Below are 53,781 nucleotides of genomic sequence, written 5' to 3'. Positions count from 1 at the left end.
CCCGGTCCGGGCCGCCCTGCCGGCCTGGGCCGCCGACCTCGACCGGTACCCGGCCGAGCTGGCCGCCGCCGTCGGGCCCGCCGCGTGGCAGTTGCCCGCCGCCGCGCTGCTGCTGGCCGTGGCCGCCGCGCTGGCCCTGCCCCCGGAGATCCGCCAGGAGTTCGCGGTGGTCGGGGCGGCGCTGACCGCGCTCGCCGTGCCGGCCGCCCTCGGGCTGGGCTGGCTCATGGCGCCGTGGCCGATGGTGCTGACCGCGATCGGCATCGGGCTGGTCGGGCTCGCCGCCCGCACCCCGCGCTCCGCGCTGGTCCACGCGGTCACCGCGGCGACGGTGGGGCTGGTCGGCGTCGGCGCGGCGCTGGCCCGGCCGGCGCTGACCAGCGGGGTGCTGCTGGTGGTCTGCCTGGCCGGGATCGCCGTGGCCACGCTGCCCCGGTTCCGGATGACCTCGACCGGCACCGAGACGGTCGCCGCCTGGGCCGCCGGGGGCGCCGCCGCCGCGCTGCCCGGCTCGGTGGCCGCGTTCGTCGCCGCCAGCGTGCCGGTCGACCCCACGCCGACCCCGGCGAGCCTGCGCGAGGTGACCGTGCCGGTGCTCGCCGCCAGCTTCCTGGCGGTCTGCGTCACCCTCGGGTACGCCGCCCTGCTCCAGGTGTCGCAGCGGCACATCCCGCCGCCGCTGGCGACCGGGACCGGGCTCGGCGCGCTGGCGGTCGCCGCCGCCGCGCTCGTCGCGCCGGGCACCACCGTGGCCGACGCCTGGGTGGGCGTGCTGGTGCTGATCGCCGCGCTGCTGGTGGTCTTCGCCTCGTCGATCGACGCCAGCCGCCGCTCCGACCTGGCCCTGGACGGCGCGGACCTGGCCGTCGCCGCGGTCACCACGGCGCTGGTCGCCACCATGGTCCGGATCGCGGCCGTGGTCACGCCCGGCGGGCAGCTCGTGGTCGCCGCCGGGCTGGTGCTGGTGGTCGCCGTGGCCGCCCGCGCCATGCCCGAGGAGTGGCGGCGCGGGCCGATCCTCGGGGTCGCCGTCGGCGGCGTCCTGATCGGCCTGATCGCCGGCTGGTCGGCGCTGCGCGGCGGGTTCGGGGTGCTCGCCACGCCCGGCGCGATCTGGGCCGGCGACCTCTCCGACTGGCCGGCCGCGCCGACCGGCGGGTCGACCTGGCAGGCTCCGGTGGCGCTGGCGCTGCTCGCGGTCGCCGCCGCCGTGCTGCTGCCACCCCCCTGGCGGTACGACGTGTCGGGCGGGGCGGCCGTGCTCGCCACGATCGGCGTGCCGGCCGCCTTCGCCCTGCCCTGGTGGTCACCGGTCCTGGTCGGCCTGGCGGCGGCCACCGTCTTCGGCATGGCCGCGGTGAGCGCGATGGACCCCCGGGCCGGGCTGTCCCGGGCCGTCCTGGCCGGCGTCCTCGGCCTGTACGCGGCCGGCGCCGGCCTGGTCCGGCCGTGGACCACCGCCCTCGCCCTGGGCGGCCTCGCGCTGATCTGCGTCACGGTGGCCGTGCTGGCCCGGGTCTTCGCCGGGCGGCAGGTCGACGTCGAGGCGGAGGGGATGCCGCCGTACCTGGCGCAGATCGGCGGGGCCGCCGCCGGGGCCGCGCTGCTGGCCGGGCCGGGCGCGGTCGCCGCGCTGGCCGCCGAGTACGGTCACGCGCCCCAGGTGGTGGTGACCGCCGCGTTCGCCGCCACCAGCCTCGGGCTCGCGGTGATCGGCGCGGTCCGCCGCCGGGTGCCGCAGTACCTCCCGTACGCCAGCGTGGCCGTGGTCGGCGCCGCCACGATCAGCGCCCTGGCCGCGTTCCCCGCCGGGCTCCCGTTCGGCGTGTACGCCGCCGCGGCAGCGCTGCTCGGGGTGCTCGCCGAGCTGATCCGGCACGCCACCGACCCGCCGCCCGACCTGGCCCAGCCGGTCCGCCGCTGGACCGTCCTGCTGGACGGGGCGCTGCGCCGGCTGCCCGACGACGGTACGCCCCGCTGGCGGGTCAGCCCGGCGGCCGGGGCGGTCGCCGCCGCCGTACCGCCGACCGTCCTGGCGGTGGTCTCGATCGCGCCGACCCTGCCGGTGGCGCTGGTGGAGCCGTACCGGACGCTGACCCGGATCTGGCAGGGGCCGCCGCCGGAGCTGCTCACCCCGCCGGCCAGTGCGGCCGACCCGACCCACGTGCTGACCACGCTGCTGCTCACCGCGACCGCCGCGCTCGCCGCCACCGGCTTCAGCGCGGGCCGCCGGTCCCGGGCGGTACCGGTGGTGCTGCCCGGGATCGCCGTCACGTTGCTGATCGCGCCGGTCGCCCTGGGCCGGCCCTGGCCGGCCGGGGCGCTGGCCGGGATCACCGTCTTCGCCGTGGTGATGCTGGGGCTGGCGCTGACCCCGCCGCCGGCCCTGCTCGAACGGGCCCGTTCGCTGCGGGTGACGCGGGTGCTGGTCTTCCTGATCGGGCTGGCCGCCGGGGGTGCCGGCCTGGCCGGGTCGCTGGCCACCCGGGAACTGACCCTGCTCGCCCTCGGCGGCGGGGTGGCGGTGGGCACGGTGGCCGCCCTGTTCGGCACCACCCAGCGGGCCCGCATCCTCGGCTGGCTCTTCGCCTCGCTGAAGGCACAGCTCTTCGTGCTCACCCTCGGGCTGGTCGTCGGGTTCGCCCCGGTCTGGTCGGCGTTCGGGGTGCTGGCGGTGGGGGCGGCGCTCCAGGTCGTCACCGCGACGCTGCCCCGGCTGCGCCGGCCCGAGGCGTACGCCGAGGCGGCCACGGTGCAGTGGAGCGGGTACGCGGCGGGCTTCATCGCGCTGGCGTTGGCCTTCGACTCGCCCCGGCACATCGCCGCGCTGCTGGCCGCCTGGGGCGCGGTGCTCGGGCTGGCCGCCGTCCGGCCGGGTCGCCGGCCGGTGGAGCGGCGGATCCTGTTCTGGGGCGTGGTCCTCTGCGAGGTCACCGCCTGGTGGATCCTGATGCAGGTCGCCGACGTGGCCCTGCCGGAGGCGTACACGCTGCCGTTCGCCGCGCTGGCCCTGCTGGTCGGCCTGCTGGAGGTACGGCAACGGCCGGAGCTGAGCAGTTGGGTGGCGTACGGGCCGGCGCTGGTCGCCGCCTTCGTGCCGACCCTGGCGATCGTGCTGGCCACCGACTCCAGCATGCTGCGGCAGGTGCTGCTGCTGCTCGGCGCGGTGGCCGTGCTGATCTACGGCTCGATCAGCCAGCAGCAGGCCCCGGTGATCGTCGGCGCGGTGGTGACGGCCATCGCCGCCGTGCACGCCCTGTTCAGCCTCGGCCCGTGGCTGGTGCTGATCCCGGTCGGGCTGGTCCTGCTGGTCCTCGGGGCGAGCAACGAGCGCCGCCGCCGGGCCCAGGAACGCCTCCAGACCGCCCTGCGCGCCATGCGCTGAGGGGCAAGGAAGGGCCCCCTGTTAACGCTTCCGGTAGAGCAGGGGTCCCTTCTTAACACCCGGGTTCCGCAGGGAGCGGTCGTCAGGTGAGGGAGGCGTGCAGGGCGGCTTCCTTCTCCGCGACCAGCTTCTCCAGGCTGTCCTGGTACGCGACCATGCGGGCCCGCAGGCCCTCGTCGGTGGCGGCCAGGATGCGGACGGCGAGCAGCCCGGCGTTGCGGGCGTTGCCGATCGACACGGTCGCCACCGGCACCCCGGCCGGCATCTGCACGATGGACAGCAGCGAGTCCAGCCCGTCGAGGTGCTTCAGCGGCACCGGTACGCCGATCACCGGCAGCGGGGTCACCGAGGCGACCATGCCGGGCAGGTGGGCGGCGCCGCCGGCCCCCGCGATGATCACCTTGAGGCCCCGGTCGACGGCGGTGCGGCCGTACTCGATCATCTTGCCGGGGGTGCGGTGGGCGGAGACCACGCCGACCTCGTGGCCGACGCCGAACTCGGTCAGCGCCTCGGCGGCGGCCCGCATGGTCGGCCAGTCCGAGTCGCTGCCCATGATCAAACCGACGGTGGTCACGCTGTTCGTTCCCTCGCTCACTCGGTGCCGTCCCGCAGCCAGCGGGCGGCGCGGGCGGCCCGCGCCCGGACGTCGGCCAGGTCGTCGCCGAGCACCGTGACGTGCCCGATCTTGCGGCCGGGGCGGACCTGCTTGCCGTACAGGTGGACCTTGGCGCCCGGCTCGGCGGCGAAGAGGTGGTGCAGCCGCTCGTCGATGGAGATGCCGCCCGGCGCGCCGCCGAGCACGTTCGCCATCACCACCACCGGCGCGGTGAGCGCGGTGTCCCCCATCGGGTAGTCGAGGACCGCCCGCAGGTGCTGCTCGAACTGCGAGGTCCGGGCCCCCTCGATGGTCCAGTGCCCGGAGTTGTGCGGGCGCATCGCCAACTCGTTCACGACCAGCCCGGTCGGGGTCTCGAAGAGCTCCACCGCGAGCAGGCCGACCACGCCGAGCGCGGTGGCCAGGTCGATGGCGAGCTGCTGGGCGGCGACCGCGACCTCCTCGGCCAGCCCGGGGGCCGGGGCCAGCACCTCGACGCAGATGCCGTCGACCTGCACGGTCTCCACCACCGGGTACGCGGCGACCTGCCCGAACGGGGACCGGGCCACCTGCACGGCCAACTCCCGGCGCAGCGCCACCCGCTCCTCGACGATCAACCGGGTACCCCCGGCGAGCAGGGTGGTGGCCAGCTCGGCGGCCTGGGCGGCGTCGTCGACCAGCCAGACGCCCCGGCCGTCGTACCCGCCCCGGGCCGCCTTGAGCACCACCGGCCAGCCCTGCGCGTCGCCGAAGGCGACCAGGTCGGCCGGCGCGGTCACCGGTCGCCAGGCCGGGTTCGGCGCGCCCAGCGTGCCGAGACGCTCCCGCATGACCTGCTTGTCCTGGGCGTGCACCAGCGCGTCGGCCGGCGGGAAGAGCTTCACCTGCTCGGCGGCGAGGGCCCGGATGTGCTCGGTCGGCACGTGCTCGTGGTCGAAGGTGACCACGTCGCAGCCCTTGGCGAAGGTGCGCAGGGCGGCGAGGTCGGTGTGGTCGCCGTACTGCACGTCGGCGGCGACCAGGGCGGCGCCGTCGTCCGGGGCCTGCGCGAGCACGCGCAGGGACTGGCCGAGGGCGATCGCGGCCTGGTGGGTCATCCGGGCCAGTTGGCCGCCCCCCACCATGCCGACTACAGGAAGACCGGTTCGCGTGTCCATCTCGTGCGCAAGCCTAACGGCGTCCCCGGCCGCCTCTCGCCGGAGGTGGGCCGGGGTGTGAGAAGGTGCCCCTTCTCGACCGTATGCGTTAAGCGGGGGCCCCTCCTAACAACTGGGCACGCAGGTCGTCGACGGTGCCGACCGGACGCTGACAGACGAAACCCCGGCAGACGTACGCGGTGGGCCGCCCGTCGCGGGCCGGGCGGTCGGCGAGCAGCGGCACCCCGGGCTGGTCCGGGCGGCCGGCGACCAGCACCGCCCCGGGCGGCGCGTGCCGGAGCGCCGCCGCGACCAGCGGGTCACCGGCCGGGTCGTCGGTCGCCACCGCGATCTCGTACGGGCCCGACAGCAGCGCCTCCCCGACGGTGGCCGCGTACCCGGTGAAGCGGGCGTGCCGGGCGGCGATCGGGGCGATCGTGGCCAGGGCGGCCTCGGCGGCCTCCCGGTAGCGGTTCTCCCCGGTCAACGCGGCGTACGTGACCAGCGCCGCCGCGATCGCCGAGCGCCCGGACGGGGTGGCGTTGTCGGTCGGGTCGGCGGGCCGGGTGACGAGCTGCTCGGCGTCGTCGGCGGTGTCGTAGAACCCGCCGCCGGGGGCGGCGAAACGGGCCAGGGCGGTGTCCAGGAGCTGCCCGGCCAGCTCCAGCCACCGGCCCTCCCCGGTGAGCTGGTGCATGGCGCAGAACGCCTCGGCCACGGCTCCGTAGTCCTCCAGCACCCCGGCCGGCGCCCCGACCACACCGTCGCGGGAGACCCGGCGCAGCCGGCCGTCGACCACGTGCACCCGGGCCAGGTGCTCGGCGGTGTCCCGCAGGGCCCCGTCGGCGACGATGGCCACCCCGGCGAGCACGTTGTCCTCGCCGCCGAGCCCGGCGGCGGCGGCCGTACCGGTCCCGCCCGTGGTCTGCGTCTCGACGAGGCGGACGAACTCGGCGAGCGCGGTCACCGCCAGCCCGTTCCAGGCGGCCACCACCTTGTCGTCGCGGGCCGGCTGGGGGCGACCGTCCCGGGCCACCAGCAGCCGGCTGACCACCTCCTGCCAGCGGCGGCGCACCTCGGGGTCGGCGTCGTCGACGTCCCGGGCCAGCCGCAGCACGCTCGTGCCGTGCTCGAAGGTGCCGGCCTCGGTGACGGCGAAGAGGTCGGCGGCCCAGCGGCCGTCCGACTCCCCCAGCACCTCGACGAGTTGGGCGGGGGTCCAGGCGTAGGTGAGCCCCTCGACGCCCTCGGTGTCGGCGTCCAGCGCGGAGGCGAAGCCCTCACCCGGCTTGTGCAGCTCGTCGGCGAGGAAGCGGGCGATGTCCCGGGCCACCCGCTTGGCCATCGGGTCCCCGGTGAGCCGCCAGAGCTGGGTGTAGACCCGCAGCAGCAGGGCGTTGTCGTAGAGCATCTTCTCGAAGTGCGGCACCGTCCAGTGCCCGTCCACCGAGTACCGGGCGAACCCGCCGGCGAGCTGGTCGTGGATGCCGCCCCGGGCCATCGCCTCGCAGGTGTGCCGGACGATCTCCAGGCTCTCCGCCGAGCCGGTGCGCTGGTGGTGGCGGAGCAGGAAGAGCAGGTTCATGTGCGGCGGGAACTTGGGCGCGCCGCCGAAGCCGCCGTGCTCCCGGTCGTACTCCCGGGCGAGCTGGGCGGCGGCGGCGTCGAGCAGGTCGGCGGTGAGGGGCGCGGTGGGGCCGCCCACGGCCTGCGCTCCCCCGATCGCCTCGACCACGGCGGCGCCCTGCTTGAGCACGGCCTCCCGCTGCTCCCGCCAGGCGGTGCCGACCGACTCCAGCAGCCGGACAAAGTTCGGCTTCGGGAAGTACGTGCCGCAGAAGAACGGGGTGCCGTCCGGGGTGGCGAAGACGGTCATCGGCCAGCCGCCCTGCCCGGTCATCGCCTGGGTGGCGGTCATGTAGACGGCGTCGACGTCGGGGCGCTCCTCCCGGTCCACCTTGATCGCCACGAAACCGCTGTTGAGCAGCGCGCCGACCGCCTCGTCCTCGAAGGACTCGTGGGCCATCACGTGGCACCAGTGGCAGGCCGCGTACCCGACCGAGATCAGCACCGGCACGTCGCGGCGTTTCGCCTCGGCGAACGCCTCGTCGCACCAGGGCCACCAGTCCACCGGGTTGGCGGCGTGCTGGAGCAGGTAGGGGCTGGTGGCGTCGGCGAGTCGGTTCACCCGACGACCATATCCACCCGACGGCGGCTCCGTCCGCTCCCCCGTTGTCCCCGCCGGGGCCTTCCTTCGTTCACGTTCATCGATTTATATCGGCGCATGGCCCGGCGGGCAGGTCGCCGGGCACGTCGAAGGAGGAGCCCATGCGCGGTACCCGTCCCCTGGCCGCGATCACCTCGGTCGCGGTGGTCGCGGCGGTCCTCGCCGCCACACCCGCGTCGGCCGCCGCCGACCCGGCCGCCCGGGTCTCGGCCACCACCACCGTCGGCACCCACAACGCGTACGAGCGGGCCACCTACCCGTACCTGGCACAGGCGCTGGACGCCCGGCCCGGCATGATCGAGCTGGACATCTGGCCGGACGTCATCAGTCGGGTGTGGCGGGTCAGCCACTCCAACCCGCTCGGCAACGACAACAACTGCGTCCAGGCCTCCAGCGCCGCCCAGCTCTACACCGGCACCCGCAACCGGAACCTGGAGCACTGCCTGGACAACATCCGGCTCTGGCTGGCCGCCCACCCCGACGCCGGCCCGCTGCACGTCAAGATCGAGCTGAAGACCGGGTTCAGCAGCCGGACCGGGCAGGGGCCCGCCCAGCTCGACGCCCTGCTCGCCGCCCGCCTCGGCGACCGGGTGTTCCGCCCCGCCGACCTGCTCGGCAGCCACCCCACCCTGGACGCGGCGGCGCGGGCCGACGCCTGGCCCACCCGGGCCCAGCTCGCCGGGAAGGTCATCGTCCACCTGATCCCCGGCACCGTCGAGCAGAGCAACCCGACCGACACCCTGTGGACCGACGTCGAGTACGCCCGCCACCTGGTCGCCCTGGCCGCCGCCGGCACCCTCGGCTCGGCCCGGGCCTTCCCGGCCGTGCACCGGGCCCAGGCCGGCGATCCCCGCACCCGGTACGCCGAGACCGCCCTGCGCCCCTGGTTCGTGGTCTTCGACGGCGACGCGACCGCCTACGTCACCGGCGGGATCGACACCTCCTGGTACCACCGCAACCACTACCTGCTGATGATGACCGACGCGCAGAAGGTGCCGCCGTCGGTGGGCGACGACGCCGGGGCCGCCGCCGCCCGGGTGGCGCAGCTCGCCCGCGCGCACGCCACCATCGCCTCCGCCGACTGGGCCACCCTGCCCGGCGTGGTCGACGACGTGCTGCCCCGGGGCTGACCCGCAGCCGACCCCGCGCGACAGAACCCGCCGCCGACAGGACCCGCCGCCGAGGGGGCACCCCGTCGGCGGCGGGTCCGACCCGGAGAGCCTTTCGAGCTGCCCTCGTGCACGGGGCACCCCGTTCCGGGCCCACCTACCCGAGCCCCTGCCTCCGACCGGCCCGCGTTTCCCGACCGGCCCGCCGCTGGTGCGGCGGGCAGCCGGTCGTGGGGCCGTCGCGCAGGGTCCGGCGAGAGGCGGCGGGCTGCCCCGTGCGTGAGGGCAGCTCGAAAGGATGACGAACAGCACCACCGGTACCCGGCTCACGCCGGGTGGGGCCGACCAGCCGGCGGGCCGCCGCGGCCACGAGCGGTCAGGAGGCGCCGTCGGCGCGCAGCGGCAGGACGTTGGGGCGGGAGGTGTCGATCAACTGCCCGAGCACGGCGCTGATCTTGTCCGCCGGCATGGGCTTGAAGAAGTGGTACCCCTGGGCGGCGGTGCAACCCAGCTCGGTCAGGGCGAGCCGCTGCTCGGCGGTCTCCACCCCCTCGGCGACCACCCGCAGCCCCAGCTCGTGGGCGAGCCCGACGGTGGTCCGGACGATGGCCGCCGCCTCCGGGGAGTCGGCCATCCGGATCACGAACGAGCGGTCCACCTTCAGCTCGTCCACCGTGATCCGGGTCAGGAAGGTCAGCGACGAGAAGCCGGTGCCGAAGTCGTCCACCGCGAGCTGGACCCCCATCGTGCGCAGGGTGGCCAGCACCTCGTCGATGACCTCCAGCTCGCTCATCACCACCGTCTCGGTGATCTCCAGGACCAGCCGGTGCGCCGGAACCTGGTGCCGGCGCAGCAGCTCGGCGATGTCGGCCGGCAGCCGGGCGTCCAGCAGGCTGCGCGCCGAGAGGTTCACCGAGATGGGGACGTCCAGCCCCTCCCGCGCCCAGCCGGCGGCCACGGCGAGCGCCTTGTCCAGCACGTACCGGGTGAACGTGCCGAGCTGCTCGCTGTGCTCCACCGGGCGGATGAACTCGGCCGGGTTCAGCCAGCCCCGGCGCGGGTGCTGCCAGCGGATCAGCGCCTCCACCCCGGTCGGCGCCCCGGTTGCCAGGTCCACCGCCGGCTGCAACGCCAGCACGAGCTGGTCGTCGGCGGCGAGCGCCTCGCGCAGCTCGGCGAGCAGGGCGAGCTGGTCGGTGCTGGCCGCGTCCCGGGCGCTGTCGTACGCGGCGATGCTGCCGCCCCCGCCCTTGGCCTGGTACATGGCGATGTCGGCGCGGCGCAGCAGCTCGGTCAGGTCGGCGGTACCGGCGGCGGCCACCACCACCCCGACGGAGACCTCGACGGACATCCGTACGCCCGCCACCTCGGTCGGCGCGGCGAGCCGCTCGGCGATCTCCCGGGCCCGGCGCAGCGCGTACGTCAGCGGGGCGGACCGGTCGCCGACCACCGGGGCGGACGTCACCAGCAGGGCGAACTCGTCCCCGCCGAGCCGCCCGAGCAGTTCGTCGGTGCGGGTCAGCGTCCCCAGCCGGTCGGCGGTCAACCGCAGCAACTGGTCGCCGGCCGCGTGCCCGAGGGTGTCGTTGACCTCCTTGAACTGGTTGATGTCGAGCAGCAGCAGCGCCACCGGGTGCTCGTGGGCCAACTGCCGCAACGCCTGGTCACCCTGGCTGAGCATGGCCGCCCGGTTGAGCCGCCCGGTGAGCGGGTCGTGCACCGCCTCGTACGACGACCGCTCGGTCACCAGGCGCAGCTCCCGGTGCGTCGCCGCGTCGTGCAGGGCCGCCGCGAGGGCGTCGCCGAACGCGGCGACGGCGTCCCGCTCCCGGGCCCCGGGCGGCGCCGAGCGGGGGAAGAACAGGCGAAGCTCGCCGACCTCGGCCGAGCCGACGGCGAGCGGCCGGAACAGCTCGTGCTCGTCCGGGTCACGGCGGCGCGGCGGGTCGACCTCCTGGTCGGTGACCTGCCCGCCGGCGTCGCACCGGTACCGCCGCCAGGGGCCGTCGGCGCGGGCCACGTGCACCTCGACCGTCTCCGCGCCGAAGAGGTTGAGCGCGCCGGTGGCCGCCGCGGTGGCGACGCCGCCTTCCTCCAACTGGTTCAGGGCGGCGGTGGCCTCGGCGAACGCCCGCCAGGTCCGGCGTTCCTGGTCGGCTTTGAGCCGGTGCCGGTAGGTCTGCTGGAGCAGCCAGAGCAGCGGCGGGAGCAGCAGCAGCCAGCGCGCGTCGATCTCCAGCAGCGCCACCACGACCAGACCGACGACAATGTTGCCGACGAACATCAGCAGCTTGCCCCGGAGCGCGGCGAGCAGCGGCGTACCGATCGACATGCTGTGCCGCAGGCCGAGCATGACCCCGCCCAGCCAGGCCGTGACCAGCAGGTACGTCACCGATCCGGCGATCAGGGCCAGCGCCAGCCCGGGGGTGGGCCCGGCCAGCAGCGGCCGGCCCAGCGCGGTCGCCACCGAGGCGGCCAGCGCGGTCGCCGCCGAGAGCGAGGCGGCGATCCGGACGACCTCGACCAGCGGGCGGCGGTCGCTGGCGACCGACATCCCCCACCAGGCCAGTCCGGCGCCGAGCAGCGCGGCCGACGGCAGCCAGCCGGCGGGCACCAGGTACAGGCAGACGATCAGGGCGGCCTCGCCCCAGGTGATGCTGACCATGCCGGCCGAGGTGCGGAAGCGCAGCCGGGCCAACTGGGCCACCGCGAAGGCGGCCACGGCGATCCCGAAGCGGGCCGCGCCGGGCAGCGGGTCGTCCGCGGGCAGGCCGGTGGGGAGGGTCAGCCCGACCACGGCGGTCGTCACCGCGGTCAGCAGGACCGCGACGGTGAGCAGCAGGACGCGCGGCGGCGTACCGCGCAACCCGAGCCGGTCGAGCGGATCGCCGGCCCGGTCGGAGGTCACCGAACTCCTCCCTCGGCCGGTCGCCCAGCGGCCCGGCGGGCGGCCGGTGCGGTGAGTGTCATCGGCGCCCCCTTCCGCGCACGGCACGGGGAACGTCTGGTCCCCCCGGCGGAAGGCTAAGCCAAACCGGATGGTCGCAACAGGGGGCGACCATCCGGTTCGGCGTGAATCACGAGTGAACTACCCGTTCCGGTGCTGCTGATGCGCCTTGGCGGCTTTCGGTGAGGATTCCTGTGGGGAACCTCCGTCTGTCGGATCGAGGACTGCCGCCTCCGCCCGGGACGCCTCGGCCGGCACCGCCGCGTCGGCGAAGCTGGGGGGCAGCCGGCGCAGCCGCGCGTTCATGTTGCGGATCAGCAGCACGGTGACGGCGGCCAGCGCGAGGATGATGAAGAGGCCCATCGGCCCGGCCAGCCCACCCGTGCGGGTGTTACCGAAGTTGTTCTGTGCGAGCACCTGGGCGGCGGTCAGCATGGTTCCCTCCGTGGTACGGCTGGTCACCAGGGTAGCCCCGGCCCCGGATCACCGGGCACGGGTGGTCTCGCGGATCCCGGCGAACAGGTCGGACTCGGGCAGCGGGCTGTCGACCAGGGACTTGGCGAGCTGGAAGTCCTCCGTCGGCCAGGCCCGCTGCTGGAGCTCCATCGGCACGTGGAACCAGAAGCCGTCCGGGTCGACCTGGGTGGCGTGGGCGCGCAGCGCGTCGTCGCGGACCGGGAAGTACTCCGCGCACTCCACCCGGGTGGTGATCCGGGGGCCCTTGTCCGGCCGCTCCTCCCAACGCTTGAGCCACTCGTCGTACGGCGAGTCGAGGCCGGCGGCGAGCATCGCCTCGTGCAGCGCCATGATCTTGGCCTTGGAGAAGCCGATGTCGTAGTAGAGCTTCAGCGGCTGCCACGGCTCGCCCAGCTCCGGGTAGCGCGCCGGGTCGCCGGCCGCCTCGAACGCGGCCACGCTCACCCGGTGGCACATGATGTGGTCGGGGTGCGGGTAGCCGCCCTCCTCGTCGTACGTGGTGACGACGTGCGGACGGAACTGCCGCATCAGGCGCACCAGGGGCCCCGCCGCCACCTCGACGTCCTGGAGCCCGAAGCAGCCCTCCGGCAGCGGCGGCAGCGGGTCGCCCTCGGGCAGGCCCGAGTCCACGAAGCCCAGCCAGGCCTGGTCGACACCGAGGATGGCGCGTGCGGCGTCCATCTCGCCCCGGCGGATGTTGGCGATGTCGGCCCACACCTCCGGCCGGTCCAGCTTGGGGTTGAGCACGCTCCCGCGTTCCCCGCCGGTACACGTCACGACCAGGACGTCCACACCCTCGGCGACGTACTTCGCGGTGGTCGCGGCGCCCTTGCTCGACTCGTCGTCGGGGTGCGCGTGCACGGCCATGAGACGTAGTTGGTCTGCCAACGTCAGGGCTCCTCGTCTGTGCCCGCCGGTCGGGCCCGCCCGCCACGACAACCGCACTGTGCCAACCGCACTGTGACGACAGCCGTACTGACCTGCCATCCTTGATGCCGGACCGGGCTGGGAAGATGGACTCTAGCCATTCTTGCCGATGCCACCGACAACAACGCCAGGAGATACCCGCCGGTGACCGAGACGCACGCCACAATTCCTTCCGGCGCCCCCGTCTTCCCACCCGGGCGCTACGGCCACCGCCGCGCCCCCGCCCGGCGTCGCCGCACCCTGCTCGTCGGGCTCGTCCTGGTCGGCATGCTGACGGGCCTGACCCTGGTCGCGGTCCGCGACTACCAGCGGTACGGCGACCCGGCGTACGACGCCGAGGTGATCACGTACACCGGGATCACCGACGCGCAGATCCTGGTCGACTTCCGGGTCACCGTGCCGGAGGGCGGCTCCGCCGTCTGCGTGCTGCGGGCCCGGGACCGGGCCGGCGCCGAGGTGGCCCGGGAACAGGTGACGGTGACCGCCGACCCCGGCGAGCGACAGGTGACCACCCGGCACCGGCTCACCACCACCGGCCGGCCGTTCATCGGTGAGGTGATGCGCTGCCGACAGCCCGCCTGAGCGGCCCGGACGGCCCGGCGCACAGCGGTACCACGGGTAGGTTCCCCCGGTACGGCTGGTGATCGACGACACCCTCGGGTGCGCGGCACTGGTAACTTGGAAATTCACCTGTCAGCCAGTACCGCACAACCGAGGAGACCGCCTGTGTCCACCACTGACAACACGGCGCCCGCCACCTGGCTGTCCCAGGACGCGTACGACCGCCTCAAGGCCGAGCTGGACGAGCTGATCGCGGCGCGTCCGGTCATCGCCGCCGAGATCAACGCTCGGCGCGAGGAGGGCGACCTGCGGGAGAACGGTGGCTACCACGCCGCACGGGAGGAGCAGGGCAAGCAGGAGGGACGCATCCTCTACCTCAAGGAGCTCCTGCGTACCGCGCAGGTGGGCGAGGCGCCCAGCACCGACGCGGTGGCCCCCGGCATGGTGGTGACCATCTACTTCGACGACGACGCCGACGACACCGAGACCTTCCTGCTCGGGTCGCGGGAGATCTCCTCCACCACCGACCTGACCGTCTACAGCCCGGAGTCGGCCCTCGGCCAGGCGATCCTGGGCACCCGGTCCGGCCAGACCGTCACCTACACGGCGCCGAGCGGCGCCGACATCAAGGTGACCGTGGTGAGCTTCGAGCCGTTCTCCGGCTGACGACGGCCCGGCCGCACCCGAGGGGGTGCCCGGCCGGTACGCCAGGGCGGTCGACCACCCGTCGGCCGCCCTGACGCTGTCCGGCCAGCCCATCCCCCGCCGCCCCGACGGGCTCCCGCCGGCGGTCTCAGGACTCGCCGAGCAGACCCACCTGGTAGCCGCTCGCCCGCAGCGCGCCGATCAGCGTGTCGGAGTGCTCCACCCCACGGGTCTCCACCGACAGCGCCACCTCCACCTCGCCGAGCCGCAGGTGCGGGGTCGCCCGCTGGTGCACCACGTCGACGACGTTCGCCCGGTGCTCGGCGATCTGGGTGAGCAGCGAGGCGAGTTGGCCGGGCCGGTCCGAGCAGCGCACCGTCACCCGCAGGTAGCGGCCGGCGGCGGCGAGCCCGTGCTCGATCACCCGGAGCATCAGCAGCGGGTCGATGTTGCCGCCGGAGAGCACCGCGACCGTCGGCGTCCGCACCTCGACCACCCCGGCCAGTAGCGCCGCCACACCGGCCGCGCCGGCCGGCTCGACCACCTGCTTGCCCCGTTCCAGCAGCATCAGCAGCGCCCGGGAGATGTCCTCCTCGGTGACCGTGACGATCTCGTCGACCAGCTTGCGGACGTGCGCGAAGGTGATCTCCCCCGGGCAGCCGACCGCGATGCCGTCGGCGATCGTGGCGAAGGCCGACAGCGGCACCGGCATGCCGGCCGCGAGCGAGGGCGGGTACGCCGCCGCGCTGGCCGCCTGCACCCCGATCACCCGTACCTGGGGGCGCAGCGCCTTCGCCGCCACCGCGATCCCGGAGATCAGGCCGCCCCCGCCGACCCCGGTGACGATCGTCTGCACGTCCGGGCACTGTTCCAGGATCTCCAGCGCCACCGTGCCCTGACCGGCGATCACGTCCCGGTGGTCGAACGGGTGGATCAGCACCGCCCCGGTCCGCTCGGCGTAGCTGCGGGCGGCCACCAGGGACTCGTCGACGGTGTTGCCGACCAGTTCGATCTGGGCGCCGTACCCCTTGGTGGCGGCGACCTTCGGCAGCGGCGCGTTCACCGGCATGAAGACCGTGGCGTGGGTGCCGAGCAGGCCGGCGGCGAGCGCGACCCCCTGGGCGTGGTTGCCGGCGCTGGCCGCGACCACCCCCCGCGCCTTCTCCTGGGCCGAGAGCCGGGAGATCCGCACGTACGCCCCGCGCACCTTGTACGATCCGGCGCGCTGCACGTTCTCGCACTTGAGCCAGACCGGCCCGGCGAGCGCCGCGCTCAGCGGGCGGGAGGGCTCCAGCGGGGTGACCCGGGTGACGCCGGTGAGCAGTTCCCGGGCCGCCCGGACGTCGTCGAGACCGACCAGTTCCGTCATGCCCCCGATGGTCGCACCACACCGGCCGAGGCCGGTCGGGAGGTCAGGGCCGACCAGGCCGGTCAGGAGGTCGTGGCCGACCGGGCCGGTCAGGAGGTCGTGGCCGGCACGCGCGGGTAGCCGGGGGCGTGCCGGGGCCAGGGGGCGGCCAACTCGAACTGGCCGGCGACCCCGAGCAGCAGCAGCTCCGAGCCGGGCGGGCCGACGAGCTGCACCGCCACCGGCAGGCCGTCCGGCCGGCGGCCGACCGGCACCACGATCGCGGGCAGGCCGGCGACGTTCCAGGGCGCGGCGTACGGGGCGTACCGGATGTTGGTCAGCAGGTTCGACCGCCAGGACCGGCCCGACCAGCCGCCGGCCTCCGGCGGGGCGCTGGCCAGCGCGGGGGTGAGCAGCAGGTCCACCGAGTGGTCGGTGAAGAACCCGATCGACCGTTCCCGCCAGGCGGCCCGGTCGGCCTCCCGCACGTACCCCCGGCGCTGCGCCCAGTCGCCGAGCGCGACGTGCCGGCGGCTGCGCCGCTGGAGACGGCTCCGGTCGATCCCGGCGGCCCGCACGTCGGCCGCCGCCGCCGCGAACCAGGTCGCCAGCCCCTGGAGGCCGAGCGCGGTCGGGTACACCGGGTCGGCCGGCACCGCGTCGTGCCCGGCGGCGGCGAGCAGCCGGCCGGCGGCGGTGACCGCGTCCCGGTTCGGCGCGTCGGGGTGCACGCCGCGCACCGGGGAGCGCAGCGAGACCCCCACCCGCAGCCGCTGCGGCGGTACCAGCTTCTCCGGCCGGCGACCGGCCAGGATGGCGAAGCCGACCGCCGCGTCGGCGACGGTGGTGGCGAGCATGCCGTGCTCGGTGAGGCCGAACCAGTCCTCCGCGCCGAGCTGGCAGGGGACCACGCCCCGGCCCGGCTTCAGCCCGACCAGCCCGCAGCAGGCCGCCGGGATGCGGATCGAGCCGAGCCCGTCGTTGCCGTGCGCGATCGGCACCAGCCCGGCGGCGACCGCGGCGGCGGCCCCGCCGGAGGAGCCGCCGGGGGTCCGCGCCGGGTCCCAGGGGTTGCGGGTGACCGTGGGCCCCTCGTCGGTGATCCCCCAGAGGCCCAGCTCCGGCATCCGGGTCACGCCGAGGATCACCGCGCCGGCGCCGCGCAGCCGGCGGACCACCTCGTGGTCGGCCTCGGCGACGCCGGTGCGTACCGCCGCCGACCCGTTCCAGGTGGGCAGGCCGGCGACCGGGGTGTTCTCCTTGACCGCGACCGGCACCCCGGCCAGCGGCAGGTTCGCCAGGTCGTCCTGCTCGTCGACCTTCTCCGCCTCGGTGACCGCCTCGCCGCCCCGGACCGTACGGAACGCGGCGAGGTCGGCGTCGGCCCGGGCGATGTGGTCGAGATGGTCGGCGACGACCTGGGTGGCGGAGACGTCACCCCGCCGCACGCCCCGGGCGATCTGTTTGGCGGTCGCCCCGACCCAGGTCGTCGGCATGATGTCCGGCACTGCCACCCTCCCCAGCCAGCGGTCAGCCCAGCGCCTGCTCCAGGTCGGCGAGCAGGTCCTCGACCGTCTCGATGCCGACAGACAGTCGCACGAGATCGGCGGGAACTTCAAGCGGCGAGCCGGCGGCACTTGCGTGTGTCATCCGCCCCGGGTGCTCGATCAGGGATTCCACCCCGCCGAGTGACTCGGCGAGGACGAAGAGCCGCGCCCGGTTGCAGATCTCGACGGCGTGCTCCTCGCCGCCGGTGGCCCGGAACGAGATCATGCCGCCGAACCGGCGCATCTGCTTGGCGGCCACCTCGTGACCGGGGTGCGACGGCAGGCCCGGGTAGAGCACCTGGGCCACCTTCGGGTGCGACTCCAGGTAGGACGCGACCCGCTCGGCGTTGTCGCAGTGCCGGTCCATGCGTACGCCGAGGGTCTTGATGCCGCGCAGGGTGAGCCAGGCGTCGAAGGGGCCGTTGATCGCGCCCATCGCGTTCTGGTGGTACCGCAGTTCGTCCCCGAGGCCGGGGTCCGCGACCACCAGCGCGCCCCCGACCACGTCGGAGTGCCCGCCGACGTACTTGGTGGTCGAGTGGACCACCACGTCCGCGCCCAGGGCGAGCGGCTGCTGCAGGTACGGCGAGGCGAAGGTGTTGTCCACCACCAGCAACGCCCCGGCGTCGTGCGCCACGCTGGCGAGGGCGGCGATGTCGGCGATGCCGAGCAGCGGGTTGGTCGGCGTCTCGATCCAGACGATCTTCGTGCTGCCGGGCCGGATCGCGGCCCGCACCGCGTCCGGGTCGGAGACCTTCGCCGGCGTGTACGCCAGCCCCCACCGCTGCGCGACCCGGGCGAAGAGCCGGTACGTGCCGCCGTACGCGTCGTCCGGGATCACCACGTGGTCACCGGGGGCGCACACGCCCCGCAGCACCGTGTCCTCGGCGGCCAGACCACTGGCGAAGGCCAGCCCGACCCGGCCGCCCTCCAGCGCGGCCAGGCACTCCTGGAGCGCGTCCCGCGTCGGGTTGCCGGAGCGGCTGTACTCGTACCCCTGGCGGGGCGCGCCGACGGCGTCCTGGGCGTACGTGCTGGTCTGGTAGATCGGGGGGATCACCGCACCGGTCCGCGCCTCAGGTTCCTGACCGGCGTGGATGGCGAGTGTCTCGAAGCCGTGACTCATTCCCGACACGCTAGTCCGGTCACCCGCACCTCGGGCGGGTACCCGACGACGCACCACCCGCAGCGCCTACTCGGTCAGCTTTGGATGCGACGGCCCCGCCGCGACGATCCAGACGATACGTCGCTCCGGATCCGGGCAGTACCAGATCCGGCCACCGGCGGTCACCTCGTACTGCCACTGGAGCAGGGACCGGCTACCAACCTGCCGGGTGGCGAGAGCACCCCTGAGCCGGTGCTGCCGTGCCGGGTTCTCGGGTGCGGTGGGCCGTTCGGTGAGGACGACCCACGCCTCCCAGGTGTTGGACCGGGCCGGCTGGCAGAGTTCCTCCCAGCCCTTCGCCGCCTCGGAGGTCGCGAAACGCGCCTCCCATCCGCCGGGCCGTCCCGGCGGTGCGACCCGGTCACCGCGCTTGGCTGCCACTCGTCATGCCTCCGTCGGTCCAGGCACCGGGCCGTGGTCCTCCGACAACGGCTCGCTGAGCTCCCGGACGAGACCAGGATCGGTGTAGATGGCGGCGGTGGCCCGCCACTCCCGGATCGTCTGCGCCAGGACCGACCACTCACCGAGATCGGCCGAGATCCGTGCCGCGGTGACGAAGTCGGCGACGAACTGGGGAAGATCCGCCTCCGGCAGCAGCCGGAGCCAGGGGAACTCGTCGGTCAGTACCTCGACGGCCACCTCGTGGGGCAGGTGGGCCAGGGCATTGCGGAGAGCGCGGGCAGCGGCGACCGCACCCTCGCCGGCCGCCACGATCCGATCCTCCCGGGTCAACAACAACGCGGCCCCGTCCCGCCGGCGGACCCGTACGTCCCCCGAGTCGGCCAGCGCCGCCACGCTCTTGGGATCACGCTGCAACTCGCTCCACTGAACTTCCCTCGTAGCCACCACCCGCCAATTCTGAACTTTTTCAGACTCGGCGGCAAGTCAGACCGGCTTGACCGGGATCCCGAACCGGCTCTCGGAACCGTGCCGGCCTAACCTGCCTGGATGAGCGGCTGCGTGTTCTGCGGGATCGTGGCCGGGGACACCCCGGCCTTCCGGGTCACCGACGAGGCGGACGGGGTCGCGTTCCTGGACACCCGACCGGTCTTCAAGGGGCACGTGCTGGTGGTGCCCCGCCCCCACCTGGTGACCCTCAATGACCTGCCGGCGTCGGCGCTGCCCGGGTACTTCGCACTGGTCCGGCGGGTCGCGCTCGCGGTGGAGTCCGGTCTGGGCGCCGGCGGCACGTTCGTGGCGATGAACAACAAGGTGTCCCAGTCGGTGCCGCACCTGCACACCCACGTGGTGCCCCGGACGAAGGGAGACGGGCTGCGCGGCTTCTTCTGGCCCCGGACCCGGTACGCCGACGACGCCGAGGCACGGGAGCACGCCACCCGGATCGCCGCCGCCCTGAGCGGGTAAGCCGGGTGGGCGGGTAAGGAAGCGGGGCTCGCCGGTGTTGCAGGCGGGGAGAGGTACGAGAGGAGTTCCATCGTGTTCCTTCGTCGAGTGAAGGCCGACCTGCCCACCCCGGACCAGGCCCTACCGGGCCGGCCGCTGGCGATGCCGGTCGCCGACCGGCACGAGGTGCTGGGTACCCCGCTGAAGGGGCCGTTCCCGCCGGGCGCCCAGGTCGCGGTCTTCGGCATGGGCTGTTTCTGGGGCGCCGAGCGGCTGTTCTGGACCCTGCCCGGCGTGATCACCACCTCCGTCGGCTACGCGGGCGGGATCACCCCGAACCCGACGTACGAGGAGGTCTGCTCGGGGATGACCGGGCACGCCGAGGTGGTGCAGGTGGTGTACGACCCGGCGACGATCAGTTACGAGGACCTGCTCAAGGTCTTCTGGGAGAACCACGACCCGACGCAGGGCATGCGGCAGGGCAACGACGTCGGCACGCAGTACCGGTCGACCATCTACGCGACCACCGACGAGCAACTCGCCGCCGCACAGTCGTCCCGGGACGCGTTCGCCCCGATCGTGGCGCGGGCCGGCAAGGGTGACATCACCACCGAGATCGGCCGGCTGGGCGACTACTTCTTCGCGGAGACGTACCACCAGCAGTACCTGGCGCCGACGAAGAACCCGAACGGGTACTGCAACCACGGCCCGAACGGGCTGAGCTGCCCGGTCGGCGTGGCCCGTACCGCCGGCTGACGCCCGGACCGTCGGCCGGCGCCGACGGAAATGAGTTGATCATCACACCGGGGGCCCCGGGCGAACCGCCCGGGGCACCTCGGACCTCGCACGGGGCGCGGGTTACGAAGCTGTCCACTCGGAAACCCGGCAGTGTAGCAATTCTTCAAGAAACCGTTATCAGCTCAACGGGCAGTAACCGGAAAGCTCTGGCAGCATAGTCAGGCATGTGCGGACTGGCTGGGGAATTCCGCCGTGACGGGTCCCGCGCCGAGGTGGCGACGGTGGAGCGCATGGCGGCCACGATGAGCGACCGGGGCCCGGACGACAGCGGAGTGTGGTCCCAGGGGCCGGTGGCCCTCGGTCACCGCCGCCTCAAAATCATCGACCTCTCGGCGGCCAGCGGCCAACCCATCGTCGACTCCGCCGCCGGGCTCACCGGGGTCTTCAACGGCTGCATCTACAACTACCGCGAGCTGCGCGAGGAGTTGCAGGGCAAGGGGCACCGCTTCTTCTCCTCCGGGGACAGCGAGGTCGTGCTCAAGGCGTACGCCGAGTGGGGCACCGACTTCGTCGACCACCTGATCGGCATGTTCGCCGTGGCGATCACCGAACGGGACAGCGGCCGGCTGGTGCTGGCCCGCGACCGGCTCGGCATCAAGCCGCTCTACCTGGCCGAGACGCCGGGCGTGGTGCGGTTCGCCAGCACCCTGCCCGCCCTGCTCGCGGCGGGGGGCGTCGACACCACGATCGACCCGGTCGCGCTCGCCCACTACCTCAGCTTCCACAGCATCGTGCCGCCGCCCCGGACCATCCTGCGCGGGGTCGCCAAGCTGCCCCCGGCGACCGTCCGGGTGTACGAGCCCGACGGCCGGGTCGACGAGCGGGTCTACTGGGACCCCTCCTTCACCCGGCAGCCGGAGCGGGCCGGGTGGTCCGCCCGGGACTGGGAGGACGCCCTGCTGTCCTCGCTGACCACGGCGGTCCGCCGCCGGATGGTCGCCGACGTGCCGGTCGGGGTGCTGCTCTCCGGCGGGCTGGACTCCAGTCTGGTGGTGGCGCTGCTGGCCAACGAGGGTCAGCGCGGTCTGGCCACCTTCTCGATCGGCTTCGACGCGGTCGGCGGCCGGGAGGGCGACGAGTTCCGCTACTCGGACCTGGTCGCGAAGACCTTCGACACCGACCACCACCAGATCCGGGTCGCCGCCCGGGACCTGGTACCCCCGCTGGAGGCCGCGGTGGCGGCCATGGCCGAGCCGATGGTCAGCCACGACTGCGTGGCGTTCTACCTGCTCAGCCAGGAGGTCGCCAAGCACGTCAAGGTGGTCCAGTCCGGCCAGGGCGCGGACGAGATCCTCGGCGGCTACCACTGGTACCCCCCGCTGGCCTCGGTGGAGCGCGACGCCGCGTTGGCGACGTACGCCCGGGCGTTCTTCGACCGGGACGCGGCCGGCCTGGCCCGGGTGCTCGACCCGGCGTGGCTGGCCGACGGCGACCCGGCCCGCGAGTTCGTCGCGGCGCACCTGGGCCGGGCCGGCGCGGACACCGCCGTCGACGCCGGCCTGCGGCTCGACACCCAGATCATGCTGACCGACGACCCGGTCAAGCGGGTGGACAACATGACCATGGCGCACGGCCTGGAGGCCCGCGTCCCCTTCCTCGACCACGAGTTCGTCGAACTCGCGGCGACCTGCCCGCCGGAGCTGAAGCTCGCGCAGGGCGGCAAGGGGGTGCTCAAGGAGATCGGCCGGCGGGTGCTGCCGCACGAGGTCATCGACCGGCCGAAGGGCTACTTCCCGGTGCCGGGCCTGACCCACCTGGAGGGCAAGCTGCTCGACCGGGTACGCGACGCGCTGTCCGCGCCGGAGGCCCAACGCCGGAGCCTGTTCCGCACCGACTACGTGAAGACCCTGCTGGACGCCCCGAACGCCGAACTCACCCCGTTGAACGGAAACAAGCTGTGGCAGCTCGGACTCCTGGAAATGTGGCTCCAGAGCCACGGAATCGACTGACCGTGACCGACACCCTGGCGACCGGTGTGGCACGGACCGACCGGGGTCGTGGTCGTCGGAAATACGAACGGGTCGGTCCCGGCGGCGACCCGGTGGCCCCCGCCACCGGCCCGACCGACGAGGACACCGGCGAACGGTCCGGCGACGACTCCGGGGTGCTGCTCGACTGCGGCTGGGGCCGGCTGGTCTTCGGGCAGACCTTCACCGACCAGGCCGCCGTCGCGGCCGTGCTGCGCTCGGAGGCGGCCGGCGCCCGGGACATCTGCATCTACCTGCGCGACCCGCACGTGCTGGTCTCCCGGCTGCCCGACGAGCTCTTCATCGACCCGTCGCTGACCTACCGGCTGCCGCTGGGCCCCGGCCGGATGGCGCGGGAGGCCGGGGCGGCGCGGGCCGACGACGGGATCGGCGACCAGGCCCGACCGGCCGCCCCGGGCACCGGCCCGCTCGGTGAGCACGGCGACGTCCCCGGGCTGCGGATCCGGCGGTTGCGCGACGTCGCCGACGCGGACGCGGTGAACCGGATCTACGCCCGCAACGGGATGGTCACCGCCCCGGTCGAGGTGCTGGTCGCCAACGCCGCCACCGACCGGTTCCTGCACCTGGTCGCCGAGGCGCCGACCGGCGAGATCGTCGGCACCATCACCGGCATCGACCACGTGGCGGTCTTCGACGACCCGGAGAACGGGGCCAGCCTCTGGTGCCTGACCGTGGACTTCAACCAGGCCCCGCCCGGCACCGGCCAGGCCCTGCTGCTGGAGCTGGCGGCCCGGCTCACCGACCGGGGGCGGGCCTTCGTCGACCTCTCCGTCCTCGCCGAGAACGACGGGGCGATCCGGCTCTACGAGCGGCTCGGCTTCTACCGCACCGCCACGCTCTGCGTGAAACGGAAGAACCCGATCAACGAACGGCTCTTCCTGCCGGCCATGCCGGAGGGGTACGACGAGCTGAACCCGTACGCGAAGATCGTCGCCGACGAGGCGATGCGCCGGGGCATCCGGGTGGAGGTCACCGACCCGCACTGGGGCGAGCTGCGGCTGAGCAGCGGTGGCCGGACGGTCCTCACCCGGGAGTCGCTGTCCGAGCTGACCTCGGCGGTGGCGATGAGCCGCTGCGACGACAAGCGGGTCACCCGGCGGATCCTCACCGCCGCCGGGCTCCGGGTGCCGCGCGGGCGGACCGCGACCCGGGACGGCGCCGACGCCGCCTTCCTCGCCGAGGTGGGCCAGGTGGTGGTGAAGCCGGCGCGCGGCGAGCAGGGCAACGGCATCACGGTCGGGGTACGCACCCCGGAGGCGTTGGCCGGCGCCGTGGAGCTGGCCGCCCGGTTCTGCCCGGACGTGCTGATCGAGGAGATGCGCGCCGGTGAGGACCTGCGGGTCATCGTGATCGACCACGAGGTGGTGGCCGCCGCCGTGCGCCGCCCCGCCTCGATCACCGGGGACGGGACGCACGCCATCGCCGAGCTGATCGAGCGGCAGAGCCGCCGCCGGGCCGCCGCCACCGGCGGCGAGAGCCGCATCCCGGTCGACGACATGACCCGGGACGTGGTGGCCGAGGCCGGGTACGCGATGGACGACGTCCTGCCGCAGGGCGAGACCCTGGCGGTCCGGCGGACCGCGAACCTGCACACCGGCGGCACCATCCACGACGTGACCGGGGAGCTGCACCCGGTGATCGCCGAGGCGTGCGTGGCCGCCAGTCGGGCGCTGGACATCCCGGTGACCGGGCTGGACCTGCTGGTACCCGCGCCCGACCAGCCGGAGCACGTCTTCATCGAGGCCAACGAGCGGCCCGGACTGGCCAACCACGAGCCGCAGCCGACCGCCGAGCGCTTCGTGGACCTGCTCTTCCCCGGGACGAGGGCACCGCAACGACTCTGGTCCCCGGCCGGTGCGGCAACATCTGGGGCATGACCGTACGTACCATCGCCCCGCTCAAGCTCGACCTCGACTACCTGCAGCAGGTGTTGTTGGAGCTGCTGGAGATCCCCAGCCCGTCGGGGCGTACCGACCACGTGCAGCAGTACGTGGGTGAGCGGCTCTCGGCGCTGGGCATCTCCTCCACGCTGACCCGTCGGGGGGCGCTCAGCGCCTGCCTGGCCGGTCCCCGGCAGACCGGGGCGGACCGGGCGATCGTGGTGCACACCGACACCATCGGCGGGATGGTGAAGCGGCTGAAGGAGAACGGCCGGCTGGAACTCAAGCCGATCGGCACGCACAGCGCCCGCTTCGCCGAGGGCGCCCACGTCCGGATCTTCACCGACGACCTGGAGCGGGTGATCACCGGTCAGGTGCTGCCGTTGAAGGCCAGCGGTCACCGGTACAACGACGACGTGGACCTGCAGGGCGTCGGCTGGGAACACGTGGAGGTACGGGTCGACGAGCCGGTCGAGGACGTCGCCGGGCTGCGCGCGCTCGGCATCGACGCCGGGGACTTCGTGGCGATCCTGCCGACGGCGACCATCACCCCCAGCGGGTACGTCAAGTCCCGGCACCTGGACGACAAGGCCGGGGTGGCGGCGGTGCTGACCGCGTTCAAGGCGATGGTGGACGCCGGGGTGACCCCGGGGGTGAGCGCCCACCTGCTGGTCACGGTCACCGAGGAGATCGGGCACGGGGCGAGCCACGGCCTGGACCCGGACGTCGCCGAGATCGTCTCGGTGGACGCGGCGGTGGTCGCCCCCGGGCAGCAGTCCCGGGAGGACGCGGCGACCCTGGCGATGGGCGACGGGGTGGGCCCGTTCGACTACCACCTGACCCGCAAGCTCGCCGGGATCGCCGCCGAGCACGGGGTCGACCTGGTCCGGGACGTCTTCGACTACTACCGCTCGGACGTGGCGGCGGCGGTGGAGGCCGGCGCGCACGCCCGGGTGGCGTTGCTCGGCTTCGGCGTCGACGCCACCCACGGCCACGAGCGCACCCACCTGGACGGGCTGCGCCACCTGACCCAGTTGCTCTGCCTCTACCTGCAGAGCGACCTGGTCTTCCCGGAGTGGGACGCCGAGCCGGAGGGCGACCTCGCCGACTTCCCGTCGCTGTCCGTGCAGCCGGCCAGCGCGGAGGGCCCCCGCGAGGGCCCCATCGGCCTCGACTGAGCGGCGCGGAAGGGCCCCTGTCGACGCCCAGCCGTCGACAGGGGCCCTCCCCTTCCCTCCCTACCCGTGCAGGTCCTCGGACTCCAGCAGAGCGATCAGGGCGGTGGTCACCCGCAGCACCGCGTCACGGGCCGCCGGGTCCCGGTGCAGCCGGTTCTCCGCCCGGTCGGCGAGCTGCTCCAGCAGGGCCGCCGCGCGGGCCGCGTTGCCGTTGACACCGGCCTGCTCGGCCCGCCAGAGGCGGTCCTCCAGCCGCTCCCGGACGTACTCGGTGATCCGGCCGGCGGCGACGTACTCGGCGATCAGCTCGCGGAGGTCGGAGTACCAGGCCGGGTCGCGGGTGACGTCGCGGGGCAGGTGGCCGGCCTCGACGGCGGCGCGGGTCACCTGGAGCACCTGGTCGGCGTAGGCCGACACGCTCGGGTGGCGGGCGGCGAGCTGCGCGTCGGTCAGCGGCACCGAGCTGCCGTCGAGGAAGCAGAAGCCCGGCCCGCTGTTGCTGCCGCTGTTGACCCGCAGCGGCACCTCGTGCTGGGCGATGCGCAGGCCGCCGAGGGCGAGCCCGAGGTCGTCACGGGCCACGGCCGGCGGGGTGGCGGCGGTCATCTGGAGCTTCGGCGCGCTCGGCGGGAGCGTCCCGTGCTTCACCCAGGCGACCGTGTGGTCGTAGATCGCGTTCTGCACCATGTGCTGCGGCACCCGGGACAGCGCGGGCAACGCGCAGGTCTGCGGCTCACCCGGGTAGCCGCCGGGGTAGCTGCCGATGTCCCGCTTGCGCAGCGGGCCGTAGTCGGTGATCAGTTTCCAGTCGCCGTGCGAGGCGCCGGCCACCTCCCACGAGCGCAGCACCGGCGAGTCGACCTGGGCGCGGGCGGCGGCGGAGAAGATCCCGCTGGCGACGTCCCCCTCGGCGTTGATCCGGAACACCGGCGTACCCAGGTCGGTGCGCAGCACCCCGCCGCCGCCGTGCAGGACCACCGCGTCGAGGACGTTCGCCGCCGGCTGCACCCCGTTGTAGTAGTTGGCGAGGCGGCCGGCCGACTGGGAGTGCCCGGTGGCGATGACGTAGTCGGGCTTCGGGAGTTTGCCGAGCGGGGCGACGCCGGAGGGGTTGCGCACCGCCTTCACCGCCTGGCTGAAGATGTCGTACGAGAGGCTGTCGTCGGTGACGTTGCCGCCCACGGTGACGTCGAGCGCCCCGTACCGGGTCGGGCTCCACGCCTTGAGCCCGGTCGCCGAGTGCAGGCCGGCCCGCTGCGCGGAGACACCCACCCAGGCGTACCCCTCGCGGATGAAGTGCTCGTGCGACTGGAACCAGTCGACCTCCTGGTCCCACTGGTTGCTGACGTTGGTCCACTCGGCGATCACCACGCCGTTGAACTTCTTCGCCGCCGCCGGCCGCCGCACCACGAGCCGGGTGCCGTACGGCTGGTCGGTGCCGAGGACGGCGGCCGGCCCGGTGCCCTGGGGCGCGTAGCGGGTCGCCGTACCGAAGAGGAAGAACTCCTCCTCGACGTAGCCGGCGGCGGCGAGATTGACGTCGGTGGCGAGGAACGGGTAGCCCCGGTCGGGGTGCCCGACGGCGGTGGTCCGGGGGATCGGCCCGGCGACCACGGCGGCGGCGACGTCGTCGCCGGTGGCGGTGGAGGGGCGGGCCGGCGCGGCGGGGTCGGCGGCGGGGTCGGCCGCCACGGCGGGCGGGGCGACCGGCACGGTCAGCGCGCCGACCAGGCCCAGGGCGACCAGCGAGCGGGGTGTGTGTCGACGAATCGTGGCCAGGACAGACAAGGTTCACCTCACGGTGGCGGCGGCCGGGGCGGCGACCCGGCCTGGTGAAGGGTCTGTGCGATCGCGGGTGGTGGGGTGAGGATCGGGTCGGGTCGGGCGCGGTCGGCGGCGCGCCCGGACGAACGGGAGGATGGTGACGTAACGCGCAAGTTTCGCAGGCGTTACAGCTTGCCCGAGACAGTAACGCTCGGGACAGGCGAAAGATAGAGCGCCAACGCTCGAACTTTCGATGAGATCGGCAAAAGTCGGCCGGCAGGGCTCCCCGGCCGCGCGCGTGAGTCCGGCCACCCCGGCCGGCGAAGCCGAAAAAGGAGTACCGGATCCCCCCGGAACCTGGGTAGCGTGGCGGTACACGGGAAAGGAGGTGGTCCAGACTTGTATAGCAATCGGACTCGTGAGGTGGCTGTCCGCTAGCCGCTGTCCTCGACAGTGAAACCGTCCGCCGCGAGGCGGGCACCAGCACCATCGTCGAGACCGTGTGGCAGCGGTGCGGCGAAACCACGACAGCCACCCGACCCCCGGGGTGCCGGCCCAGTCCAGTCGGCCCGCGCGTGAGCGCGGAAGCCCCGGGGGTCGCTTCATGTCCACCCCCCGCCCCCGGAGGGATCAGGCGTGTCCATGCGTGAGCTGGTGGTGCTGGGGACGGCCAGCCAGACGCCGACCCGGCAGCGCAACCACAACGGGTACGTGCTGCGCTGGGACGGCGAGGTGATCCTCTTCGACCCGGGCGAGGGCAGCCAGCGGCAGCTCCTGCACACCGGGGTCACCGCCACCGACCTGACCCGGATCTGCGTCACCCACTTCCACGGCGACCACTGCCTCGGGCTGCCCGGCATGATCCAGCGACTCTCCCTGGACCGGGTCCCCCACCCCGTGCCGGTGCACTTCCCCGCCGGCGGCGCCGAGTACTTCGCCCGGCTGCGCCACGCCAGCTCCTTCCACGAGACCGCCGAGCTGGCCGTCGAGCCGATCGTCAGCGACGGGCAGCGGATCGACCTGCGCTGCGGCACCCTGGAGGCCCGCCGGCTCCGCCACCCGATCGAGACCTACGGGTACCGCCTCGTCGAGCCGGACGGGGTCCGGACGCTGCCGGACCGGCTGGCCGGGTACGGCATCTCCGGGCCGGCGGTCGGCGAGCTGCTCCGCGTCGGCCACCTCGACGTCGACGGGCGGCGCGTGACCCGGGGCCAGGTCAGCGAGGCCCGGCCCGGTCAGCGGTTCGCCTTCGTCATGGACACCGGCCTCTGCGACGGCGTGTACGCCCTGGCCGAGCGGGCCGACCTGCTGGTCATCGAGGCGACCTTCCTGACCTCCGAGGCCGCCCTCGCCGCCGAGGTCGGGCACCTGACCGCCGCCCAGGCCGCCCGGGTGGCCACCGAGTCGGGGGTACGCCGGCTCGTGCTCACCCACTTCTCCCAGCGGTACGCCGACCCGGCCCGGTTCGTCGCCGAGGCCCGCGAGCACTTCACCGGTGACCTGGTGGTCGCGACGGATCTGAGCACCGTGCCGGTCCCGCCCCGGGCGGTAGCCTCGGCGGGGTGACCGTCACTCTCCGCACGCCGACCGCCGACGATCTCGCCCCGGTGGGGGCCCTGCACCAGCGGTCCCGGGTGGCGGCGTACTCCCCGTTCCTGCCCCCGGAGTCGCTGGCCGAGCCGGGTCCGGAGGCGATGGGGCACTACTGGGTGGAACGGTGGACGTGGGAGCGCGACACGCACCGGATGATGGTCGCCGAGCGCGACGGCCGCCTGGTCGGCTTCAGCTACCTCGGCCCGGACGACGCGGGTGACCCGCAGACCGGCCTGCTCAACGCCATCCACCTCGACCCGGCCGAGCGGGGCCGGGGCACCGGCCGGGCGCTGATGGTCGACGCGCTGGCCGCGATGCGGGAGGCCGGCTGGCACCGGGGGGCACTCTGGGTGCTGGCCGGCAACTCCCCGGCCCGCCGCTTCTACGAACGCGGCGGGTGGCGGCCCACCGGCGAGCGCCGCGCGGAGCTGATCGGCCACACCCGCACCCCCCAGCTCCGCTACACCCGCCCGGTGTAAGGAAGGGCCCCCTCTTAACGCATCCGGTAGAGAGGGGTTCCCTTCTCACCCCGCCACGCCCGGCGGGCGGGCGCGGCGGGTGAGAGCGGCGCGGGTGGGTGGAGCAGGAGGTGAGTGGGTGGAGCGGAAATGGGTGGGGTCAGCGGGCGCCGAGGTGGGCGAGCAGGTCCTGCCGGGTGAGCACGCCCTTCGGCTTACCGTCGACCAGGACCAGCGCGGCGTCGGACTTCTCCAGCAGGCCGACCGCCTCGCTCACCGGCTGGCCGCCACCGATCATCGGCAGCGGCTCGGTCATGTGCCGCTCGATGGTGTCGTGCAGGTGGGCCTGCCCGGTGAAGAGGGCGTCGAGCAGGTCCCGCTCGGCGATCGAGCCGGCCACCTCGCCGGTGACCACCGGCGGCTCGGCCTTGAGCACCGGGAGCTGGGAGACGCCGTACTCGCGCATGTAGTCGATCGCGTCCCGGACCGTCTCGGTCGGGTGCACGTGCACCAGCTCGGGCAGCCCACCGGGCTTGCTGGCCAGGGCGTCCGCCACGGTCGGCTCGGTGTCGTCGGTGGTCAGGAAGCCGTACCGGGCCATCCAGGCGTCGTTGAAGATCTTGGAAAGGTACCCCTTGCCGCTGTCCGGCAGGAGAACCACGACCACGTCGTCCGGGCCGGCCTCACGGGCCACCTCCAGCGCGGCGACCACGGCCATCCCGCAGGAGCCGCCGACCAGCAGCCCCTCCTCCCGGGCCAGCCGCCGGGTCATCTCGAACGAGGCCTTGTCCGACACCTCGACGATCCGGTCGGCGATCTCCCGGTCGTACGTGGTCGGCCAGAAGTCCTCCCCGACCCCCTCGACCAGGTACGGCCGACCGGTCCCGCCGGAGTAGACCGAACCCTCGGGGTCGGCGCCGACCACCTGCACCCGCCCCTGCGAGGCCTCCTTGAGGTACCGCCCGATGCCGGAGATGGTGCCGCCGGTGCCCACCCCGGCCACGAAGTGGGTGATCTTCCCGGCGGTCTGCTCCCACAGCTCCGGGCCGGTCGTCTCGTAGTGCGAGCGCGGGTTCGCCGGGTTGCTGTACTGGTCGGGCTTCCAGGCGCCGGGGATCTCCCGGGCCAGCCGGTCGGAGACGTTGTAGTACGAGCGCGGGTCCTCCGGGGCGACGGCGGTCGGGCAGACCACCACCTCGGCGCCGTACGCCCGCAGCACGTCCTGCTTGTCCTGGCTGACCTTGTCCGGGCAGACGAAGACGCACTTGTAGCCCTTGAGCTGGGCCACCAGGGCCAGCCCGACGCCGGTGTTGCCGCTGGTCGGCTCGACGATCGTGCCGCCGGGACGGAGGATCCCGGCGGCCTCGGCGTCCTCGACCATGCGCAGCGCGATCCGGTCCTTCACCGATCCGCCGGGGTTGAGGTACTCGACCTTGGCCAGCACGGTCGCCCGGATCCCGGCCGCGACGTTACGCAGCCGCACCAGGGGTGTGTTGCCGATCATCTCGACGACGTTGTCGTAGTACTGCACCTCGTTGTGTCCCTCACTCCGGCACCGGCGACTACGCCGGGGCATCCGGCCTCGTCGCGCCCAGCCTACGTGGGGTCAGGGCACCGCGTGTCCGGGGATGACGGAGGCACGGGCCGTCTCCCACTCCAGGAACCGCTCGGTCTCGGCCAGCACCGTGCCGGCCAGCCAGGTCACGACCACCGCGTCGTCCACCAGACCGAAGACGGTCAGCATCAGCTCCGGCACCAGGTCCACCGGGGAGGCGACGTACGCCACCGCGGCGGTCATCAGGGCCAGCCGGAGGCCGCCGTCGTACTCCCCGCGCATGCTGGCCCGGATCATCCGGGGCAGGGCCGCCAGGCGGGCGCCCAGCGACGGCCCGCCCCGGGCCCCGGCCGCCAACGCCCGGGCCAGCGCGGTGAACGCCGCGGTCCGCTTCAGGTTCTTGTTCATCGTGAGGCCCCTTCTCTCCGCCCGACCATCGTGCGCGCCGCGCGCAACACCCGCCGATGCCGGGCGCCGTCGACGCCGTCGGGCGTCATCGACGAGCGACACTCCGAATCGGGACCCGCGAACGGTCGGTTTCCCGGCACCCGCCCGCCGCCGCGAGGACAGCCGGCTGTCGTACCGGCGCGTTAGTGTCGTGGTATGGGGGTCGCTGGTTCCGCCGTACCGATTGTTCCACGCCGGCCTGTTCCACGCCGAAGTCGCGTCCGGCAGATCGCCCGGGTCGCGGCGATCGGCACGGGCGCCACCGCGGCGGCGCTCGCCGCGACCACCGGCGTGCTCCTCGGGCAGGCCCGCCAGGCCCGGCGCACCATCCCGGCCGCCGAGGCGCCCCCGCCCCGCTGCGACGGCGTCTACGGCCCGAAGTTCCCCGGCCGGCCGCTGACCGTGGTGATCCTCGGCGACTCCTCCGCCGCCGGCTACGGCGTGCACCGCCGCCGGGAGACCCCCGGTGCGCTGCTGGCCACCGGGCTCTCCCGCCGGCTGCGCCGGCCGGTGCGGCTGCACCGGTACGCGGTGGTGGGTTCCCTGTCGTCCGGGCTGAAGCCGCAGGTCGAGTCGGCGCTGGAGCACTCCCCGGACGTCGCGGTGATCCTGGTCGGCGGCAACGACGTCACCAACCGCAGCCCGTTCGCGGTCGCCGTGCGGCACCTGGTCGGCGCGGTCCGCACCCTGCGCGAAGCCGGCTGCGAGGTGGTCGTCGGCACCTGCCCCGACCTGGGCGCGATCCGGCCCATCCAGCCGCCGCTGCGGTGGCTGGCCCGGCGCTGGAGCCGGCAGTTGGCGGCGGCCCAGACGGTGGCGGTGGTGGAGGCCGGCGGCTGGACGGTCTCCCTCGGTGACCTGCTGGGCCCCCGGTTCACCGCCGAGCCCACCCGGATGTTCGCCTGGGACCGGTTCCACCCGTCCGCCGAGGGGTACGCGATGGCCGCCGCCGCGCTGCTGCCGACCGTGCTGGCCGCCCTCGGCACCGGCCCGGAACGGCGTCCGCTGACCCTCGGCGAGGGGGTCCGGTCGCTGCCCCAGGCGGCCCAGGAGGCCGCCCGCCACGCCGGCACGGAGGTCAGCGGCACCCAGGTCAGCGGCCGGGAGCGCGGGCCGGCGGGTCGCTGGGCACAGCTACGCCGCCGTACCCTCTTCGGAGCCGGACCGGTGCCGGCCGGTGGCACGGCCGCCGCCGAGCCGGGACCGACCGGCACCGGCTCCACCGTCACCGAGTCCGCCGGCACCGAGTCCGCCGGCACCGAGTCGCGCACCGTGGAGGGACTGACATGAGCGGTCAGATCAGCAGCGGCCGGCTCGCGGCCCGGCTCGGCCGGGCGGCGGCACTCTCCATGGTCGCCGGCACGGTGGGCGGGGCCGCGCTGCTCGCCGGCGAGGCCATCGCCGCCCGCAGCCGGCGGTACGCCCAGCCGGAGCTGGGCCTCGCCCTGCGGGCCACGATCGGGCGGCCGGGCGCGCAGCCGCTGCGGCTGGTGCTGCTCGGCGACTCGTCCGCGCTCGGCGTCGGGGTGGAGCGGCTGGCGGACACCATCGGCGGTCAACTGGCGCACCTGCTCGCCGAGGGGCCGACCGGCCGGCAGGTGCACCTGTCCAGCGTCGGGGTCTCCGGCTCGCGCTCGGCGGACCTGGCGACCCAGGTGGCCCGCGCCCTGCTCGGTGAGCGCCCCGACGTGGCCCTGATCCTGATCGGCGCGAACGACGCCACCGGCCTGCGCCGCCCCGCCGAGGCCGCCGCGTACCTCGGCTCGGCGGTGCGCCGGCTGCGGGAGGCCCGGGTCGAGGTGGTCGTCGGCACCTGCCCCGACCTGGGCGCGGTCCGGGCGATCGCGCCGCCGCTGCGCCAGGTGGTCGGCTGGTCCGGCCGACGGATCGCGTACGCCCAGACGGTCGCCACCCTGGAGGCCGGCGGCACGGTGGTCGACCTGGCCACCGAGGCCGGCCCGGTCTTCCGGGCGGACGCCGGGACGCTCTGCCACGACAGCTTCCACCCCTCCGCTGACGGGTACCGGGTCTGGGCGCACGCGCTGCTGCCGGCGGTCGCCGCCGCCGCAGCCGTCACCGCCCGGCACTGACCCCCACCCAGCGCTGATTCCTCACCCGGCGCTGCCCCCTGCCCGGCACCTGACACCGGCCGGCGGCGCGCCGGCCCGGGTGACTTTTCCCGCGACCGTGGCCGCTTCCCGGTAAGTTACCGGCGGGTTAACCTGTGGGGATGCCGACCGAGTCGTCCCGCGACGCCGTCATCGTCGCCACCACCCGTTCCCCCATCGGCCGGGCGCACAAGGGCTCCCTGCGCGACGTCCGCCCCGACGACCTGGCCGCCACCATCGTCCGGGCCGCCCTGGACAAGGTCCCCCAGCTCGATCCGACCGAGATCGACGACCTGTACCTGGGCTGCGGCCTGCCCGGTGGCGAGCAGGGCTTCAACCTGGGCCGGGTGGTGGCCACTCTGCTCGGGCTGGACGGCCTGCCCGCGGCGACCCTGACCCGGTACTGCGCCTCCAGCCTCCAGACCACCCGGATGGCGATGCACGCGATCCGGGCCGGCGAGGGGGACGTCTTCGTCTCCGCCGGGGTCGAGTGCGTCTCCCGGTACGCCCGGGGCAACTCGGACAGCCTGCCGCCCGAGGCGCAGGCCCTAGTCGGCGGCGGCTGGGAGAACCCACGCTTCGCGGCGGCCCGGGAGCGCTCGGCCCGGCGGGCCCAGGGCGGCGCGGAGGTCTGGGCTGACCCGCGCGAGGCCGGCGACCTGCCGGACATCTACCTGGCGATGGGGCAGACCGCGGAGAACCTCGCCGAGGTGTACGACGTGACCCGCGCCGACATGGACGCCTTCGGGGTACGCAGCCAGAACCTCGCCGAGAAGGCGATCGCCGACGGCTTCTGGGCCCGCGAGATCACCCCGGTGACCACTCCGGACGGCACGGTGGTGAGCGCCGACGACGGCCCACGTGCCGGGGTGACGCTGGAGGCGGTGGCCGGCCTGAAGCCGGTGTTCCGCCCGGACGGCCGGATCACCGCCGGCAACTGCTGCCCGCTCAACGACGGGGCGGCGGCGGTGGTCGTGATGAGCGCCCAGCGGGCCCGGGACCTGGGGATCACCCCGCTGGCGCGGATCGTCTCCACCGGGGTCACCGCCCTCTCCCCCGAGATCATGGGGCTGGGCCCGGTCGAGGCGTCGCGGCAGGCGCTGCGGCGGGCCGGGATGACCATCGACGACGTCGACCTGGTGGAGATCAACGAGGCGTTCGCCGCCCAGGTGATCCCCTCGTACCGGCAGCTCGGCGTCCCGGAGGAGAAGCTCAACGTGATGGGCGGGGCGATCGCGGTCGGGCACCCGTTCGGCATGACCGGCGCCCGGATCACCGGCACCCTGCTCAACGCCCTGCAGTGGCACGACCGCAGCATCGGCCTGGAGACCATGTGCGTCGGCGGCGGCCAGGGCATGGCCATGATCCTCGAACGCCTCTCCTAACCCACCCACCCCGCCCTCCCCCACCCCCGCCTCCCCGGGACGGGGTTGATCATGAGGTTGACGGCAGCCACCGACGGCCTACCGCACGGCAACTCCATGATCGCCGCCCCCGGGGCGAGCGGGGTGGGTGGGGTGGGGTCAGAGGGTTTGTCGGGTGGCGGTGACCTGGTCGGTGGCGTGGGCCAGGGTGGCGGCCGGGGCGCCGGCGGCCACCAGGTCGGCGGCGACCACCCGGACCTGGTCGGGCAGGACGAGGTCGTTGTCCAGCCGGGGTACCGTCCGGCGGGGCCGGCCCTCCACGTCGGCGGTCAGGTTGGCGATCTCCTGCACCAGCCGGTGCACCAGGTCGGCCCGGGAGACGTTGCCGCCGGCGGCGGGGGCCGCCCAGCGCGGCTGCTGCCAGTGCCCCACCTGACGGACCAGCAGGTCCACCGCCCGGTCCAGGTCGGTGTCGGCCGGGTCGGGGCCGGGAACACCCTGTGCTGCGCTCATCGCGCCGAGTCTACGGCCGGCCCGACCACCCCCGGAACGACCGGCGCCCGCCACCGCGGAACGCGGGGCGGGCGCCGGTCGACGGCGACGGTCAGTCGTCGCCCTGGAAGTAGCTCAACAGCCGCAGGATCTCGATGTAGAGCCAGATCAGGCTGACCAGGATGCCGAAGGCGGCCGTCCAGGAGTAGCGCTGGGGCAGCCCCATCCGGACGCCTTCCTCCACCTCGTGGAAGCTGAGCACGAAGCTCAGGGCGGCGACCGCGATGCAGACCAGGCTGAAGCCGATGGCGAGCGGGCTACCGTCCCGCAGGCCGGTGTTGATGCCGAAGAGGGCCAGCACCAGGTTGATCATCATGACCGCGAAGAGGCCGACCATCACCGCGATCATGCCCTTGACGAACTTCGGGGTGGCCCGGATGACGCGCGCCTTGTACAGGATCGCCATCAGGAAGAACACCCCGAAGGTGGCGGTCACCGCCTGGAGCACGATGCCCTGGTACAGCGTCTCGAAGAACTTGCTGACCAGACCGACGAAGACACCTTCGACGACGGCGTACGTGACCACCAGCGCCGGGTTGGCCATCCGGGAGAAGGAGATGATCATGCCCAGCACCAGGCCGACGATCGCGGCGCCGATCCAGGCCGGACCGAGCAGCGCGTCGGGCACCAGCACCCAGGCCGCCGAGGCCGCGGCCCCGACGATCGCCAGCAGGATGACGGTCTTGACCACCACGTCGTCGATCGACATCGGGGCGACGGTCGGCGGCGCGGCCGGGTAGCCGACAGCGCCCGGGTACTGCTGCTGCGGATAGCCGGGCTGTCCGTACGGCCCGGGCGGAGCGTACCCGGCGGCACGCTCCCGCTCGGCCGCCTGACCGAGGCGGGCGAGCACCGGGTTCGAAGTCTTCACTTTCAGGCCTCCCTCAGGGGGTCGTCGCACGTGAACGTGCACCTTCAAGAGTAAACGCACGAGGCTGCAACGTGCAGATCGGTAAGCTGAAGGGAAGCTGAGAGTGTCGGTGCCCGGGGCGGGGGTCGAACCCGCACGCCTTGCGGCAGCCGCTTTTAAGGCGGCCGTGTCTGCCGTTCCACCACCCGGGCAGGGCGGACCGACGCGGAGTGACACGCGGCGGTGCAGTGTCACGGTAACCGGTCCCGGCCGGGCCGGCGTACCCCGTCGGCACCGGAACACTAGGGTCGAGCCGTGACCAGCACAGCCGCCACGTCAGCCGAGGCCGGTCGGGGCGACGCGAGCCCGCCCGACGGTCCGGCGGCGCGGGAGGGCCGGTCCGCCCGGTGGCTCGCCGCCGTCGACCGGTACCGTGCCCGCCTGTTCGCCGCCGTCGTCCGGCACCGCGCCGACCTGCTCGTGGCGCTGTTCTTCGTGCTCCTGGCCGGCTGGCTGACGCACGGGCTCTGGCCGGACCCGGGCCGCCGGGTGCTGGCCCTCAACCCGGCCGACCAGGCCCTGTACGAGTGGTTCCTGGCGGTGGACGCGCGGGCGCTGCTGGGCGACTTCGGCCTGCTCACCGAGAAGTTGAACGCCCCCGACGGGGTGAACCTGATGACCAACACGACGGTCATCGCGCTCGGGATCGCCTTCGCCCCGGTCACCCTGCTGTTCGGGGCACCCGTCACCTTCGCCCTGCTCGCGGCGGCGAACCTGGCCGGTACCGCGATCGCGTGGCACCTGCTGTTCACCCGGGTGCTGCGGGCCCGGCGGCTCGCCGCCGCCCTCGGCGCGGGGCTGGCCGGTTTCGGGCCGGGCATGGTCTCGCAGACCAACAGTCACCTGCACATGACCGCCCAGTGGCTGGTACCGGTGATCGTCTGGCTGGTGGTCCGGCTGCTGCGCGCGGCGGACCCGGCCACGCCGGGCCCCGACGGCCGGCCCGCCGGCCTCGACCGGCGCCGGCTGCTCACCTCGTCGCTCGGGCTGGCGGTGGCGGTCAGCACGCAGATCTTCGTCGGCGAGGAGGTGGTCTTCCTCGCCGCGGTCACCCTGATCGTGATGACCCTGACCTACGCGGTCGCCGACCGACCGCTGGTCCGCCGGGCACTGCCCGGCTTCGCCGGCGGGCTGCTGGTCGCCGCCGGGCTCTCGCTGGTCGCGGTGGGCTACCCGCTCTGGTTCCAGTTCGCCGGGCCGCAGGGGGTCGCCGACGGGATGTTCAGCCCGTACTACTTCTCGGCCGACCTGGCCAGTTGGTGGACGTTCTCCCCGCTGTCCGTGGCCGGCGACGCCGAGGCGGCCCGGCTGACCACCGGCCCGGCCGAGTACAACACCTTCCTCGGCTGGCCGCTGCTGCTGGTCACCGTGGCCGGCACGGGCTGGCTGCTCACCGCCGGCCGTACCCCGGACCGGCCGGGACGCCGTCCGCTGGTGCTCGCCTGCCTGGTCGCGGCGCTGCTGATGGGGGCGCTCTCGCTCGGCCCCGACCTGGTGGTCGACGGCGACCGGACCGCCGTGCCGGGGCCGTACGCCCTGCTCCTCGGCCTGCCGGTGGTGGACGGCGCGCTACCGATGCGGTTCGCCCTCGCCGTGCTCCCGCTGGCCGGCACGATCCTGACGCTGGCGGTGGACCGGGCGCTGCGCGGCGGCGGGCCGGCCCGCCGGATCGTCCCGGCGGCCGTCGTGGTGGCGCTGCTGCCGGTGCTGCCCACCCCGCTGCCCACGGCGGACCGGCCGCCGCTGCCGGAGTTCGTCGCCGGTGGGCACTGGCGGGAGTGCGTACCGCCCGGTGGGGTGCTGGTGCCGGTGCCGCTGCCCACCCCGAAGGAGCCCTGGCCGATGCGCTGGGCCGCCGCGGCCGACGCCGAGTTCGCCCTGCCCGAGGGGTTCTTCATCGGCCCGTACGGCCGGGGCGGGACGGCGGCGATGGGGACGTTCAAGCGGCCCACCTCCGCGCTGCTCGCCGACGTCGCGAAGAACGGGGTGCCGCCCCTGGTCGACGACGCGCAGCGGGAACGGGCGGCGCGGGACGCGGACTTCTGGGGCGCCTCCTGCGTGGCCGTCACCGACGACGCGCCGCACGCGGGAAGCCTGCGCGACACGCTGGAACAGCTCTACGGCCCGGGTACCCGGATCGCCGACGCCTGGACCTGGCGGCCCTGACCACCGGAACCGGAGGTTAGGAAGGGGCCCCTTCACTACCGAAAGCGTTAAGAAGGGGCCCTTCCTTACACCTCAGGCCTGGCCGGTGCGCAGGGGCTGGGAGGCCACCTCGAACTCCTCGCGCGGGTCGTGCAACTGGCCGAGCGCGACCACCTCACGCTTGAGGAAGAACGCCAGCGACCAGTCGACCACCACCCGGACCTTCCGGTTCAGGGAGGGGATCCGGCTCATGTGGTACGTCCGGTGCATGAACCACGCCGGCCAGCCGGTCATCTTGATGCCGTACACCTGGGCGACGCCCTTGTGCAGGCCGAGGCTGGCCACGCTGCCGGCGTGCTTGTGCTGGTAGTTGACCGGCTCCCGGCCGCGCACCACGTTCGCGATGTTGTCGGCCATCCGGGCGGCCTGGCGGACGGCGTGCTGGGCGCTGGGCGAGCAGAAGTTGCCCGGCTCCTTGGTCAGGTCCGGCACCGCCGCGCAGTCCCCGGCGCTCCACGCGCCCTCGACCACGGTGTCCCCGTCCACCACCTGGAGGGTGGGCAGGCAGGTGACCCGACGCCGCTCGTCGCGGGGGAAGTCGGTGGCGTCCAGCATCGGCGACGGCTTGACGCCGGCCGTCCAGACGATGGTGTCCGAGCGGAAGCTGTCCCCGTCGGAGAGCGTGACCATCCCGTCGACGCAGGATTCCAGGCGGGTGTCCAGCCGGATGTCCATGTTCCGCTTCAGCAACTGCTGCACCGTGTAGGCGCCCATGTCCCGGTCGACCTCGGGCAGCACCCGCTGGGTCGCCTCGACCAGCACCCAGCGCATGTCGTCGGCCTTCAGCTCCGGGTAGTACCGCAGCGCGTCCCGGGCCATGTCCTCCATCTCGGCGAGCGCCTCGATGCCGGCGTACCCGCCGCCGACGAAGGTGAAGGTCAGCGCGGAGCGGCGGACCTCCGGGTCCGGGGTGGCGGCGGCCACGTCGAGCCGGTCCAGCACGTGGTTGCGCAGGTAGATGGCCTCACCGATGGTCTTGAACCCGATGCCGTGCTCGTGCAGGCCGGGGATCGGCAGGGTGCGGGAGACCGAGCCGGGGGCCACCACCACGTGGTCGTAGGGGATCTCCCGGGGCGGGCCGGCGATCGGCTGCACGGTCGCGACCTTGCGGTCGTGCTCGATCCGGGTGACCGCGCCCGCCACGACGGTGCACCGGCGCAACTCGCGTCGCAGCGGCACCACGGAGTGGCGGGGGGAGATGTTGCCGGCCGCCGCCTCGGGCAGGAACGGCTGGTACGTCATGTGCGGCTGAGGGTCCACCACGATGACCTCGGCCTCGCGGGAACTCAGCTTCTTCGACAGGCGCAGGGCGGCGTAGAGGCCGACATGTCCGGCACCGACAACAAGGATCCGCTTCGGATTCACGTCATCCATCTTTCCCCGAGGGGCTCCGCCAACACCGCTCACGGCCCCCTGTTGTGACGGAGCACAACCCTGTGACCTGCGCGACTATACGGAGGGTGACCGGCGCCACGAGGTTTCGGGTGACCCCGGCCGCAGGGGCGCGGCCCGGCGAACCGCCGAGAAGGGTCACATCAGCGCAGGGGCGGCGAATACGGGACACGAACCGACTTTTCCGGGCTGTCGTTTTTCGCGCCCCGAATGCTGCGGCACCTGTCAAAACCCTTACACAAATCTATTGATCAACGCCAATCGGCCCTTTTCTGTTCTAGGCCACGACCACGTGGCCCGTGCGTACAGGGAAGGATCCCGATGCCCAGGACGAAGAGGACGATCATCGGTGCGGCGATCGCCGCGACCGCTGTTCTGACGCTTCTCACCACCGGCCCCGCCCAGGCGGGACCGGGCAAGGACAAGGAGCCCACCAGCCCCGCCGCGGCGAAGCTCGACGAGAGCCGCGCCCCGGACCGTGTCGCCCGCGCCGCCGTCTCCTCCCCCGCCGCCGAGACGGCGCTGGCGACGATCCAGACCCGCATCGCCGACTACGTCGCCAGGAACGGCACCCGGTACTCGTTCGCCAGCTACGTGGACGGCCGGACCGGGAAGATCGTCCTGAACACCGACGCGCCCTCGGGCGTCGTGGCGTCCCTGACCGACCTCGCCGGCGGACAGGCCGCGCAGCGCCAGGCGGCCCGCGAGATCCAGGTCAGCCGCAGCAGCACCACCGACTCCTGGCACCGTCGCGACGACGTGCCGGCCTACTACGGCGGCGGGGGTCTGCTCGCCTCGGGCGCCCTCTGCTCCTCGGGGTACGCCGTCCAGAACGGCGCCGGAACCGTGTTCATGACCACCGCCGGCCACTGCTACGCCGACGGCACCACCGTCTCGACCGAGTCCGGCGCCAACACGTACGGCACCGTCTCCAACCGGCGCCTGCCCACCGTCACCGGCCACGCCATGGACTTCGAGCTGATCGGCGGCTCGTTGTACGCGGGCCGCGTCTTCACCGGCGGGGTCACCAGCACCACCAGCATCCCCGTGGTCTCGGCCGGCGCGGCGAGCGTCGGGTACACGGACTACTGCCACAGTGGCCGGACCACCGGCGAGAACTGCGGCCACACCGCGACCAGCGTCACCGCGCAGGTCTGCACCACCACCGGGTGCAAGTCGCCCGTCATCGCCTTCACCGGCGGCACGCTGAGCGCGGGCGGTGACTCCGGCGGCGCGTTCTACGCCAAGGACGCCTCCGGCGCCTGGATCCGGGGCAACGTGATCGCCGGGGGCGGCGGCACGGCGTACGCGCAGCCGTGGACCGTGCTCTCCAGCCACCTGGGCGTCAGCATCGTGCTGGGCTGACCCCGACCGCACCTGACGGCTGGGAACCGCACCGCGGTTCCCAGCCGTTCGCGTTCGCCACCGGCGTCACCGCACCTCGATCGGCCACGGCCCGCCGTAGGACTCCACCACGGCCCCGTCGTCCGTCGTGACCGTCGTCCGGGCGTACAGCTCGTACGTACCGGTCGGCACCGCGCCACCGCCCGGCTCGCAGCCCACCAGCGGCGCCTCGCCGGGCAGACTCCGCACCTCACCCGGAGCCAGGTCCCACCGCACCCCCACCGCGTCCTGCGCCATCGGCAGGGTCACCACGCGGCCCTGCCGGACCAGGAAGACGTCGGCGCGCGGCAGCGCGACGCCCCGTACCGGCTGCCGGCCGGCGACCTCGACCGTCCCGACCACCGCCGGCTCGTCGGCCGACACGCTGGTGGGAAAGCGCCCGGTCAGGGTCATCCCCCCGGCGGCGGGCGGACGGAACGGCTGCCCGCACTCGACGACGGCGGGCTCCGCGGCCCCGGTGGGCTCCCGGGAGACCGGCTCCCCGGACGACGACTCCGGCTCGGCCCTGCCACCGGCACCCTCGCCGCTCGCGCAGGCGGCCAGGGTGAGGACGAGGACCAGGGCACACCCGGTCAACCGACCGACACATCCCACGTGGTGGCGCATGACGACATCCCCTCACGTCCGTCTCGACGGGTCGGTGATTGGACTCCCCGGCCGCCACCATGGTTCCGGCCGGTGGGCCGGGCGCGGTGCGACTCGCCGTCGCCGCGCCGCCGCAGTCCCCCGGAAGGGGTCACCGACGTCGGAGCAGCCAGCGCAGCAGGAGGGTCAACCCCACCGCGACCAGGAGCCCGGCCACCGTGGCGGCGCGCAGGCCGTCGCCCGCCCGGATCGCGCCCGCCTCGACCAGCAGCACCCCCAGCACGGCGGAGGCCAGGACCACCGCGCCCGCCCGCGTCAGCCACCCGGTGAGCACCTGCGGGTCGATCACCGCGTCGTAGGGCAGCAGCGCGGCCAGCGCGCAGAGGGTGTGCGCCAGGTAGAGCAGCGCCGCCACGGCGATCAGCCGCCACAGGGCGGCCGGCCGGCCGTACCCGGCGGCGGCGAGCAGCCAACCGCCCACCGTTACCAGCGCCGTGAAGGTCGGCCACACCCGGCCCGGCCCGACCGCCGGCAGCAGCGCGGCGATCGCCAGGACGCCGAAGGCCCGGCCGACCAGGACCTCGGACGGGAAGGCGAGGGCGAACCCGGCCAGCGTGGTGAGGAAGATGCCGACCCGCACGAGCAGCGGCAGGAGGCTGACCCGGGTGACCGCGTACCGCAGGGCGCGGAACCGTTCGGTGACCGCGTTCACGCCCGCTCCCCGCTCACCGGGCACCCGCCCGGGGTGCGGTGGCCAGCCGGGCCACGTCCCGCAGCACCTCGTCCAGGCTGCCGGCGCCGGCCCAGCGGACCACCGGTACGCCGTGCTCCCGCAGTTGGCGGATCATCGTGTCCCGGTCCAGCCGCCACAGCCGGTACGCCACCTCCGCCCAGCCCTCGCCCCGGGGCAGGGCGAGGTCGGCCGGCAGGGTGTCCACGGCCACCACGAACCGCCCGGAGCGGGCCAGCCGGGCCAGCATCTGGGCGGACCGCTCGTCCAGCAGCGGGGTGAGGACCACCGCCAGCGCGTCCGAGGAGAGCAGGTGCGGGCCGAAGACCTGGTCGTACGGCTCGTGCGGGGAGGACTCGGCGCGGATGTCGAGCAGCCACTCCAGCACGGTCAGGTACTGCCGGCGGCCGGTGGCCGGGCGGAGCCGGCGGGCGGCCGGGCCGTACTCCAGCAACGAGACCCGGTCGCCCCGGTGCAGGTAGTGCTCGGCGATGGCGGCGGCGGCCCGGACCGTGGTGTCCAGCACCGAGGCGGAACCGCCGACCCCGCCGGAGCGCCCCGCCTCGGCGAGCACGTCGAGCAGGACCACCACCTCGGCGTCCCGGTCGGAGAGGGTCGCCGCGACGTGCAGTTGCCGGGCGCGCAGGGAGACCCGCCAGTCGATGCGGCGCAACCGGTCACCGGGGGCGAAGACGCGCACCCCGGCCAGTTCACCGCCCTCCCCCGGCCGCCGGGAGTGGTGCGCGCCGACCAGTCCGGCGGCCCGGGGCATCGCCTCCACCGCGTCGAACGGCTCCGTCCTCGGGTAGACCCGGACCCGGGCCGGCTCGACGACGGTGGCCCGGGAGACCAGGAGGCCACCGGCGGCGGCGGCCCGCGCCCCGGCCGGCCCGACCGGGTGCCGGCCCCAGCGGCGGGCCGTCCCGGACAGGGTCACGTCGACGGCCGCGCCGCCGGGTACCGAGGTGACGAAGGGCCGGTCCGCGCCACCGGAGCGGGCCACCTCCAGCCGTACCCCGCCGAAGTCCACCCGGGTCATCCGCAGCCACGGGGAGACCCGGGTACGGATCACGGTCAGGTCGTACCCGGCCTGCTCGGGGTTGCCGACGGTGGCGGTGGCGGTCACCTCGCCCCCCTCGACCAGGTGCCCGTCGTCGGCGGTCAGCCAGAGGTGCGGCCCGGCGGCGGGCCGGCGACGCAGCGCGTACGCGGTGCCCAGGGCGAACGGGGTGGCCAGCACCACCAGGTCGACCCGACCGAGCAGCACCGCGGCGATCAGCAGCAACCCGGTGAGCAGCACCGCCCGCCCCAACGCCCAGGTGGGCGTCCAGCCGGAGGTGCCCTCCCGCCCCGGCCCGCCACCGTCGACGGCCGGGTCGGCAGCGGCGGGTCCGCCGCCGGCGGTGAGGGCGGCCATCAGCGTCCGGACCGGCCACCGGCGTGGCTGGGCAGCGCCCCGCTGGCCGGTGCGGGAGTGGCGTCGAGCACCTCACCCACCACGAAGGACGGGTCCACCCGGCGCAGCCACATCTCCGGGCGCAGGGTGATCCGGTGCGCCAGGGCCGGCGCCGCGACCTCCTTGACGTCCTCGGGGACCACGTAGTCCCGGCCGGCGAGGACGGCGCGGGCGCGGGCCAGCAGCAGCAGTGCCAGCGAGCCCCGGGGCGAGGCGCCGACCAGCACCGACGGGTGCTCCCGGGTGGCCGAGGTCAGCGCCACGATGTACCGCCCGACGGAGTCCTCCACCACCACGTCCTCCAGCGCGGCCTGCATCGCCCGCAGCGTCCGGGCGTCCACCACCGGGGAGATCACCGCCTCCTCCCGGCGGCGGGTCATCCGGCGGCGCAGCACGTCCCACTCCTCCTCCGGCTCGGGGTAGCCGAAGGAGACCCGGAGCAGGAACCGGTCCAACTGCGCCTCGGGCAGCGGGTAGGTGCCCTCGTACTCGATCGGGTTGGCGGTGGCCAGCACGTGGAACGGCTCGTCCAGCCGGTACGTGACCCCCTCCACCGAGACCTGCTTCTCCTGCATCGCCTCCAGCAGGGCGGACTGGGTCTTCGGCGGGGTCCGGTTGATCTCGTCGGCGAGCAGCAGGTTGGTGAAGACGGGGCCGGCCCGGAAGGAGAAGTCCCCGCTGCTCTGGTCGTACAGGAACGAGCCGGTGACGTCGGCGGGGAGCAGGTCGGGGGTGAACTGGAGCCGGCGGAAGTCCAGCCCGAGCGCCTGGGCGAAGCAGCGTGCGGTCAGCGTCTTGCCCAACCCGGGCAGGTCCTCCAGCAGCACGTGACCGCCGGCCAGGATGCCGGCGAGGACCAGTTCCAGGGCGTCCCGCTTGCCGACCACGACCGAGCCCACCGCGTCCAGCACCGACCGGGCCAGGTGGCCGACCTCGGCGGGGGGAATGGTCCGGTCCACGTCGTTCATATGTTCTCCAGGTCGGCGACGATCACCGCGAGGTCGCGCGGCGACGGGGTGCGTCGGGGCGGGGTTTCCAGGAAGATCCAGAGCCGCTCGCCCAGCAGGGCGCGGGCCCGGACGGGGTCGGAGTCGCGGGTCAGGCCGTGCCGTTGCCGCAACCGCTCGTCGGCCAGCTCACCGAGGCGGGGCTGGACCAGGTCGACGAACCGGTCCGGCCGGCCGGTCGACCAGTCCAGCGGGGTCGCCCACCGGTTGACGGCGGTCCGCAACGCGTCACTGGCCCCCCAGTTCCAGGTGCCCGGCTCCTCACCGGAGCCCAGCCGGACGCCGGCCCGCCGGGGCGGCGGGGCGAGGGCGGTGGTCACCCGGTGCACCGCCTGGACGGCGAGGACCCCGGCCACCACCACCTCCAACGAGACGGTGAGGCCGACCGCCCGCAGCACCACGACGACCACCACGGTGACCGCCGCGGTGACCGCGAGGAACTTCACCACCCGGCGGGCCCGGCCGCCCCGGACCCGTTCCGGGCGGGCCGGCCGCTCCTCCTCGGAGCGGAGCAGGTCGTCGATGCTCGTGCTGCTCACGCCGGGACCTCGCCCCCGGCGGTGGCGGTGAGTTCACCGCGCAGCCGGCGCAGGGCGGCCCGCGCCTGGTCGCGGGTGCGTTCGTCGACGGGCCGGGTGGCGTACCGGGCCTCGCGGTAGACGTGGGCGAACTCGGCCAGCACGTCCGCGCTGACGATCGCCGGCACCCCGGCGGCCGGGTCCCCCCGGAGCAGCCGGGTGACCAGGTCGGTGGGGGTGTCGCCGGCCAGCCGGGGCACCCCGGCGCTGCCGGCGGCCTCCTCCAGGCGGACCCAGCAGGCGATCACGGCGGCGCGCGGGTCGGTCGCGGAGTCGTCGAGGTCGGTCAGCCCGGCGTCGAGCGCGGCGACCACCTCCCGGGCGGTGCCCTCGGCGGTGCGCCGGGCCCGCTGCTGGGGCAGGGCCCGGGTGGTCCGCCGCAGCGCCCCCCGGAGCAGGGTCCACGCGAGGTAGCCGAGGACGACCAGCACGGTGAGCGCGAGCAGGACGATCGCGGTGGTGGCGAGCCACCGGGGCAACTGCGGCTGCGTCGGCTCGCCGGCGTCCCGGGGCTCGACCGGGATCGACGTCTCCGGCACCCCCTCCGGGTACTCGGGCACGTACGGGATGTGCTCGCTGGCGGGCGGGACGCGGTTCGCCCCGATCGCCGAGTTGCCGGCGGCGAGCGCCACCGCCCCGAGCAGGACGACGACCAGGGCCACCGGCCACCACCGGCGCAGTTCGTTCGACTCCACCGGCCGTTACCCCCGGACCGCCGACGGGTACGGCCCGACGGGCGCACGTCGTCCGTCCGTCATCGCCACCGCCCCACGCAGTCTCAGTCCAGCCCGGCCACCTGCTTCGCCCGGGCGAACACGTCGTCCAGCATTCCCGGCGTCAGCCGCCCGGTGAAGGTGTTCTGCTGGCTGACGTGGTAGCAGCCGAGCAGTTCCGGTACGGCCGTGCCCGACCAGTGTGCCCCATGGCCGAACGCCGGTCGCGGGCTGGGCGGGCGGTGCCCGTACACCGCACGGAGCACCGGCCACCACGCCGCCCAGGCGAACGCGCCGAGCGCGACCACCACCCGCAGGGTGGGCCGGATCAACGCCACCTCGCGGTGCAGCCAGGGCGCGCAGGTGTCCCGTTCGGCGGGGGTGGGCTTGTTCTCCGGCGGGGCGCAGCGCACCGCGGCGAAGATCCGGGTGCCGGTCAGCGCGAGCCCGTCGTCGGCGGCGACGCTGGTCGGCTGGTTGGCCAGGCCGGCCCGGTGCAGGGCGGCGAAGAGCACGTCACCGGAGCGGTCACCGGTGAAGATCCGCCCGGTCCGGTTGCCGCCGTGCGCGGCCGGGGCGAGGCCGAGGACGGCGATCCGGGCGTCCGGCACGCCGAAGCCGGGGACCGGTCGCCCCCAGTACTCCTGGTCCCGGAAGGCCGCCCGTCTGGTCCGGGCGACCTCCTCGCGCCAGGCGACCAGGCGCGGGCAGGCGAAGCAGTCGCCGACCGCGCCGTCGAGGTCGGCCAGGTCGGTCGCCCGCGCGGCGCGGGCGACGACCTCCGCCGGGGTACGGGCCTCAACCAAGCCGGGACCGGAACAGTTCGAGGGTACGGGCCCACGCGCTGGCGGCGGCCTGCCGGTCGAACGCCTCCGGCCGGTCGTCGTTGAAGAAGGCGTGCCCGGTGCCCGGGTAGTCGTAGGTCTGGCAGGTGCCGCCGGCCGCCTCGATGGCCTGCCGGGTGGCGCGTACCCCGTCCGGGGTGGCCGCGCCGCTGTTCTCGGCACAGTGGATGACCGCGGTCTTACCGGCGTAGTCGGCCCGGTCGACGCCCAGGCCGTCCCAGGGCAGCGACGGGTAGAAGCCGGCGGCGGCCACGATCCGGTCGGATCGGCCGGCTGACCAGAGGGCGAGGCTGCCGCCGACGCAGAAGCCCACCGTGCCGACCTTGCCGGTGACCTCGGGCCGGGCGGCAAGGTGGTCGGCGGCCTCGGCGACGAGCCGCGCGGCGTCGTCCAGCCGCCGGCCGGTCACCGGGCCGTCCTCCGACGTCGGTGACAGGTCGGGCACCAGGGCGACGAAGCCCGCCTCGGCGAAGCGGTCCGCCACCGAGGTGATGTGCGGCACGATCCCCCACTGCTCGGGGAGGACGATGACGGCGGGGCTGGTCGCACCGCTGGAGGGTATCGCGAGATACCCCTCGCCCGGCCCGGCGTGATCGGGATAGCTCACCAGTTCGCCCATGGGTCGTCCTCCTAGCGGTCAGTCATCATTGGCTGGTCGCACAGTGGTGTTGCGTGCGCGTAGCCTGTCACGCCGTGACCGCCGCCGGAAGACGCCGGAACAGTGGTGTTCACCTCCCGTTTCCCGCTGGGAACACCTTGCGCGGTGGGGGTGACGCGCCCCCGCGGCACCCCCACCGCGCACCGCTCACCGCCCCGCTCAGGACGTCGGTCCGGGCGACGCCGGCACACTCTCCGTGGGCGGCGGCACCGGGCCGGACGGGTCGGGCGATGCTGACGCGGTCGGCGTGCCGGACGGGGTGGGGTCGGCCGCCGGGGCACCGGGGGCAGACCCCTGGGGCGCGGACCGGAACGGCGTCTGCTCCGGGCAGTACGGGTACGGCCGCACCGGCTGCCCGTCCGATCGGTACAGCACCTCGTCGCAGGCGGGGTGACCGAGCCAGATCGGGTTGCCGTCCTGGTCGAACAGGCGGGGCGGGTTGAGCAACGGCCGCCCCTGGCTGTCGTAGAAGTCCGGGGGGTGCGGCTGCTGCACCGCGATGGCCTCGTGGCCGCCGCCGGTCCAGTTCCGCTGCTCGTCGTCGAGGCTCACGAAGCCGGCCAGGGCGAAGACGACAAGCACCCCGGTACCGGCGCCGACCGCGAGCCGGGGCCAGCGGCTCAGCTGCGGGGTACGCCGGCCGAGCCACACCGAGGCGACCACGCAGACGGCGAGCAGCAGCAGGGCGGCCAGGGTGCTCCCGCCCAGCCTCGGCAGCAGCCCGAACGACCCGCCCGTGGTGACCACCGTGATCAGCATGGCGGCCAGGTACCCGCGCAGCACCCACCAGGCCGGGCGCAGCAGCCGCAGGTACTCGCTCGCCGAGGCGTACCCGAGGACGGGGCCGATCCGCCGGTCGGTGGCGCGCAGCCGGGCGCGGGCCCCGGCCAGCAGTGTGGCGGCCCGTTGGTCGAGGCTGCGCGCCGAGGCCGGACCGGTCGCCCCGGCGGCGGCCCGCAGCTCGGCCGCGTACGCCTCGGGCTCGCCGAGCCGGTCGACCAGGCTGCCGTCGGCCTCGGCGGCCACCTCGGCGAGGTGCTCCGACAGGTCCTCGGTCAGCTCGTCGCGGGTCTGCGGCGGCAGGTCGGCCAGCGCGGCCCGGACCCGTTCGACGTACGCCGTGATCTCCTGCCCAGTGACGGTCATGCCGCCATCCCCCGATCGTCGAGCAGTGCGTCCATGGTGGTGGCGAACGAGCGCCAGAGCTTGCCGGAGCGGGTCAACTGGTCCCGCCCGGCGGCGTTGAGCGAGTAGTACTTGCGGTGCGGGCCGGACTCGCTCGGCACGACGTACGTGGTCAGCAGACCGGCGGCGAAGAGCCGGCGCAGCGTGCCGTAGACCGAGGCGTCGCCGACCTCCTCCAGGCCGGCCTCCCGGAGCCGGCGCAGGATGTCGTACCCGTAGCCGTCCTCCTCCCGGAGCACGGCGAGGACCGCGAGGTCCAGCACGCCCTTGAGCAGCTGTGTGGTATCCACGCACCGCACACTACTGCGCATTGCGCAGTACCGTCAATCGAACGGGGAAGTCGGATCGGGCAGCCGTTGTCGGCTCGGGCGCTCGACGGGTGGACGACGTACCCGTGACGGCCTGTCGAGGTGCCCCCACAGCCGGGGCGCGCACCCGCGCCCGGGGGCCGACTCCCCGTGGTCCTACGGACGGGGCAGGTCGAAAGCTCGGTGGGCGCACACCGCCCGCACCTACCCGGTCGTCGGTGGCGACTCCCGCAGGGCGGCCCGGGAGAGCAGGTCGGCCTGCCGGGTCGGCTCCGGGATCCGGTACCGGGGCGCGAGCGCGATCGTCAGGTCGCTCGCCTCGGCCAGGCCCACCCGGTGCCCCACCGAGACGAAGACCGGCTTCACCCCGGCCTGGGTGCGCAGCGCCCGCCCCACCGTCTCGTCCCCGTCGAGCAGCGGCGTCCAGGCGCCCCGCGCCCGCTCCGGCTCGTCGAAGCGGGCGGTGAAGGCGGTCTTCGCCACGCCGAAGGCCGGCAGGCCGGTGAGCACCCCCAGGTGGCAGGCGAGCCCGAACCGCCTCGGGTGGGCGATCCCGTACCCGTCACAGACCAGCACGTCCGGGGAGACCGGCAGCCGCTCCAGCGCGGCCAGCAGGAACGGCACCTCCCGGAAGGCCAGCAGCCCCGGCACGTACGGCACGGTCACCTTCCCGACGACCAGCGCCGACTCGCGCACCCGTGCCGTCGCCACGTCCAGCAGGACGGCGGCGGCGACCACCCGGTCGCTGCCCACCTCGTAGGAGACGTCCAGCCCGGCGACCGTCTGCGGGGCACCCGGCAACCCGCTGCGCAGGTCGACCCGCCGACGCAACTCCTCCTGCACCCGCTCCGCCTCGGCGACGAAGTCCCCGGTCAGGCGAGACTCCAGGCGATGCCGTCGAGGATGTCGTGCTCGCTGGCGACCACCGAGGGCATCCCGGCCCGATCCATGATGACCTGGAGGACCAGGGCCCCCGCGCCGATCACGTCGGCCCGGCCCGGGTGCATCACCGGGATCTCCAGCCGCTGGGCGGCGGTCTTGCCCAGCAGGTCGGTGGTCACCTCGGCGACCCGCTCGTAGGGCACCCGGGCGTGGTGGATGCGCGCCGGGTCGTACCCGGTCAGGCCCTGGGCGATGGCCACGACGGTGGTGACCGATCCGGCGAGGCCGACCAGCGTGGCGGCCTCGCGGCCCGGCACGGTCGCCAGCGCCCGGTCCACGGCGGCGGCGATGTCGGCCCGCGCGGCGGCGACCTGCTCCGGGGTGGGCGGGTCGCCGGCCAGGTGCCGTTCGGTCATCCGGACGCAGCCGATGTCCACCGAGACGGCCGCCGCGACCCCGCGGGCGCGGGTGCCGACCACGAACTCGGTCGAGCCGCCGCCGATGTCGACCACCAGGTACGGCTCCTCGGCGTCGGCGGGGAGCCCGCGCACCGCGCCGGTGAACGACAGCCGGGCCTCCTCGTCACCGCTGACCACCTCGGGCGCGACCCCCAGGGTCTGCTGCACCATGGCGCGGAAGTCGTCGGCGTTGGAGGCGTCCCGGGACGCCGAGGTGGCGCACATCCGCACCCGCTCCGCGCCCAGCTTCTCGATCTCGGTGGCGTAGTCGGCCAGCGCCACCCGGGTCCGCTCGATCGCCTCCGGCGCGAGCCGGCCGGTGCGGTCCACGCCCTGGCCGAGCCGGACGACCTCCATCCGCCGGCTCAGGTCGGCCAGCGGGGCCTGCGGACCGGCCGCCGGGTCGGGCAGGTCGGCCACCAGCAGCCGGATCGAGTTGGTACCGCAGTCGATGGCCGCCACTCGCGTCGTCACGACGGCAACCCTACGGCAGCCGCCGGCCCGGAGGTCGGCCGCCGTGGCCGGTACCGGGCCAGCCGGGGGACCCAGGGCAGCAGGGCGACCACGAGCAGCACCGTCACCAGGGGCAGCCGCCACAGCAGGGGCACGTTCGGCGCGGGCGGGTCGGCCGGTGCCGCCGCCACCCAGGGCCGGGCCGTCTTGGCCCAGGCGAGGAAGGCGTCCCCGATCGGCATCGCCCCGAAGGCGTACCGCTTGGTCCACGGCGTGTCCAGCGGCAGCCCGGCCAGTTCGCCGTAGTTGGCCAGGCCCCGGGCCAGCCGGTCGTCGCCGTGCGCCTGGGCCGCGCCGAGGGTCACCACGGTGGCCGAGAGACTCACCCCGAGCAGCAGCGGCCCGGAGTCCACGTCCCCGGCCCCGGACGTCCCGACCGGGTACTCGCGCACCGCCGGGCCCAGGCGCAGCGGCGAGACCACGAACCGGTCCCGGAAGCGCAGGTACTGCTCACGGGCGAAGCCCGGGTCGACGTCCACCAGGAACCGGTGGATCATGCTCTGCGAGGTGCCCCGGGCCACCTCGGCCGGCTCGCCGGTCACCGGGTCCACCCGGTGCGGCATCAGCCCGGTCGTCGGGTCCAGCCGCTGGCGTACCCCGTCGAGCCACCGGCCGACCGTCCCGCCGAACCGGGGCGGCAGCAGGGTGTCGTGCAGCCGCAGCGAAGCCACCGCCACGGTCGAGTCCACCGGCCAGGCCTGCCCCGGGTACGCGGCCAGGTAGGGCGTCGGGGCGGCGGCGAAGGCGGCCCCGAGCGCGGCCGAGTCGTCGGCGAACCGGCGCAGGTCCGCCGGGTCCCGCCGGTCGGCCGGTTGCAGGGCCAGCACCCCACCGCGCAGCCAGTTGGTCCAGCCCAGGTAGAAGACCCCGTACGCGGGGGTGAGGTCGGGGCTGAACGGCGCCCGGCCGGCCGGCGAGTCCAGCCGGTCCAGGGCCCACCGGGCCTCCCGCAGCGCCTCGGCCCGCTCCCCCGCCGGTCGGCGCAGCCCGGACTCGACCCAGGTCAGGCCGTACAGCGCGTGGGCGAAGAAGTACCCCTCGGGGAAGAGTTCCTGGGCGCGTTCGCCCGCCCCGTCGGCCAGCGCCGCCCGCAGGAAGGTGAGCTGCCGCCGCACCCCGGGCGGCTCGCCGTCCACCCCGCCGGTGGCCGGCAGCACCAGCCGGCTCGCGCCGACCAGGGCGAGGACGCTGACCAGCAGCGCGCAGACCGTACCGAGCCGCCGGGTCGTCGTCACGCCGCCAGCATGCCGTGACCGGTCAAGCCCTCCGGCAGCCGCCGTACCGGCTCAGAGGCGCAGCAGCATGCGGGTGTTGCCGAGGGTGTTCGGCTTGACCCGTTCCAGGCCGAGGAACTCGGCGACACCCTCGTCGTACGAGCGCAGCAACTGCTCGTACACGGGCTGCGGCACCGGGGCGCCGTCGATCGGCTGGAAGCCGAACGAGCCGAAGAAACGGGTCTCGAAGGTGAGCACGAAGATCCGGGCCACGCCCAGCTCCCGGGCGGCGTCGATCAGCTCGCCGACGATCCGGTGCCCGAGGCGCTGCCCCCGGCACGACGGGTCGACCGCCACCGTACGGATCTCGGCCAGGTCCTCCCACATCACGTGCAGCGCGCCGCAGCCGACCACCGCCTCGTCGGTGGCCCGCACCGCGACCCGGAACTCCTGCACGTCCTCGTACAGGGTGACGGTGGCCTTGCTGAGCAGCCGCCGGTCGTTGGTGTACGTGTCCACCAGCCGACGGATCCCCCGGACGTCCCGGGTCCGGGCCCGCCGCACGAGGATGTCGCTGGCCCCGCCCCCGTCGACGCCGACCGGTGGCCCGCTCACCCGCCCACCGGCCCGTCGGAGGGGACGTCCACCGGCCCGTCGGCCCCACCCGCCGGGACGTCCACGCAGGGGCCGGCGGCCCACCAGCGCTCCACCAGCGCCAGCGTCTCGTCGCCGAACGGGTTCACCCCGGGGCCCGCCGCGAGGGCGTGCCCGAGGTGCACGTGCAGACACTTGACCCGGCCGGGCATCCCACCGGCGGAGATGCCGGCGATCTCCGGTACCTGGCCGATCGCGTCCCGCCGGGCCAGGTAGTCCTCGTGCGCGGCCCGGTACCGGGCGGCCAGTTCCGGGTCGGCGGCGAGCCGCTCGGCCATCTCCTTCATCAACCCGGCCGACTCCAGCCGGCTGCACGCGGCGGTCGCCCGGGGGCAGGTCAGGTAGAACAGCGTCGGGAACGGCGTCCCGTCGGCCAGCCGGGGGGTCGTCTCCACCACGTCCGGCAGGCCGCACGGGCAGCGGTGGGCCACCGCCCGGGTACCCCGGGGCGGGCGTCCGAGCTGCGCGGCCACGGCGGCCAGGTCGGCCTCGGTGGCCGGCTCCCGCGTGGGCGGGGGTACGGCGTCCGCTGCCGGCTCCTGCGGGGGTACGACGGTCACGCTGCGCCCATCTCTCGTCGGTGGTGGTGTCCTCGCGCCCGGTGCGGGCGTGGCCCGGTCAGCGGCCGGGGTGCCCGGCGTCGGCGGCCCGGATGCTCGACCAGAGGGTGTCGTACCACGGGTCGGGGGTCTCGGGCTGGACGGGCCGGCTGGCCGCGCCGGCGTCCCGGGCGGCGCCGGCCGGGTCGTTGAGCACGATGACCGGCACCTCCCCGGGGTAGACCATGTAGAACCGGCGCCGGGCCTCGCTCTCGATGAAGGCCGGGTCCTGCCACTTGGCCGCCTCGATGGAGCGCTGCTCGATCAGGGCCCGCTGGGCGGCCTGGGCCGCCTCCATCCGTTCGATGTCGGCCTTCTGGTCGAGGTACACCCGCACCGGGTAGGTGTAGGCCAGGGCGAGCGCGATCAGCACCGCGAAGAGCACGG

The 53,781-nt window shown here is 74.4% G+C and carries 49 protein-coding genes and 1 tRNA gene; 16 read left to right on the top strand and 34 right to left on the bottom strand.

What is annotated here, in order from left to right; genetic code table 11:
- A partial coding sequence (locus tag AWW66_RS12630) for an SCO7613 C-terminal domain-containing membrane protein (RefSeq protein WP_067364658.1) occupies window positions 1-3,385 on the top strand: 3,385 nt, incomplete at its 5' end.
- Window positions 3,386-3,467: 82 nt separating this feature from the next.
- On the opposite strand, the gene purE is transcribed toward AWW66_RS12630, so the two are convergent.
- The 3 genes from purE to AWW66_RS12615 all read right to left on the bottom strand — a co-directional run bounded on the left by purE (window position 3,468) and on the right by AWW66_RS12615 (window position 7,304).
- Window positions 3,468-3,959: a 5-(carboxyamino)imidazole ribonucleotide mutase gene (gene purE / locus AWW66_RS12625; protein WP_067364655.1), complete on the bottom strand. Its 492-nt coding sequence runs from the start codon at window positions 3,957-3,959 to the stop codon at window positions 3,468-3,470.
- A 17-nt stretch (window positions 3,960-3,976) separates the two neighbouring features.
- Window positions 3,977-5,137, bottom strand: coding sequence for a 5-(carboxyamino)imidazole ribonucleotide synthase (locus AWW66_RS12620; protein WP_067364652.1), 1,161 nt, complete (start codon window positions 5,135-5,137; stop codon window positions 3,977-3,979).
- 88 nt (window positions 5,138-5,225) lie between these two features.
- Window positions 5,226-7,304 (bottom strand): thioredoxin domain-containing protein, encoded by a 2,079-nt coding sequence (locus AWW66_RS12615; protein ID WP_067364649.1) that lies wholly within the window; start codon window positions 7,302-7,304, stop codon window positions 5,226-5,228.
- Between the two features lie 140 nt (window positions 7,305-7,444).
- On the opposite strand from AWW66_RS12615, the gene AWW66_RS12610 reads away from it, so the two are divergent.
- A complete protein-coding gene (locus AWW66_RS12610) occupies window positions 7,445-8,473 on the top strand; it encodes a phosphatidylinositol-specific phospholipase C domain-containing protein (protein WP_067364646.1) in 1,029 nt (342 codons plus the stop codon).
- Window positions 8,474-8,828: 355 nt separating this feature from the next.
- Here the strand turns inward: AWW66_RS12610 and AWW66_RS12605 are convergent, their stop codons facing one another.
- The 3 genes from AWW66_RS12605 to mca form a co-directional block, all read right to left on the bottom strand.
- On the bottom strand, window positions 8,829-11,360 hold the full coding sequence (locus tag AWW66_RS12605) for a putative bifunctional diguanylate cyclase/phosphodiesterase (protein ID WP_083978443.1): 2,532 nt from the start codon (window positions 11,358-11,360) through the stop codon (window positions 8,829-8,831).
- A 180-nt stretch (window positions 11,361-11,540) separates the two neighbouring features.
- Window positions 11,541-11,834: a hypothetical protein gene (locus tag AWW66_RS12600; RefSeq protein WP_067364643.1), complete on the bottom strand. Its 294-nt coding sequence runs from the start codon at window positions 11,832-11,834 to the stop codon at window positions 11,541-11,543.
- Window positions 11,835-11,882: 48 nt separating this feature from the next.
- Window positions 11,883-12,764, bottom strand: coding sequence for a mycothiol conjugate amidase Mca (gene mca, locus AWW66_RS12595; protein ID WP_083978442.1), 882 nt, complete (start codon window positions 12,762-12,764; stop codon window positions 11,883-11,885).
- Between the two features lie 183 nt (window positions 12,765-12,947).
- On the opposite strand from mca, the gene AWW66_RS12590 reads away from it, so the two are divergent.
- Entirely contained in the window at window positions 12,948-13,385 is a 438-nt protein-coding gene (locus AWW66_RS12590) for a DUF4307 domain-containing protein (protein ID WP_067364637.1), read from the top strand.
- 144 nt (window positions 13,386-13,529) lie between these two features.
- Window positions 13,530-14,030: a transcription elongation factor GreA gene (gene greA, locus AWW66_RS12585; RefSeq protein ID WP_067364635.1), complete on the top strand. Its 501-nt coding sequence runs from the start codon at window positions 13,530-13,532 to the stop codon at window positions 14,028-14,030.
- Between the two features lie 127 nt (window positions 14,031-14,157).
- Here greA and ilvA read toward each other — a convergent pair whose 3' ends face one another.
- From ilvA to AWW66_RS12560, 5 genes are all read right to left on the bottom strand, one after another.
- Entirely contained in the window at window positions 14,158-15,378 is a 1,221-nt protein-coding gene (gene ilvA / locus AWW66_RS12580; protein WP_067364632.1) for a threonine ammonia-lyase, read from the bottom strand.
- An 89-nt stretch (window positions 15,379-15,467) separates the two neighbouring features.
- The gene (locus tag AWW66_RS12575; protein ID WP_067364629.1) at window positions 15,468-16,871 is read right to left on the bottom strand and encodes an amidase; all 1,404 of its coding nucleotides are present in this window, start codon (window positions 16,869-16,871) and stop codon (window positions 15,468-15,470) included.
- Between the two features lie 16 nt (window positions 16,872-16,887).
- The gene (locus tag AWW66_RS12570; protein WP_067364627.1) at window positions 16,888-18,030 is read right to left on the bottom strand and encodes a cystathionine gamma-synthase; all 1,143 of its coding nucleotides are present in this window, start codon (window positions 18,028-18,030) and stop codon (window positions 16,888-16,890) included.
- Between the two features lie 66 nt (window positions 18,031-18,096).
- On the bottom strand, window positions 18,097-18,450 hold the full coding sequence (locus AWW66_RS12565; protein WP_067364620.1) for a hypothetical protein: 354 nt from the start codon (window positions 18,448-18,450) through the stop codon (window positions 18,097-18,099).
- Window positions 18,451-18,453: 3 nt separating this feature from the next.
- Window positions 18,454-18,918, bottom strand: coding sequence for a hypothetical protein (locus tag AWW66_RS12560; RefSeq protein ID WP_157527422.1), 465 nt, complete (start codon window positions 18,916-18,918; stop codon window positions 18,454-18,456).
- Between the two features lie 99 nt (window positions 18,919-19,017).
- Between AWW66_RS12560 and AWW66_RS12555 the strand changes: the two genes are divergently transcribed.
- The 5 genes from AWW66_RS12555 (at window position 19,018) to AWW66_RS12535 (ending at window position 25,257) form a co-directional block, all read left to right on the top strand.
- The gene (locus AWW66_RS12555; protein ID WP_067364617.1) at window positions 19,018-19,434 is read left to right on the top strand and encodes an HIT family protein; all 417 of its coding nucleotides are present in this window, start codon (window positions 19,018-19,020) and stop codon (window positions 19,432-19,434) included.
- Between the two features lie 72 nt (window positions 19,435-19,506).
- Window positions 19,507-20,169, top strand: a complete 663-nt coding sequence (msrA, locus tag AWW66_RS12550; RefSeq protein ID WP_067364614.1) for a peptide-methionine (S)-S-oxide reductase MsrA — start codon at window positions 19,507-19,509, stop codon at window positions 20,167-20,169.
- Between the two features lie 206 nt (window positions 20,170-20,375).
- The gene (locus AWW66_RS12545) at window positions 20,376-22,160 is read left to right on the top strand and encodes an N-acetylglutaminylglutamine amidotransferase (RefSeq protein ID WP_067364612.1); all 1,785 of its coding nucleotides are present in this window, start codon (window positions 20,376-20,378) and stop codon (window positions 22,158-22,160) included.
- A 2-nt stretch (window positions 22,161-22,162) separates the two neighbouring features.
- Window positions 22,163-24,076 (top strand): N-acetylglutaminylglutamine synthetase, encoded by a 1,914-nt coding sequence (ngg, locus tag AWW66_RS12540; protein ID WP_067364610.1) that lies wholly within the window; start codon window positions 22,163-22,165, stop codon window positions 24,074-24,076.
- Window positions 24,073-25,257, top strand: a complete 1,185-nt coding sequence (locus tag AWW66_RS12535) for an osmoprotectant NAGGN system M42 family peptidase (protein ID WP_067364608.1) — start codon at window positions 24,073-24,075, stop codon at window positions 25,255-25,257. The genes ngg and AWW66_RS12535 overlap by 4 nt, the downstream gene beginning before the upstream one ends.
- A 60-nt stretch (window positions 25,258-25,317) precedes the next feature.
- Here the strand turns inward: AWW66_RS12535 and AWW66_RS12530 are convergent, their stop codons facing one another.
- The gene (locus AWW66_RS12530; RefSeq protein WP_067364607.1) at window positions 25,318-27,045 is read right to left on the bottom strand and encodes an alpha/beta hydrolase domain-containing protein; all 1,728 of its coding nucleotides are present in this window, start codon (window positions 27,043-27,045) and stop codon (window positions 25,318-25,320) included.
- Window positions 27,046-27,657: 612 nt separating this feature from the next.
- Between AWW66_RS12530 and AWW66_RS12525 the strand changes: the two genes are divergently transcribed.
- Window positions 27,658-28,587, top strand: coding sequence for a ribonuclease Z (locus AWW66_RS12525; RefSeq protein ID WP_067364606.1), 930 nt, complete (start codon window positions 27,658-27,660; stop codon window positions 28,585-28,587).
- Window positions 28,584-29,093, top strand: a complete 510-nt coding sequence (locus tag AWW66_RS12520; RefSeq protein WP_067364605.1) for a GNAT family N-acetyltransferase — start codon at window positions 28,584-28,586, stop codon at window positions 29,091-29,093. Before AWW66_RS12525 ends, AWW66_RS12520 begins: the two co-directional genes overlap by 4 nt.
- A gap of 139 nt (window positions 29,094-29,232) precedes the next feature.
- Here the strand turns inward: AWW66_RS12520 and AWW66_RS12515 are convergent, their stop codons facing one another.
- Both AWW66_RS12515 and AWW66_RS12510 read right to left on the bottom strand, forming a co-directional pair.
- A complete protein-coding gene (locus AWW66_RS12515) occupies window positions 29,233-30,603 on the bottom strand; it encodes a cystathionine beta-synthase (RefSeq protein ID WP_067364602.1) in 1,371 nt (456 codons plus the stop codon).
- Window positions 30,604-30,678: 75 nt separating this feature from the next.
- Window positions 30,679-31,035 (bottom strand): YkvA family protein, encoded by a 357-nt coding sequence (locus tag AWW66_RS12510; protein ID WP_067364599.1) that lies wholly within the window; start codon window positions 31,033-31,035, stop codon window positions 30,679-30,681.
- 195 nt (window positions 31,036-31,230) lie between these two features.
- Between AWW66_RS12510 and AWW66_RS12505 the strand changes: the two genes are divergently transcribed.
- From AWW66_RS12505 to AWW66_RS12495, 3 genes are all read left to right on the top strand, one after another.
- Complete coding sequence (locus AWW66_RS12505; RefSeq protein WP_083978438.1) at window positions 31,231-32,364, top strand: SGNH/GDSL hydrolase family protein; 1,134 nt, start codon at window positions 31,231-31,233, stop codon at window positions 32,362-32,364.
- Entirely contained in the window at window positions 32,361-33,164 is an 804-nt protein-coding gene (locus AWW66_RS12500; RefSeq protein ID WP_067364595.1) for an SGNH/GDSL hydrolase family protein, read from the top strand. Before AWW66_RS12505 ends, AWW66_RS12500 begins: the two co-directional genes overlap by 4 nt.
- Before the next feature lie 140 nt (window positions 33,165-33,304).
- Window positions 33,305-34,567, top strand: a complete 1,263-nt coding sequence (locus tag AWW66_RS12495) for an acetyl-CoA C-acetyltransferase (protein ID WP_067364592.1) — start codon at window positions 33,305-33,307, stop codon at window positions 34,565-34,567.
- A 138-nt stretch (window positions 34,568-34,705) separates the two neighbouring features.
- Here AWW66_RS12495 and AWW66_RS12490 read toward each other — a convergent pair whose 3' ends face one another.
- The 3 genes from AWW66_RS12490 to AWW66_RS12480 all read right to left on the bottom strand — a co-directional run bounded on the left by AWW66_RS12490 (window position 34,706) and on the right by AWW66_RS12480 (window position 36,160).
- On the bottom strand, window positions 34,706-35,059 hold the full coding sequence (locus AWW66_RS12490; RefSeq protein WP_067364589.1) for a hypothetical protein: 354 nt from the start codon (window positions 35,057-35,059) through the stop codon (window positions 34,706-34,708).
- 91 nt (window positions 35,060-35,150) lie between these two features.
- Entirely contained in the window at window positions 35,151-35,969 is an 819-nt protein-coding gene (locus tag AWW66_RS12485) for a Bax inhibitor-1/YccA family protein (RefSeq protein WP_067364587.1), read from the bottom strand.
- Window positions 35,970-36,079: 110 nt separating this feature from the next.
- Window positions 36,080-36,160 (bottom strand) — tRNA-Leu (locus tag AWW66_RS12480).
- Between the two features lie 103 nt (window positions 36,161-36,263).
- Here AWW66_RS12480 and AWW66_RS12475 point away from each other — a divergent pair.
- On the top strand, window positions 36,264-38,174 hold the full coding sequence (locus AWW66_RS12475; protein ID WP_067364585.1) for a hypothetical protein: 1,911 nt from the start codon (window positions 36,264-36,266) through the stop codon (window positions 38,172-38,174).
- A gap of 72 nt (window positions 38,175-38,246) precedes the next feature.
- Here AWW66_RS12475 and AWW66_RS12470 read toward each other — a convergent pair whose 3' ends face one another.
- The gene (locus tag AWW66_RS12470; protein WP_067364574.1) at window positions 38,247-39,578 is read right to left on the bottom strand and encodes an NAD(P)/FAD-dependent oxidoreductase; all 1,332 of its coding nucleotides are present in this window, start codon (window positions 39,576-39,578) and stop codon (window positions 38,247-38,249) included.
- A gap of 348 nt (window positions 39,579-39,926) precedes the next feature.
- Here AWW66_RS12470 and AWW66_RS12465 point away from each other — a divergent pair, with 348 nt between their 5' ends.
- A complete protein-coding gene (locus AWW66_RS12465) occupies window positions 39,927-40,970 on the top strand; it encodes a chymotrypsin family serine protease (RefSeq protein WP_067364571.1) in 1,044 nt (347 codons plus the stop codon).
- A 66-nt stretch (window positions 40,971-41,036) separates the two neighbouring features.
- On the opposite strand, the gene AWW66_RS12460 is transcribed toward AWW66_RS12465, so the two are convergent.
- From AWW66_RS12460 to AWW66_RS12385, 16 genes are all read right to left on the bottom strand, one after another.
- Window positions 41,037-41,615: a hypothetical protein gene (locus tag AWW66_RS12460; protein ID WP_157527420.1), complete on the bottom strand. Its 579-nt coding sequence runs from the start codon at window positions 41,613-41,615 to the stop codon at window positions 41,037-41,039.
- A gap of 130 nt (window positions 41,616-41,745) precedes the next feature.
- The gene (locus AWW66_RS12455) at window positions 41,746-42,306 is read right to left on the bottom strand and encodes a hypothetical protein (RefSeq protein ID WP_067364565.1); all 561 of its coding nucleotides are present in this window, start codon (window positions 42,304-42,306) and stop codon (window positions 41,746-41,748) included.
- Between the two features lie 13 nt (window positions 42,307-42,319).
- Window positions 42,320-43,741, bottom strand: coding sequence for a DUF58 domain-containing protein (locus AWW66_RS12450; RefSeq protein ID WP_083978435.1), 1,422 nt, complete (start codon window positions 43,739-43,741; stop codon window positions 42,320-42,322).
- The gene (locus AWW66_RS12445; protein WP_067364562.1) at window positions 43,741-44,748 is read right to left on the bottom strand and encodes an AAA family ATPase; all 1,008 of its coding nucleotides are present in this window, start codon (window positions 44,746-44,748) and stop codon (window positions 43,741-43,743) included. The genes AWW66_RS12450 and AWW66_RS12445 overlap by 1 nt, the downstream gene beginning before the upstream one ends.
- The gene (locus AWW66_RS12440) at window positions 44,745-45,326 is read right to left on the bottom strand and encodes a hypothetical protein (RefSeq protein WP_067364559.1); all 582 of its coding nucleotides are present in this window, start codon (window positions 45,324-45,326) and stop codon (window positions 44,745-44,747) included. The genes AWW66_RS12445 and AWW66_RS12440 overlap by 4 nt, the downstream gene beginning before the upstream one ends.
- On the bottom strand, window positions 45,323-46,060 hold the full coding sequence (locus tag AWW66_RS12435) for a DUF4129 domain-containing protein (RefSeq protein WP_067364557.1): 738 nt from the start codon (window positions 46,058-46,060) through the stop codon (window positions 45,323-45,325). Before AWW66_RS12435 ends, AWW66_RS12440 begins: the two co-directional genes overlap by 4 nt.
- Before the next feature lie 83 nt (window positions 46,061-46,143).
- The gene (locus AWW66_RS12430) at window positions 46,144-46,884 is read right to left on the bottom strand and encodes a uracil-DNA glycosylase (RefSeq protein WP_067364554.1); all 741 of its coding nucleotides are present in this window, start codon (window positions 46,882-46,884) and stop codon (window positions 46,144-46,146) included.
- Window positions 46,877-47,542, bottom strand: a complete 666-nt coding sequence (locus AWW66_RS12425; RefSeq protein ID WP_067364551.1) for a dienelactone hydrolase family protein — start codon at window positions 47,540-47,542, stop codon at window positions 46,877-46,879. Before AWW66_RS12425 ends, AWW66_RS12430 begins: the two co-directional genes overlap by 8 nt.
- 198 nt (window positions 47,543-47,740) lie before the next feature.
- Window positions 47,741-48,727, bottom strand: a complete 987-nt coding sequence (locus tag AWW66_RS33675) for an HAAS signaling domain-containing protein (RefSeq protein ID WP_067364548.1) — start codon at window positions 48,725-48,727, stop codon at window positions 47,741-47,743.
- Complete coding sequence (locus AWW66_RS12415) at window positions 48,724-49,056, bottom strand: PadR family transcriptional regulator (protein ID WP_067364545.1); 333 nt, start codon at window positions 49,054-49,056, stop codon at window positions 48,724-48,726. Before AWW66_RS12415 ends, AWW66_RS33675 begins: the two co-directional genes overlap by 4 nt.
- Window positions 49,057-49,278: 222 nt before the next feature.
- Entirely contained in the window at window positions 49,279-49,905 is a 627-nt protein-coding gene (locus AWW66_RS12410; RefSeq protein WP_245648205.1) for an endonuclease V, read from the bottom strand.
- Between the two features lie 41 nt (window positions 49,906-49,946).
- Entirely contained in the window at window positions 49,947-50,876 is a 930-nt protein-coding gene (locus tag AWW66_RS12405) for a Ppx/GppA phosphatase family protein (RefSeq protein WP_067364542.1), read from the bottom strand.
- Window positions 50,877-50,884: 8 nt separating this feature from the next.
- Window positions 50,885-52,162 (bottom strand): hypothetical protein, encoded by a 1,278-nt coding sequence (locus tag AWW66_RS12400; RefSeq protein ID WP_067364539.1) that lies wholly within the window; start codon window positions 52,160-52,162, stop codon window positions 50,885-50,887.
- Window positions 52,163-52,213: 51 nt separating this feature from the next.
- Entirely contained in the window at window positions 52,214-52,756 is a 543-nt protein-coding gene (locus AWW66_RS12395) for an amino-acid N-acetyltransferase (protein WP_067364536.1), read from the bottom strand.
- Window positions 52,753-53,355 carry a DUF501 domain-containing protein gene (locus tag AWW66_RS12390; protein ID WP_067364533.1) on the bottom strand — a complete coding sequence of 201 codons (603 nt, stop codon included), beginning with the start codon at window positions 53,353-53,355 and terminating at the stop codon, window positions 52,753-52,755. Before AWW66_RS12390 ends, AWW66_RS12395 begins: the two co-directional genes overlap by 4 nt.
- 58 nt (window positions 53,356-53,413) lie before the next feature.
- On the bottom strand, window positions 53,414-53,781 hold a 368-nt coding region (locus AWW66_RS12385; RefSeq protein WP_169807102.1), incomplete at its 5' end, for an FtsB family cell division protein.

Origin of the sequence: Micromonospora rosaria (assembly GCF_001567585.1) — a bacterium.
In the GTDB taxonomy this organism is placed as follows: domain Bacteria; phylum Actinomycetota; class Actinomycetes; order Mycobacteriales; family Micromonosporaceae; genus Micromonospora; species Micromonospora rosaria.
Note: the sequence above shows the minus strand (reverse complement) of the source record. Positions and strands in the feature narration are given on the sequence as shown.

Excerpts from the sequence above, each read along its gene's own strand:
- AWW66_RS12620 (WP_067364652.1), bottom strand. The coding sequence starts at position 5,137 with ATGGACACGCGAACCGGTCTTCCTGTAGTCGGCATGGTGGGGGGCGGC.
- AWW66_RS33675 (WP_067364548.1), bottom strand. The coding sequence starts at position 48,727 with ATGACCGTCACTGGGCAGGAGATCACGGCGTACGTCGAACGGGTCCGG.
- AWW66_RS12555 (WP_067364617.1), top strand. The coding sequence starts at position 19,018 with ATGAGCGGCTGCGTGTTCTGCGGGATCGTGGCCGGGGACACCCCGGCC.
- AWW66_RS12535 (WP_067364608.1), top strand. The coding sequence starts at position 24,073 with ATGACCGTACGTACCATCGCCCCGCTCAAGCTCGACCTCGACTACCTG.
- AWW66_RS12545 (WP_067364612.1), top strand. The coding sequence starts at position 20,376 with ATGTGCGGACTGGCTGGGGAATTCCGCCGTGACGGGTCCCGCGCCGAG.
- AWW66_RS12490 (WP_067364589.1), bottom strand. The coding sequence starts at position 35,059 with ATGAGCGCAGCACAGGGTGTTCCCGGCCCCGACCCGGCCGACACCGAC.
- AWW66_RS12495 (WP_067364592.1), top strand. The coding sequence starts at position 33,305 with ATGCCGACCGAGTCGTCCCGCGACGCCGTCATCGTCGCCACCACCCGT.
- AWW66_RS12510 (WP_067364599.1), bottom strand. The coding sequence starts at position 31,035 with ATGAACAAGAACCTGAAGCGGACCGCGGCGTTCACCGCGCTGGCCCGG.
- AWW66_RS12425 (WP_067364551.1), bottom strand. The coding sequence starts at position 47,542 with ATGGGCGAACTGGTGAGCTATCCCGATCACGCCGGGCCGGGCGAGGGG.
- AWW66_RS12465 (WP_067364571.1), top strand. The coding sequence starts at position 39,927 with ATGCCCAGGACGAAGAGGACGATCATCGGTGCGGCGATCGCCGCGACC.
- AWW66_RS12460 (WP_157527420.1), bottom strand. The coding sequence starts at position 41,615 with ATGCGCCACCACGTGGGATGTGTCGGTCGGTTGACCGGGTGTGCCCTG.
- AWW66_RS12500 (WP_067364595.1), top strand. The coding sequence starts at position 32,361 with ATGAGCGGTCAGATCAGCAGCGGCCGGCTCGCGGCCCGGCTCGGCCGG.
- AWW66_RS12570 (WP_067364627.1), bottom strand. The coding sequence starts at position 18,030 with ATGAGTCACGGCTTCGAGACACTCGCCATCCACGCCGGTCAGGAACCT.
- AWW66_RS12505 (WP_083978438.1), top strand. The coding sequence starts at position 31,231 with ATGGGGGTCGCTGGTTCCGCCGTACCGATTGTTCCACGCCGGCCTGTT.
- AWW66_RS12600 (WP_067364643.1), bottom strand. The coding sequence starts at position 11,834 with ATGCTGACCGCCGCCCAGGTGCTCGCACAGAACAACTTCGGTAACACC.
- AWW66_RS12445 (WP_067364562.1), bottom strand. The coding sequence starts at position 44,748 with ATGAACGACGTGGACCGGACCATTCCCCCCGCCGAGGTCGGCCACCTG.
- ilvA (WP_067364632.1), bottom strand. The coding sequence starts at position 15,378 with ATGACGGAACTGGTCGGTCTCGACGACGTCCGGGCGGCCCGGGAACTG.
- AWW66_RS12610 (WP_067364646.1), top strand. The coding sequence starts at position 7,445 with ATGCGCGGTACCCGTCCCCTGGCCGCGATCACCTCGGTCGCGGTGGTC.
- AWW66_RS12450 (WP_083978435.1), bottom strand. The coding sequence starts at position 43,741 with ATGGCCGCCCTCACCGCCGGCGGCGGACCCGCCGCTGCCGACCCGGCC.